Source organism: Geomobilimonas luticola (genome assembly GCF_018476905.1).
GTDB lineage: Bacteria > Desulfobacterota > Desulfuromonadia > Geobacterales > Geobacteraceae > Geomobilimonas > Geomobilimonas luticola.
This window is the reverse complement of record NZ_JAHCVK010000003.1, coordinates 1-55,067: the sequence shown is the minus strand read 5'-3', so window position 1 is coordinate 55,067 and position 55,067 is coordinate 1. Positions and strand designations below refer to the sequence as shown.

General features: G+C 60.3%; 60 protein-coding genes and 1 riboswitch (1 of these 61 running past the window's edge). Of the genes, 24 read left to right on the top strand and 36 right to left on the bottom strand.

What is annotated here, in order from left to right; translation table 11 throughout:
• On the top strand, window positions 1-270 hold the 3' portion of the coding sequence (locus KI810_RS09280; RefSeq protein ID WP_214175256.1) for a DUF190 domain-containing protein. Its footprint begins 75 nt before the window's first position; only the last 270 of its 345 coding nucleotides appear in the window; the start codon falls outside the window, past its left edge; its stop codon occupies window positions 268-270.
• Between the two features lie 115 nt (window positions 271-385).
• Window positions 386-462: riboswitch (cyclic di-GMP riboswitch) on the top strand.
• A gap of 222 nt (window positions 463-684) precedes the next feature.
• Here the strand turns inward: KI810_RS09280 and KI810_RS09275 are convergent.
• Complete coding sequence (locus KI810_RS09275; RefSeq protein ID WP_246525443.1) at window positions 685-1,029, bottom strand: class I SAM-dependent methyltransferase; 345 nt, start codon at window positions 1,027-1,029, stop codon at window positions 685-687.
• Window positions 1,030-1,484: 455 nt separating this feature from the next.
• Between KI810_RS09275 and KI810_RS09270 the strand changes: the two genes are divergently transcribed.
• From KI810_RS09270 to KI810_RS09215, 12 genes are all read left to right on the top strand, one after another.
• Window positions 1,485-4,217 carry a 2-oxoglutarate dehydrogenase E1 component gene (locus tag KI810_RS09270; protein ID WP_214175255.1) on the top strand — a complete coding sequence of 911 codons (2,733 nt, stop codon included), beginning with the start codon at window positions 1,485-1,487 and terminating at the stop codon, window positions 4,215-4,217.
• 164 nt (window positions 4,218-4,381) lie between these two features.
• Window positions 4,382-5,689 carry a 2-oxoglutarate dehydrogenase complex dihydrolipoyllysine-residue succinyltransferase gene (odhB, locus tag KI810_RS09265; protein ID WP_214175254.1) on the top strand — a complete coding sequence of 436 codons (1,308 nt, stop codon included), beginning with the start codon at window positions 4,382-4,384 and terminating at the stop codon, window positions 5,687-5,689.
• An 8-nt stretch (window positions 5,690-5,697) separates the two neighbouring features.
• Window positions 5,698-6,906: a tetratricopeptide repeat protein gene (locus KI810_RS09260; RefSeq protein ID WP_214175253.1), complete on the top strand. Its 1,209-nt coding sequence runs from the start codon at window positions 5,698-5,700 to the stop codon at window positions 6,904-6,906.
• Window positions 6,907-6,971: 65 nt separating this feature from the next.
• The gene (lpdA, locus tag KI810_RS09255) at window positions 6,972-8,408 is read left to right on the top strand and encodes a dihydrolipoyl dehydrogenase (RefSeq protein ID WP_214175252.1); all 1,437 of its coding nucleotides are present in this window, start codon (window positions 6,972-6,974) and stop codon (window positions 8,406-8,408) included.
• A 41-nt stretch (window positions 8,409-8,449) separates the two neighbouring features.
• Window positions 8,450-10,384, top strand: a complete 1,935-nt coding sequence (locus KI810_RS09250; protein WP_214175251.1) for an aconitate hydratase — start codon at window positions 8,450-8,452, stop codon at window positions 10,382-10,384.
• On the top strand, window positions 10,377-11,309 hold the full coding sequence (locus KI810_RS09245; protein WP_214175250.1) for a GGDEF domain-containing protein: 933 nt from the start codon (window positions 10,377-10,379) through the stop codon (window positions 11,307-11,309). The genes KI810_RS09250 and KI810_RS09245 overlap by 8 nt, the downstream gene beginning before the upstream one ends.
• Window positions 11,269-12,249 carry a pyruvate dehydrogenase (acetyl-transferring) E1 component subunit alpha gene (pdhA, locus tag KI810_RS09240; protein WP_214175249.1) on the top strand — a complete coding sequence of 327 codons (981 nt, stop codon included), beginning with the start codon at window positions 11,269-11,271 and terminating at the stop codon, window positions 12,247-12,249. The genes KI810_RS09245 and pdhA overlap by 41 nt, the downstream gene beginning before the upstream one ends.
• Window positions 12,242-13,228 carry an alpha-ketoacid dehydrogenase subunit beta gene (locus KI810_RS09235; RefSeq protein WP_214175248.1) on the top strand — a complete coding sequence of 329 codons (987 nt, stop codon included), beginning with the start codon at window positions 12,242-12,244 and terminating at the stop codon, window positions 13,226-13,228. Before pdhA ends, KI810_RS09235 begins: the two co-directional genes overlap by 8 nt.
• A 100-nt stretch (window positions 13,229-13,328) precedes the next feature.
• Window positions 13,329-14,618, top strand: a complete 1,290-nt coding sequence (locus KI810_RS09230; RefSeq protein ID WP_214175247.1) for a dihydrolipoamide acetyltransferase family protein — start codon at window positions 13,329-13,331, stop codon at window positions 14,616-14,618.
• A 183-nt stretch (window positions 14,619-14,801) separates the two neighbouring features.
• The gene (gene lipB, locus KI810_RS09225; protein WP_214175246.1) at window positions 14,802-15,449 is read left to right on the top strand and encodes a lipoyl(octanoyl) transferase LipB; all 648 of its coding nucleotides are present in this window, start codon (window positions 14,802-14,804) and stop codon (window positions 15,447-15,449) included.
• 96 nt (window positions 15,450-15,545) lie between these two features.
• Window positions 15,546-17,972 (top strand): Lon protease family protein, encoded by a 2,427-nt coding sequence (locus tag KI810_RS09220; RefSeq protein WP_214175245.1) that lies wholly within the window; start codon window positions 15,546-15,548, stop codon window positions 17,970-17,972.
• Between the two features lie 96 nt (window positions 17,973-18,068).
• Entirely contained in the window at window positions 18,069-18,779 is a 711-nt protein-coding gene (locus KI810_RS09215) for a response regulator (protein WP_214175244.1), read from the top strand.
• 26 nt (window positions 18,780-18,805) lie between these two features.
• Here the strand turns inward: KI810_RS09215 and KI810_RS09210 are convergent, their stop codons facing one another.
• A complete protein-coding gene (locus KI810_RS09210; protein ID WP_214175243.1) occupies window positions 18,806-19,897 on the bottom strand; it encodes a phosphotransacetylase family protein in 1,092 nt (363 codons plus the stop codon).
• Between the two features lie 133 nt (window positions 19,898-20,030).
• On the opposite strand from KI810_RS09210, the gene KI810_RS09205 reads away from it, so the two are divergent.
• The gene (locus tag KI810_RS09205; protein ID WP_214175242.1) at window positions 20,031-20,354 is read left to right on the top strand and encodes a c-type cytochrome; all 324 of its coding nucleotides are present in this window, start codon (window positions 20,031-20,033) and stop codon (window positions 20,352-20,354) included.
• Window positions 20,355-20,430: 76 nt separating this feature from the next.
• Here the strand turns inward: KI810_RS09205 and KI810_RS09200 are convergent, their stop codons facing one another.
• A complete protein-coding gene (locus KI810_RS09200; RefSeq protein WP_246525441.1) occupies window positions 20,431-21,528 on the bottom strand; it encodes a TIGR04283 family arsenosugar biosynthesis glycosyltransferase in 1,098 nt (365 codons plus the stop codon).
• Window positions 21,525-23,537: a molybdopterin oxidoreductase family protein gene (locus KI810_RS09195; RefSeq protein ID WP_214175241.1), complete on the bottom strand. Its 2,013-nt coding sequence runs from the start codon at window positions 23,535-23,537 to the stop codon at window positions 21,525-21,527. The genes KI810_RS09200 and KI810_RS09195 overlap by 4 nt, the downstream gene beginning before the upstream one ends.
• A gap of 152 nt (window positions 23,538-23,689) precedes the next feature.
• On the opposite strand from KI810_RS09195, the gene KI810_RS09190 reads away from it, so the two are divergent.
• The gene (locus tag KI810_RS09190) at window positions 23,690-24,274 is read left to right on the top strand and encodes an acyl carrier protein phosphodiesterase (protein ID WP_214175240.1); all 585 of its coding nucleotides are present in this window, start codon (window positions 23,690-23,692) and stop codon (window positions 24,272-24,274) included.
• An 81-nt stretch (window positions 24,275-24,355) separates the two neighbouring features.
• On the opposite strand, the gene KI810_RS09185 is transcribed toward KI810_RS09190, so the two are convergent.
• Window positions 24,356-25,303 carry a cytochrome c3 family protein gene (locus KI810_RS09185; protein WP_214175239.1) on the bottom strand — a complete coding sequence of 316 codons (948 nt, stop codon included), beginning with the start codon at window positions 25,301-25,303 and terminating at the stop codon, window positions 24,356-24,358.
• 287 nt (window positions 25,304-25,590) lie between these two features.
• Between KI810_RS09185 and KI810_RS09180 the strand changes: the two genes are divergently transcribed.
• A complete protein-coding gene (locus KI810_RS09180) occupies window positions 25,591-26,145 on the top strand; it encodes a chromate transporter (RefSeq protein WP_214175238.1) in 555 nt (184 codons plus the stop codon).
• Complete coding sequence (locus KI810_RS09175; protein ID WP_214175237.1) at window positions 26,145-26,669, top strand: chromate transporter; 525 nt, start codon at window positions 26,145-26,147, stop codon at window positions 26,667-26,669. The genes KI810_RS09180 and KI810_RS09175 overlap by 1 nt, the downstream gene beginning before the upstream one ends.
• A gap of 27 nt (window positions 26,670-26,696) precedes the next feature.
• Here KI810_RS09175 and KI810_RS09170 read toward each other — a convergent pair whose 3' ends face one another.
• From KI810_RS09170 to KI810_RS09145, 6 genes are all read right to left on the bottom strand, one after another.
• Window positions 26,697-27,584 (bottom strand): patatin-like phospholipase family protein, encoded by an 888-nt coding sequence (locus KI810_RS09170; protein WP_214175236.1) that lies wholly within the window; start codon window positions 27,582-27,584, stop codon window positions 26,697-26,699.
• A 71-nt stretch (window positions 27,585-27,655) separates the two neighbouring features.
• On the bottom strand, window positions 27,656-28,333 hold the full coding sequence (locus KI810_RS09165; RefSeq protein WP_214175235.1) for a YkgJ family cysteine cluster protein: 678 nt from the start codon (window positions 28,331-28,333) through the stop codon (window positions 27,656-27,658).
• A 6-nt stretch (window positions 28,334-28,339) separates the two neighbouring features.
• The gene (locus KI810_RS09160) at window positions 28,340-29,041 is read right to left on the bottom strand and encodes a cytidylate kinase-like family protein (RefSeq protein ID WP_214175234.1); all 702 of its coding nucleotides are present in this window, start codon (window positions 29,039-29,041) and stop codon (window positions 28,340-28,342) included.
• 151 nt (window positions 29,042-29,192) lie between these two features.
• Window positions 29,193-30,128, bottom strand: coding sequence for a DUF4424 family protein (locus KI810_RS09155; RefSeq protein WP_214175233.1), 936 nt, complete (start codon window positions 30,126-30,128; stop codon window positions 29,193-29,195).
• 50 nt (window positions 30,129-30,178) lie between these two features.
• Entirely contained in the window at window positions 30,179-30,454 is a 276-nt protein-coding gene (locus KI810_RS09150) for a hypothetical protein (RefSeq protein ID WP_214175232.1), read from the bottom strand.
• A gap of 206 nt (window positions 30,455-30,660) precedes the next feature.
• Window positions 30,661-32,127 carry a cytochrome c family protein gene (locus tag KI810_RS09145; RefSeq protein ID WP_214175231.1) on the bottom strand — a complete coding sequence of 489 codons (1,467 nt, stop codon included), beginning with the start codon at window positions 32,125-32,127 and terminating at the stop codon, window positions 30,661-30,663.
• Window positions 32,128-32,402: 275 nt separating this feature from the next.
• Here KI810_RS09145 and KI810_RS09140 point away from each other — a divergent pair, with 275 nt between their 5' ends.
• Window positions 32,403-32,888, top strand: a complete 486-nt coding sequence (locus KI810_RS09140) for a ferritin-like domain-containing protein (protein ID WP_214175230.1) — start codon at window positions 32,403-32,405, stop codon at window positions 32,886-32,888.
• A 98-nt stretch (window positions 32,889-32,986) separates the two neighbouring features.
• Here KI810_RS09140 and KI810_RS09135 read toward each other — a convergent pair whose 3' ends face one another.
• The 15 genes from KI810_RS09135 to KI810_RS09070 form a co-directional block, all read right to left on the bottom strand.
• Window positions 32,987-33,673 (bottom strand): cytochrome c biogenesis CcdA family protein, encoded by a 687-nt coding sequence (locus KI810_RS09135; RefSeq protein WP_214175229.1) that lies wholly within the window; start codon window positions 33,671-33,673, stop codon window positions 32,987-32,989.
• Window positions 33,670-34,053 (bottom strand): thioredoxin family protein, encoded by a 384-nt coding sequence (locus KI810_RS09130; protein ID WP_214175228.1) that lies wholly within the window; start codon window positions 34,051-34,053, stop codon window positions 33,670-33,672. The genes KI810_RS09135 and KI810_RS09130 overlap by 4 nt, the downstream gene beginning before the upstream one ends.
• 48 nt (window positions 34,054-34,101) lie before the next feature.
• Window positions 34,102-34,329, bottom strand: coding sequence for a thioredoxin family protein (locus KI810_RS09125; protein WP_214175227.1), 228 nt, complete (start codon window positions 34,327-34,329; stop codon window positions 34,102-34,104).
• A 23-nt stretch (window positions 34,330-34,352) separates the two neighbouring features.
• Window positions 34,353-35,300: a permease gene (locus KI810_RS09120; RefSeq protein ID WP_214175226.1), complete on the bottom strand. Its 948-nt coding sequence runs from the start codon at window positions 35,298-35,300 to the stop codon at window positions 34,353-34,355.
• A gap of 52 nt (window positions 35,301-35,352) precedes the next feature.
• Window positions 35,353-35,742, bottom strand: coding sequence for a DUF2703 domain-containing protein (locus KI810_RS09115; protein ID WP_214175225.1), 390 nt, complete (start codon window positions 35,740-35,742; stop codon window positions 35,353-35,355).
• Window positions 35,743-35,765: 23 nt separating this feature from the next.
• Window positions 35,766-36,080, bottom strand: a complete 315-nt coding sequence (locus KI810_RS09110) for an ArsR/SmtB family transcription factor (RefSeq protein WP_214175224.1) — start codon at window positions 36,078-36,080, stop codon at window positions 35,766-35,768.
• Between the two features lie 54 nt (window positions 36,081-36,134).
• Window positions 36,135-36,422 carry a 4Fe-4S dicluster domain-containing protein gene (locus KI810_RS09105; protein ID WP_214175223.1) on the bottom strand — a complete coding sequence of 96 codons (288 nt, stop codon included), beginning with the start codon at window positions 36,420-36,422 and terminating at the stop codon, window positions 36,135-36,137.
• An 18-nt stretch (window positions 36,423-36,440) separates the two neighbouring features.
• Window positions 36,441-36,887 carry a nitrophenyl compound nitroreductase subunit ArsF family protein gene (locus KI810_RS09100; protein WP_214175222.1) on the bottom strand — a complete coding sequence of 149 codons (447 nt, stop codon included), beginning with the start codon at window positions 36,885-36,887 and terminating at the stop codon, window positions 36,441-36,443.
• A 14-nt stretch (window positions 36,888-36,901) separates the two neighbouring features.
• Entirely contained in the window at window positions 36,902-37,261 is a 360-nt protein-coding gene (locus KI810_RS09095) for a heterodisulfide reductase subunit A-like protein (protein ID WP_214175221.1), read from the bottom strand.
• A 115-nt stretch (window positions 37,262-37,376) separates the two neighbouring features.
• Window positions 37,377-37,523, bottom strand: coding sequence for a hypothetical protein (locus KI810_RS09090; protein WP_214175220.1), 147 nt, complete (start codon window positions 37,521-37,523; stop codon window positions 37,377-37,379).
• Window positions 37,524-37,535: 12 nt separating this feature from the next.
• On the bottom strand, window positions 37,536-37,646 hold the full coding sequence (locus KI810_RS17330; RefSeq protein WP_246525439.1) for a carboxymuconolactone decarboxylase family protein: 111 nt from the start codon (window positions 37,644-37,646) through the stop codon (window positions 37,536-37,538).
• A 40-nt stretch (window positions 37,647-37,686) separates the two neighbouring features.
• On the bottom strand, window positions 37,687-38,058 hold the full coding sequence (arsD, locus tag KI810_RS09085) for an arsenite efflux transporter metallochaperone ArsD (RefSeq protein WP_214175219.1): 372 nt from the start codon (window positions 38,056-38,058) through the stop codon (window positions 37,687-37,689).
• A gap of 51 nt (window positions 38,059-38,109) precedes the next feature.
• Window positions 38,110-39,834, bottom strand: a complete 1,725-nt coding sequence (gene arsA / locus KI810_RS09080; RefSeq protein ID WP_214175218.1) for an arsenical pump-driving ATPase — start codon at window positions 39,832-39,834, stop codon at window positions 38,110-38,112.
• Window positions 39,835-39,868: 34 nt separating this feature from the next.
• A complete protein-coding gene (gene arsB / locus KI810_RS09075; protein ID WP_214175217.1) occupies window positions 39,869-40,930 on the bottom strand; it encodes an ACR3 family arsenite efflux transporter in 1,062 nt (353 codons plus the stop codon).
• Between the two features lie 298 nt (window positions 40,931-41,228).
• Window positions 41,229-41,570: an ArsR/SmtB family transcription factor gene (locus KI810_RS09070; RefSeq protein ID WP_214175216.1), complete on the bottom strand. Its 342-nt coding sequence runs from the start codon at window positions 41,568-41,570 to the stop codon at window positions 41,229-41,231.
• 179 nt (window positions 41,571-41,749) lie between these two features.
• On the opposite strand from KI810_RS09070, the gene corA reads away from it, so the two are divergent.
• Window positions 41,750-42,814, top strand: coding sequence for a magnesium/cobalt transporter CorA (gene corA / locus KI810_RS09065; RefSeq protein ID WP_214175215.1), 1,065 nt, complete (start codon window positions 41,750-41,752; stop codon window positions 42,812-42,814).
• 116 nt (window positions 42,815-42,930) lie between these two features.
• On the opposite strand, the gene KI810_RS09060 is transcribed toward corA, so the two are convergent.
• Complete coding sequence (locus tag KI810_RS09060; RefSeq protein ID WP_214175214.1) at window positions 42,931-43,533, bottom strand: outer membrane beta-barrel protein; 603 nt, start codon at window positions 43,531-43,533, stop codon at window positions 42,931-42,933.
• A 25-nt stretch (window positions 43,534-43,558) separates the two neighbouring features.
• The gene (locus tag KI810_RS09055; RefSeq protein WP_214175213.1) at window positions 43,559-44,497 is read right to left on the bottom strand and encodes an Ig-like domain-containing protein; all 939 of its coding nucleotides are present in this window, start codon (window positions 44,495-44,497) and stop codon (window positions 43,559-43,561) included.
• A gap of 434 nt (window positions 44,498-44,931) precedes the next feature.
• Here KI810_RS09055 and KI810_RS09050 point away from each other — a divergent pair, with 434 nt between their 5' ends.
• Window positions 44,932-45,321 (top strand): hypothetical protein, encoded by a 390-nt coding sequence (locus KI810_RS09050; RefSeq protein ID WP_214175212.1) that lies wholly within the window; start codon window positions 44,932-44,934, stop codon window positions 45,319-45,321.
• Window positions 45,322-45,525: 204 nt separating this feature from the next.
• Here KI810_RS09050 and KI810_RS09045 read toward each other — a convergent pair whose 3' ends face one another.
• The 5 genes from KI810_RS09045 to KI810_RS09025 form a co-directional block, all read right to left on the bottom strand.
• Window positions 45,526-46,401, bottom strand: coding sequence for a L,D-transpeptidase family protein (locus KI810_RS09045; protein ID WP_214175211.1), 876 nt, complete (start codon window positions 46,399-46,401; stop codon window positions 45,526-45,528).
• Window positions 46,402-46,622: 221 nt separating this feature from the next.
• Window positions 46,623-49,295 carry a DNA polymerase I gene (gene polA / locus KI810_RS09040; RefSeq protein WP_214175210.1) on the bottom strand — a complete coding sequence of 891 codons (2,673 nt, stop codon included), beginning with the start codon at window positions 49,293-49,295 and terminating at the stop codon, window positions 46,623-46,625.
• A gap of 175 nt (window positions 49,296-49,470) precedes the next feature.
• A complete protein-coding gene (locus tag KI810_RS09035) occupies window positions 49,471-49,881 on the bottom strand; it encodes an endonuclease domain-containing protein (RefSeq protein ID WP_214175209.1) in 411 nt (136 codons plus the stop codon).
• A gap of 85 nt (window positions 49,882-49,966) precedes the next feature.
• Window positions 49,967-50,395 carry an endonuclease domain-containing protein gene (locus tag KI810_RS09030; protein ID WP_214175208.1) on the bottom strand — a complete coding sequence of 143 codons (429 nt, stop codon included), beginning with the start codon at window positions 50,393-50,395 and terminating at the stop codon, window positions 49,967-49,969.
• Window positions 50,396-50,565: 170 nt separating this feature from the next.
• On the bottom strand, window positions 50,566-50,754 hold the full coding sequence (locus KI810_RS09025; protein ID WP_214175207.1) for a DUF4177 domain-containing protein: 189 nt from the start codon (window positions 50,752-50,754) through the stop codon (window positions 50,566-50,568).
• Between the two features lie 240 nt (window positions 50,755-50,994).
• On the opposite strand from KI810_RS09025, the gene KI810_RS09020 reads away from it, so the two are divergent.
• Together KI810_RS09020 and KI810_RS09015 are read left to right on the top strand one after the other, a co-directional pair.
• Window positions 50,995-51,168, top strand: coding sequence for a hypothetical protein (locus KI810_RS09020; protein ID WP_214175206.1), 174 nt, complete (start codon window positions 50,995-50,997; stop codon window positions 51,166-51,168).
• A gap of 142 nt (window positions 51,169-51,310) precedes the next feature.
• On the top strand, window positions 51,311-51,754 hold the full coding sequence (locus KI810_RS09015; protein WP_214175205.1) for an Hsp20/alpha crystallin family protein: 444 nt from the start codon (window positions 51,311-51,313) through the stop codon (window positions 51,752-51,754).
• 131 nt (window positions 51,755-51,885) lie between these two features.
• Here the strand turns inward: KI810_RS09015 and larE are convergent, their stop codons facing one another.
• From larE to KI810_RS09000, 3 genes are all read right to left on the bottom strand, one after another.
• Window positions 51,886-52,686, bottom strand: coding sequence for an ATP-dependent sacrificial sulfur transferase LarE (gene larE, locus KI810_RS09010; RefSeq protein WP_214175204.1), 801 nt, complete (start codon window positions 52,684-52,686; stop codon window positions 51,886-51,888).
• A 107-nt stretch (window positions 52,687-52,793) separates the two neighbouring features.
• A complete protein-coding gene (gene cysK, locus KI810_RS09005; protein WP_214175203.1) occupies window positions 52,794-53,717 on the bottom strand; it encodes a cysteine synthase A in 924 nt (307 codons plus the stop codon).
• Window positions 53,718-53,731: 14 nt separating this feature from the next.
• Window positions 53,732-54,199 carry an RrF2 family transcriptional regulator gene (locus KI810_RS09000; RefSeq protein ID WP_214175202.1) on the bottom strand — a complete coding sequence of 156 codons (468 nt, stop codon included), beginning with the start codon at window positions 54,197-54,199 and terminating at the stop codon, window positions 53,732-53,734.
• Between the two features lie 12 nt (window positions 54,200-54,211).
• Here KI810_RS09000 and KI810_RS08995 point away from each other — a divergent pair, with 12 nt between their 5' ends.
• Window positions 54,212-54,502, top strand: a complete 291-nt coding sequence (locus tag KI810_RS08995) for a hypothetical protein (protein ID WP_214175201.1) — start codon at window positions 54,212-54,214, stop codon at window positions 54,500-54,502.
• Window positions 54,503-54,540: 38 nt separating this feature from the next.
• Complete coding sequence (locus KI810_RS08990) at window positions 54,541-54,984, top strand: tetratricopeptide repeat protein (RefSeq protein WP_214175200.1); 444 nt, start codon at window positions 54,541-54,543, stop codon at window positions 54,982-54,984.
• Window positions 54,985-55,067: the final 83 nt, after the last annotated feature.

The following is a 55,067-nucleotide window of genomic DNA, read 5'->3' as shown; positions in this document are numbered from 1 at the left end:
CTCTACGAGGCCCTGGTGGAACTGTTTCGCAAGGAAGGGTTTGCCGGCGCAACGGTGCTGCGGGGGGTGGCCGGATTCGGCGCCCACAGCGTCTACCACACGGACAAACTGCTTCGCCTCTCCACCGACCTGCCGGTGGTCATCGAGGTGGTTGACCGGCAGGAGCGGTTCGACGACATCATGCCCCGGATCGATGCCATGATGCAGGGGGGGATGATTACCCTGGAAAAGGCGACGGTCATCCGCTATACCCACCAGCATGAAAAGTAGGTGCGGTGATGATTGTCACAGGGAAGTGATTGATTTTGCGAGGCTATGAACGCAGGGGTTGACATTTTCCGGTTTTTGGCGATAATGCCGAGTCATTACATACTGTTGCAGCGATAGACGATAATACTAAACCATCCGCGAGGGTGGGGCGGAAAGCCTAACGGATCTCCTTGAGACAGCCGGGTTACCGAAATATCCCCGATATTTCTGGCCCGGCTTTTTTGTTGGCACGATGCGAGATGAATCGGCATCGATAACGATGGGGAATACTCCTCAAAAGGATGCGACCATGAATCTGACCATTAAAACAATCGGCAATAAACTGAATGATCTCTTCAACACCCCCAAACATTGCAGCACGCGCATGATCAGCGAAGGTCTGTTTGAGTGCAGGGTAAAAAAACCACGACCGCACTACTGTGAATATTCCTTGTCATTCGGCAACGGGTTTGTCTGCAAACACGAAGACCGCATGAAGTTTACCGGCAACCAGAAATAATCACCTCGTCCCATCAGCGCCCACGCCGTCAGTTCGGCTACGGTATGCTGGAACTTCCGTCGGGTCTCCCGAATCACGAAGGGGACGTCCCGGGGTTCCCCGACCATCCGGAAGTGGGGGGCCAGCGCTTCCTTCAGCCCGTCCAGGGTCCAGACCGGCTCGCCGGCATCCCGGTAGCCACCCAGCCACTCCTCCTTCTTGGTAAACTCCTCCGACCAGGTGTAGGGAGAAGTGATCACCAGCAGGCCGCCGGGATTCATCCGCTCGTGGATGGTGGAGAGGAATGTGCGCGGTGCGTAGAGCCGGTCGATGGTCCAGGATTTCAGCGCGCTTCTGGTCCGGCTCCCCTGCGTTCAGGATGACGGTGCGGGCTCTTTTCAGCTCCATGGATTCACTCTCCCGATGGTTGGTGAGGGAAGAGTATACCATAGAGTCGGCCGGTGCTGGGGAGCCTTGAGTCAATAACAACGGGGCGACCACCAGGCACCTCGACCCGGATACTCACCAGCACCTTGCTTTTACGCCATGTTGCAATCACCCGCAGGCTCACCGAGGTTGCCCGCCGCTTCTGACAGGCTTTTGCCGGCCTTGCGACATTGAAAAGCCCCTGCCAATCTCGCCTTGTAACATCCACCCGCTCTGGTATAATCTCCTCTGTCCGTTTTCATTCGACCTCCTTCGCGGCTCAGGACAGTGCAAACAGGAGCGTGGCGGCATGAGCTTCATCGACAACATCAGCCCCGAATGGCTTGAGGCCCAGTACCTGCGCTGGCAGGAGAACCCCGACGACGTAAGTGCCGAGTGGCGGGCCTTTTTCGGCGGCTTCGACCTGGGAGCTGCTGCACTCCCCGTGGCTGCCGGCGGGGAATGTCTCGATCCCGCCATGGCGCGCAAGCAGTCCGGTGTCCAGTCCCTCATCTACCGCTACCGGGACATCGGCCACCTCCTCGCCTGCACGGACCCCCTCTCTCCGTGCAGGATCGACCACCCCCTCCTTTCCCTCTCCGCTTTCGATCTGGACGAATCGGACCTGGACACCACCTTCTACGTCAGGAGGTTCAAGCCGGTTCGCGCTGCCGGCTCCGATGAAACGGCTGATCCCTATGCCGCCACCCTGCGTGAGATCCTGTCGGTCATGCGGGAGACCTACTGCCGCTCCATCGGTGCCGAGTTCATGCACATCCAGGACCCGGCCGAACGCCAGTGGTTCATGGACCGGATGGAGCCGGTGCGCAACCGGCCGAACCTCACCTTGGACGAGCGGCTGGCAATCCTCGGCAAGCTCCAGGAGGCGGCCCTGTTCGAGGGATTCCTCAACCGGAAGTTCATGGGGCAGACCCGCTTTTCCCTGGAGGGGGGGGAGACCCTCATTCCTGTGCTCGACGCTGTGGTCGCCCATGCCGCCCGGCTGGGGGTGACCGACCTGATCGTCGGCATGCCCCACCGCGGGCGACTCAGCGTGCTTGCCACCATTTTCCGCAAGCCCCTTGCCGCCATCTTTGCCGAGTTTGCCGACAACCTGGAGCACAACCAGGTGGGTGAGGGGGATGTGAAGTACCACAAGGGGTTCTCTATTGATGTTCAGACCCCGGAGGGGAAGATGATTCATCTTGCCCTGGCGGCCAATCCCAGCCACCTGGAGGCGATCGACCCGGTGGTGGAAGGGAAATGCCGGGCGCGCCAGGACCGTTACGATGATGGCCGGGGGGAGAAGGTCCTTCCGCTCCTCATTCATGGCGATGCCGCCTTCGCCGGCCAGGGAATGGTGACCGAGACCCTCAACCTGTCCCAGTTGCCGGGGTACCGTACCGGCGGTACCCTGCATATCGTCCTCAACAACCAGATCGGCTTCACCACCCCCCCGGAAGCGGCACGGTCCAGCTTTTACTCCACAGACGCCGCCAAGATGATCATGGCCCCCATTCTCCATGTCCATGGCGAGGACCCGGAAGCGGCGGTCCATGCCGTCAGGCTTGCCCTCGACTACCGGCAGGCCTTCGGCCGGGACGTGGTGGTGGAGATCATCTGCTACCGGCGGTATGGTCACAACGAGGGGGACGAGCCCTATTTCACCCAGCCTCTCATGTACGGGAAGATCAAGGACCGTCCTTCGGTGCATTTCCTCTATGCCGATTCCCTGCGGGAGGCGGGGGTGACGGAGGAGCGGATAACGGTGCCGGCCGCCGCCTATACCGCCCGCCTGGAACAGGCGCTTGAAGAGCGTGCCGATGGTGAATCTCCCGGTTTTCAGGGGGAGTGGCGCGGGGTTCAGCGGGCATACTCCCCTGCCAAGGTGGCGACCGGCGTGGCACGGGAGGCCCTGGTGGAAGTGGCCGAGGTTATGTCCGCCATTCCCGCCGGTTTCACCCCCCACGCCAAGGTGGCTGCGCTGCTCAAGCGGCGGCGGGATACGGTGACGAACGGGGAAGGGATCGACTGGGGGACCGGCGAGAGCCTGGCCTTCGCGAGCCTTCTCCGGGAGGGGCATTCAATAAGGCTTTCCGGCCAGGATGTCCGGCGCGGTACCTTCAGCAGCCGTCACAGCGTCCTCATCGACATGGGGAGCGAAGACACTTGGATTCCCCTTTCGGCCGCGGCCACCCAGGGGGCGAAGTTCATGGCCTTCGACAGCATGCTGTCGGAGAACGCGGTGCTCGGCTTCGAGTACGGCTATTCCCTGGAAACCCCCGCCGGCCTTACCATCTGGGAGGCCCAGTACGGGGACTTCGCCAACGGCGCCCAGGTGATCATCGACCAGTTCATCGCCAGCGGCGAGACCAAGTGGGACCGGGTGAGCGGCCTCGTCATGCTTCTTCCCCATGGTTACGAGGGGCAGGGGGCGGAGCATTCCAGTGCCCGCATCGAGCGCTTTCTCCAGCTCTGCGGCGGTGCCAACCTGCAGGTTGCCTATCCTTCAACTCCCGCCCAGTATTTTCACCTGCTGCGCAGGCAGCTCCTGCAGCCGTTCCGCAAACCGCTTGTCGTCTTCACCCCCAAGAGTCTCCTCCGCCATCCCCTCTGCGTCTCCCGTCTGGAGGAGTTCACGGAGGGATGGTTCCGGGAGGTCATTCCCGGACCCGCCCCCCCCGACCGTGTCACAACGGTGCTTTTCTGTGCCGGCAAGATATACTACGAACTGCTGGAGCGGAAAAAAAGCGATGGTCGGGAGGATGTTGCACTGGTTCGCATCGAGCAGCTCTATCCCCTTCGCACCGATCTTCTCCGGGAGAGCCTTGCCTCCTTCCATGGGGCCGCAGGGTTTCGCTGGGTCCAGGAAGAGCCCCGCAACATGGGTGCATGGCAATTCATCCGCTCTTCCCTCGCGGACATTACCGGCACGGAGCCGATGTATATCGGCCGGCCCGAAGCTGCAGCACCGGCGGTCGGCTCCCACCGGCAGCATATGGAGGAGCAGGAGAGGCTCATCTCGGCGGCATTTCAGGTGTGAAAATCTGATCTGACAGGGATTTTCAGGATAATCAGGATAACGGCAAAATCTGTAACCCCCCTGCTTCGCTCCGCTCGCTTCCCCCCTTAGACAAGGGGGGACTGAGGGGGGTTATGAGCAGCTGGATTGATCAGAGATTTTTACAAAAGGCTCAGGAGTTTCCCATGGAAATAAAAGTCCCCGCTGTGGGGGAATCGGTTACCGAGGCGTTGATTGCCAAATGGCACAAGAAGGACGGAGAGCGGGTGGAGAAGGACGAACCGCTCTGCGAGATCGAGACCGACAAGATCACCATGGAGATCAACGCCGAGGCGGCCGGTGCACTGTTCATTACCGTTCCGGAAGGGACGACGGTCGCCGTAGGGACGGTCATCGGCGTCATAAAGGAGGGGACGGTGCCGAAGGAGGCACCCACGCCGCTGCGCCGGGAAACGCCTTCCCCTTCTCCCGCTGGTTCGATTCCTCCCTTCTCTCCTGCCGTACGCAAGATGGTGCAGGAAAAGGGGCTCAGGCCGGATGAACTGCACGGGACCGGCCGAGGGGGGAGGGTAACGGTGGACGACCTGCTGAATACGGGGACCGGGAACCAGGGGCCAGGGCTCAGGGACCAGGAACCAGGGTCCGGTGAAAAACCGGTTTCGCCTGTCACTCAGCCGATCCTGCCGGGGTTTTCACGCCCCGGTCCTTCAGGCCCGCAGTCTGGGCCCCGGTCCCCGGCCTCTACCGAAGCTCCCCCATCCCCGGTCCCCGGTTCCCGGTCTCCGATTTCAGAAGACCGGGTTACCCGCACCCCCATGACCCCCATCAGGCGGCGCATTGCCGAACGGCTCCTGGCGGCCCGGCAGCAGACCGCCATGCTCACCACCTTCAACGAGGCGGACATGGGGGCTATCATCGAACTGCGGAAGAAGCACAACGAGCATTTCCAGAAAAAATTCGGCGTGAAGCTCGGCTACATGTCGTTCTTCGTCAAAGCGTGCCTGGAGGCGCTCAAGGAGTTTCCGATGGTCAACTCCCGCATCGACGGCAGTGACATCGTCACCCCTCATTTTCATGACATCGGTATCGCGGTGAGCGGCGAAAAGGGGCTCGTGGTGCCGGTGCTGCGGGATGCCGACCGGCTCCATTTCGCCGATATCGAAAAGGGGATCGCCGCCTATGCCGAGAAGGTCCGGACCAACCGGCTGGAACTGGCCGACCTGGAGGGGGGGACCTTCACCATCAGCAACGGCGGAATCTATGGCTCCCTCCTTTCCACCCCCATCATCAATCCTCCCCAGAGCGGCGTGCTCGGGATGCATGCGGTCCAGGACCGGCCGGTGGCGCGGAACGGCACGGTGGTGATCCGCCCCATGATGTACCTTGCCCTCTCTTACGATCACCGGATCATCGACGGCCGGGAGGCGGTGGGATTCCTGAAGAAGGTGAAGGAGTACGTGGAAGAGCCGGAAGAGATGCTGCTGGAGGGGTAGGAGAGTTCATGGGGAAATGGTACCGGTTACTGCTGGTCGCAGTTGGTGCGGCGACGATGCTGGCGATGGTGTCGCCGGTTTCGGCGGACGATTTTGCCGGCCGGTCGGCGTACCGGCAGGGGAACTACGAGCTGGCCCGGACGGAATTCGGGAAAGACGCGACGTCGGTTTCCCTGTTTTTCCTGGCGCTCATGGAACTCCGTGGCGAAGGGGGACGACCGGACCTTTCCCGGGGGATGGAACTCCTCCGCGAGTCCGCCGAACAGAACTATTTTGCCGCCCAGTACCTGCTGGGAACCCGTTATCTCTATGGGGCGGGAATGCCTGCCGACCGGGTGCGGGCAAAAAAACTGCTTGCTGCGGCGGCGGCACAGCGTGACTACCGGGCGATTGCCCTGCTGGAAATCCTTGGCCGGGGGAGCCGCGGCGAAAAGCAGGATATGAAAGGGGTCGTGGAGGCCGTGCGCAAGGCGGCCAGTCGGGGAAATGCCGCTGCCAGGAATACCTTCGGGTTCATGTATCTCATCGGTGATGGAGTGCCGAAGGATGCAGGCCAGGAGATTCGCTGGTACCGGGCTGCGGCGGCAGGGGGGGACTCGCGCGCAAGTTTCATGCTTTCCCTCATGTATTTCCACGGTGACGGCGTGCCGCGGAACCTGGGAGAGGCGGCGCGCCTCATGCGGATTGCTGCGGAGCGGGGCGGGGCTCGGTCCGAGTTCTTCCTTGGAACCTTCTATTACCACGGTACCGGAATCCCCCAGGACAAGGCGCAGGCGGCTTTCTGGATCGGAAAGGCGGCGGGGAAGGGGTATGGTGAAGCCCAGTACGCCTATGGCATGATGCTTCTCGCCGGTGACGGGGTTCCGGTCGACAAGACCGGAGCGGTGGACTGGCTCGTGAAGGCTGCCAAGCAGGGGAACACGGGAGCCCAGGCGGTGCTTCGTGAACTTGTGGCCCTGCGGACCGCGCCGGTGGGAGTGCCCGCGTTGGACCTGAGTGTGCCTCGCGGCGGGAACGGGGCGTATGACACGGCCATCGGCGGTCCGTACCTTCAGGGGAAAGGGGTCGTGCTGGACCAGGGGGATTACAGTCTCAAGTTTTCCCTTCCCGATCTTACCGATGCCTATGCCCCCCCTCCCGCCCCCGGCGCTCCCCTCGATCTGAAGTCCCGGCTCCAGGGGGGTAAGTTCGAAATCATCTTCCCGACGGGGAAATGACGAGCCCGATCCCGACCTTGGGTACATGATTCAACGAGCACTACATTCAAGGAGGTTCTGACGCAATGTCCGAACAAGTATACGACCTGATCGTTATCGGTGGTGGGCCGGGGGGGTATGTGGCCGCCATCCGTGCCGCCCAGCTGGGGATGGGAGTGGTGGTGGTGGAGCGGCGGGAGCGGCTGGGAGGGGTCTGCCTCAACGAGGGGTGCATCCCGAGCAAGGCGCTCCTGGATTCGTCGGAGCTGTTTGCCCTGGCGCGGGACAGGTTTGCCGGCCATGGCATCGGTATCTCCCCGCCGACACTCGACCTCCCCAGGATGCTTGCCCGCAAGGACGAGGTGGTGGCCAAGCTGACGGACGGGATCGCCTTCCTGTTCAAGAAGAACAAGATTGCCCTCTTTACCGGCACCGCCAGGCTGGCAGGGACGGGTGGCGATGGGCACCGGGTTGAAGTAGATCCCCGGCGTGACCCGGGACCCGAATCCCGGGACCAGGAAAAGCAGATACTTATCGGCAAAAGGGTCCTGCTTGCCACGGGGAGTGCCCCGGCCGAGCTCCCCGGGCTTCCCTTCGACGGCGGGCTGGTGGTCAGTTCCCGGGAGGCACTTGCCTTCGACCGGGTGCCGGAACACCTTTTGGTCGTGGGGGGAGGATACATCGGCCTGGAGCTTGGTTCGGTCTGGCGCCGCCTGGGGGCCAAGGTAACGGTGGTGGAGGTGCTTCCCAAGGTCCTGCCCACCATGGACCGGCAGGTGGCCGACACCCTGGTCCGTTCCCTGAAGAAGCAGGGAATCTCTTTCCGCCTGGAGACCCGGGTGATTGAGGTGGAGCGCCGCGGCGGCAAAGGGGTTGTGACCCTGAAGAGCGGCGAGGTCGCCGAGCAGCTTGAATGCGACCGGTTGCTGGTGGCGGCGGGACGGCATCCCCTCACTGCCGGTCTGGGCGTGGAGGAGGCGGGGGTGACCCTGGAGTCGGGGAGAATCGGGGTGAACGGTGACTACGAAACCTCCGTGCCGGGTATTTTCGCCATCGGCGACCTCATACACGGGCCGATGCTGGCGCACAAGGCGATGGAAGAAGGGGTTGTGTTCGCCGAGCGCCAGGCGGGGCAGGCCTCCCAGGTTGACTACGAATTCATCCCCGGTATCATTTACACTTGGCCGGAAGTGGCATCGGTGGGGAAGACCGAGGAGGAGCTCAACCGGGACGCCGTCCCCTACGCGACGGGACGCTTCCCCTTCTCGGCCAATGGCCGTGCCCGCTGCATGGACGAAACGGAGGGATTCGTCAAGATACTTGCCCACCAGTCCACCGGGCGGGTGCTCGGGGTGCACGTCATCGGCCCCCGGGCTTCGGACATGATCGCGGAGGCGGTAACGGTCATGACCTACGGCGGGAGCGCCCAGGATGTGGCCATGACCTTCCATGCCCATCCGACCCTGTCGGAGGCGATGAAGGAGGCGGCGCTGGATGTTGACAAGGCTGCGATACATGCGTAGGAACGGCCGCTTTTAAATCAGTCGTTCCGGAGGGAAAAACAATGAGTCCCAAAAACCTCGCAACGAAGATACTGGAAGCCCACCTGGTGAAGGGGAAACTGGTCCCGGGCACGGAAATAGCCATCAGGGTTGACCACACCCTGCTGCAGGATGCCACGGGGACCATGGCGATGCTGGAGTTCATCGCCATGGGGGTGCCGCGGGTGAAGGTGGAACTGGCGGCCCAGTACATCGACCACAACCTGCTGCAGACCGACAGCAAGAATGCGGACGACCACGTCTTCCTCATGACCGCCGCCCAGAAGTTCGGCATCCACCTCTCCAAACCGGGGAACGGCGTCTCCCACCAGGTTCACCTTGAGCGCTTCGGCGTGCCGGGCCGGGTGATGCTCGGTGCCGATTCCCATACCCCCACCGCTGCAGGTCTTTCCATGCTCGCCATCGGTGCCGGCGGTCTGGACGTGGCGCTGGCCATGGCGGGGCATCCGTTCAACCTTCCCTGTCCGCGCATCATGGGGGTGAAGCTGACCGGCCAGCTACCTCCCTGGGTCTCCGGCAAGGACGTGATCCTGGAGATGCTCCGCCGCCATACGGTGAAGGGGGGGGTGGGGAAGATCATCGAATACTACGGTCCCGGTGTGGCGACCCTCTCGGTGACGGACCGGGGGACCATCGGCAACATGGGGGCTGAGCTGGGGGCGACCACGTCGGTTTTCCCGTCGGACCATCGGACCCGGGAGTTCCTGGAATCCCAGGGGCGGGGTGACGCGTGGGTGGAAATGGCTGCCGATCCCGGCTGCAGCTACGACGAGTACGACGAGATCGACCTGTCCCAGGTGGAGCCTCTCATCGCCTGCCCGTCGTCGCCGGACAACGTGGTGCGGGTGAAAGACGTGGAAGGGGTCAGAGTCGACCAGGTAATCGTCGGAAGCTCGGTCAACTCCTCCTTCCGGGACCTCATGACCGTCTGCCGCATCCTGGACGGCCGGCGGGTGGCGCCCCATGTCTCCTTCAACATCAATCCCGGCAGCCGCCAGGTGCTGGAGAACGTGGCGGCCCAGGGTGGCTTCATGTCCCTTCTCCTGTCGGGGGCCCAGGTCCATCAGCCGGGGTGTCTCGGCTGCATCGGCATGGGGCAGGCGCCGGGGACCAATCAGGTGTCTCTGCGTACCTTCCCCCGCAATTTCCCGGGGAGAAGCGGCACCAAGAACGACAAGGTCTACCTCTGCTCACCGGAAACCGCCGCTGCCGCCGGCATCTACGGGGTCATCACCGACCCGCGCAAGCTGGGGGAACTTATGGAATGGCCGGCTGTCCAGAATCCGGATACCTACGTGGTGGATGACTCCAGCATCATCTACCCCCTGGCCGACCCGAGTGGGGTCGAGATCGTCACCGGGCCGAACATCGTCCCGTTCCCCGACTTTGAGGCACTTCCCGCCGAACTGACGGCGGAGGTTATCATCAAGGTGGGGGACAATATCTCCACCGATACCATCATGCCGGCGGGGAACAAGGTTCTCCCCTTCCGGAGCAATATCCCCGCCATCAGCCAGTTCGTCTTCGAGCAGCTCGACCCGGAATTCCCCGGTCGGGCGAAAGAGAAGGGGAACGGCGTGGTGGTCGGCGGCGAGAATTACGGCCAGGGGTCGTCCCGCGAACATGCCGCACTGGCTCCCCGGTATCTCGGCATCCGCGCCAAACTGGCCAAGAGTTTCGCCCGCATCCACAAGGCGAATCTGATCAATTTCGGCATCCTCCCCCTCGCATTCAAGAACCCGGCGGATTACGACACCCTTGCCCAGGGGGACAGGCTCACCTTCAGGAACCTGCGGGGCCTGGTCGCCGACGGGGCAACGGAGATACCGGTACAGGTAAACGGGAGGGAGATTCTGACCATTCTGGATGTATCCGAGCGTGAACGGCAGGAGATTCTTGCCGGGGGAACGCTCAACCTTGTGAGGAATCATGACTGACCAAGACCGCATATGGCCGGCAATGGGCCAGCACCTGATCGGCGCCCTGCTCCTGGCGGTACTCGTGTACCTGGACAGGGAAGTGGCGGATCTCCCCTTCGTGATGTTCTATCTGGTACCGGTGGTCTGGGAAAGCTGGTATTACGGGAGGCGGGCCGGCATTGCGGTGGCATGTCTCTGTGTCCTGCTCTGGGTGGGCGCCAACCATCCCGAAATCTCCGGCAGGGGGAATCTGTTCCTTGTCTGGAGCGTCATGGAGAAGCTGGTTCTTTTCGTTCTGACGAGCGTGCTTATTTCCATGTTCAGGAGCAACAGGGACCGGATTCGAGATCTGGCGCGGCTCGACTTCCTGACCAAGGCGTACAACAAGCGCTATTTCTGCGAGCTGGCCGAACGGGAGATCTACCGGTTCCAGCGGTACAACCGTCCCTTCAGTCTCGCCTATATCGACACCGACAACCTGAAGACGATCAATGACACCTATGGCCACCACGAAGGAGACCAGCTGCTGGTACTCATTGCCCGTACCATGCAGGCTGCCGTCAGGAAGACGGACATTGTTACCCGGGTCGGGGGTGACGAATTTGTCATTCTTCTGGCTGAGAACAATTACACCCAGGCGAGCGTAGCAATCGCCAAGGTCAAGTCGCAACTGGACGCCGTCATGGGGGCCCATCGTTACGGGGTTACGTTCAGCATCGGTTTGGTGAGTTTTCTCGACCCCCCCGCCTCCGTCGACCAGATGCTTCGATTGAGCGACAGCCTCATGTACCGGGTCAAGGCGAGCGGCAAGAACGCCATCTGTCATGAAAAGTTCGGCCTGGAACTGACCGGCGACTACGAAGACGTCACCGCGAAGGGAATCGAGCGCAGGGGTGCAACCAATGAAAGAGATGAGTCTCCGGGCGATTTTGCCCGACCATGAGCTGGTCAGGATGTACGAGCAGATGGTGCTTTGCCGGGAGTTCGAGGAATCGTGCGCCGAGCAGTACACCAAAGGGCACATCACCGGTTTCCTCCATCTCTACAGCGGCCAGGAGGCGGTGGCGGTAGGCTCAACCCATGCCCTCCGCAAGGACGACTACATCCTCTCCGCCTACCGGGAGCACGCCCAGGCCATCGTCCGGGGGGCCGAACCGCGGCGGGTCATGGCCGAGCTGTTCGGCAAAGCCACCGGCATCTGCAAGGGGAAAGGGGGCTCCATGCACCTCTTCGACCCCGACCTCGCCTTCATGGGGGGGTACGCCATCGTCGGCGGCCAGTTCCCCATAGCCGTCGGGCTTGCCTTCGCCTCCAAGTTCCGAAAGGAAGGGCGGGTCGCCGCCTGTTTCTTCGGCGACGGGGCGGTGAACCAGGGGACCTTCCACGAGTCCCTCAACTGGGCCAGGCTCTGGGAGTTGCCGGTGCTCTTTGTCTGCGAGAACAACGCCTACGGCATCGGTACCTCCGTGGAGCGGGCGTCGGCCCTGGCGGACATCCACAAGCGGACCTGCGGCTACGACATCCCGTCGGTCCGGGTGGATGGCATGGACGTCATGGCGATCCATGATGCGGTGAAATGGGGTGCCGAGTGGGTCCGGCAGCAGAACCGCCCCTACCTCATCGAGGCGCTCACCTACCGGTTCCGCGGCCACTCCATGGCCGATCCCGGGAAGTACCGCTCAGCCGCCGAGGTGGAGCTCTGGAAGGCCCGGGACCCTCTCCCCGCCTTTGCCATTCGCCTCATCGAAGAAGGGATCGTCACCCAGGCCGAACTGGGTGCCATCAAACAGGAAGCAATCGCCATCGTGCAGGAGGCGGTTACCTTTGCCGAGGAGTCGCCGTGGCCGGAGGATGGGGCGGTCTGGGAGGATATCTATGTCTGAAATGACCTACCGTGATGCTCTTAACCTTGCCCTGAAGGAGGAGATGCGCCGTGATCCGTCCATTGTCGTCTGGGGGGAGGACGTGGCGCTGTACGAGGGATCGTTCAAGGTGACCCGGGGGCTGCTGGCAGAGTTCGGCGAGGAGCGGGTTCTGGATACCCCCATCTCGGAGAACACCATCGTCGGCGTGGCGGTCGGCGCCGCCATGGGGGGGCTGCGCCCCATAGCGGAACTGATGACGGTGAACTTCGCCCTGCTCGCCATGGACCAGATCATCGATCACATGACCAAGATCCGTTACATGTTCGGCGGCCAGGTGAACCTCCCCATGGTGATCCGTGCCCCCGGTGGCGGCGGGAGCCAGCTGGCGGCCCAGCACTCCCAGTCCCTGGAGACCTTCTTCATGCATGCACCGGGGATGCACGTGGCCTATCCCGCCACCCCCGCCGATGCCAAGGGGCTCTTGAAGAGCGCCATCCGCGACAACAACCCGGTCATGTTCCTTGAGCACGAACTCCTCTACAATAGCAAGGGGGATGTTCCCGACGATCCGGAGTTCCTGGTCCCCTTCGGAAAATGCGACGTGAAGCGGGAAGGGACGGACATCACCGTCGTCGCCTACGCGCGGATGACGGTGCTTGCTCTCCAGGCGGCGGAGGAGCTGGCGAAGGAGGGGATTGCCTGCGAGGTGGTGGACCTCCGAACCCTGTCGCCGCTGGATGCGGATACCTTCGTGGCGTCGGTGAAAAAGACCGGCCGGGCGGTGGTGGTGGAGGAGTGCTGGAAAACCTGCGGCCTGGGGGCTGAGATCGCTACCCGCATCTACGACGGCTGTTTCGATTCCCTCCGGGCGCCGGTCCGGCGGGTGTCGGGACTGGATGTCCCCATGCCCTACTCGCGGCAGCTGGAAAAACTCTGCATCCCCCGGGTAGAGGACATCGTCGCGGCGGTGAAGGAAACGGTGGCGGCGAAATACTGAGTGACCACCCCCTATCCCCCTCCTGACTCAGGAGGGGGTGCCCGTGAGGGGGGAGGTAGGAGTGTGTTGTCAAAATCGAATCGGTATATCTGAGGTAAACATGGCAACCGAAATCACCATGCCGAAGCTTTCCGATACCATGACCGAAGGGCGGCTCGTGGCCTGGAAGAAGTCGATAGGGGACCGGGTGGAGCGTGGCGACATCATCGCCGAGGTGGAGACCGACAAGGCGACCATGGAACTGGAGGCGTTCGCCGCCGGTGTGCTGACGGAGATACGGGTGAAGCCGGGGGAAATGGTGCCGGTTGGGACGGTGATCGGTTTGGTGGGGGAAGGGGGAGAACCGCCTGTCGCAGCGGCCGCGTCGCCGTCCGAGGCTGCACCCGTTCCGGATAACTGGCAGCCACCACCCGAATCGCCGCCGTCCGAACCTATGGCAGCAGGAGATGTGCCGGAACGGCTGCTGGAGGTCCCTCCCGATGCCGGTTCTGCCCCGGAGCATCTTCCTCCCCCCGTCGGCGATGGGGAGAAGGCATCCCCCCTGGTGCGCCGTCTGGCAAGGGAAAAGGGGGTCGATCTGCGGGAGGTGAAGGGGAGCGGGCCGGAGGGACGCATCCTCCAGGAAGATCTGGAGGGGTTCCTCGGGAAACAGGTTGAGGAAAAGGTAGAGGTTGAGAGAAAGACTCTGACACCTGAAATGTCGTCGTCGCCTGCGGGAGGAGGAAAACAGCCCCTCTCCCGGATGCGGGCTGCCATCGCCCGGACGGTGGCCGAGGCGTGGCGGACCATTCCCCACTTCACGGTGACCGTCGCCGTGGACATGGGGGAGGCGGAGGAGGTGCGCCGGGAGCTGAAGGAGGCGGGGAGCGCCGTCTCGATCAATGACCTGATCGTCAAGGCCAGTGCCCTCGCCCTGGCAAAGTTCCCCCTGGCAAACGCCTCCTGGACGGCCGACGGCATCATCTTCCACGACGGGATCAACATCGGCATCGCCGTCAGCCTTGCCGACGGGTTGCTGGTGCCGGTAATCGGCGGCTGCCAGTCGCTCACGGTCAAGGAAATCGCGTTGCGGAGCCGAGAACTGGCGGAGCGGGCACGGAGTGGCAGGATCAGCGAGCGTGAGCTGTCCGGCGGGACCTTCACCATATCCAACCTGGGTATGTACGGAGTGGAGGAGTTCATGGCGGTGATCCACCCTCCCCAGGGGGCGATCCTGGCAGTCGGGGCGATCCTGGACGAGGCGGTGGTGCGCGACGGCCAGGTGACGGCCGGGCGGAGGATGCGGGTGACCCTCTCCGCCGACCACCGGCTTCTGGATGGGGCGTACGCGGCAAAGTTTCTGGCGGAGTTGAAGCATACACTGGAAAATCCGGTGACAATGCTGATGTGAAGCAATTCTTACCACAGAGGCACAGAGACACTGAGGAAACAAAACTGAATTAACGGGGATATCCAGGATATTCGGGGAAAAAACCAAAATATTCAGGTTATAACCAAAAAGACTTTAATCCTGTCCATGCTTAAGGTTTTCTCCGTGACTCAGTGTCTCTGTGGTGAGATTTGTGAAGGTGTTATGGTTATAACTGACCTGGGTCTGATAGAGTTCGATACCGCCTATGCCCTTCAGGAACGGCTGGTCGCAGGGATAGCCACCGGCACCGAGCCGGAGTCCCTTCTTCTTCTTGAGCACCCGGCAGTCTATACCATGGGCAGCGGTGGGAGTGAGTCAAACATCCTCGACACTTCCCTGGAGGTACTGCGCATCAACCGGGGGGGGGATGTCACCTGGCACGGGCCCGGGCAACTGGTGGGGTACCCCCTCATCGATCTTGACCGGCGCGGGCGGGACCTGCACCGCTACCTCCGCTTCCTGGAGGAACTCCTTGTCCGGATCACGGCGGACTTCGGCGTTGCCGCCCGGCGGGTGCCGGGACGGACCGGTGTCTGGACAACTGGCGGAAAGATCGCCTCCATCGGTGTCGGCGTCCGCCGCTGGGTAACCATGCACGGTTTTGCCCTCAACGTGGCTCCCGATCTGACAGCGTTCGATCTGATCAACCCCTGCGGCATCGCCGCCTGTCCCGTGACGTCCCTGTCGCGGGAATGCGGCACTGAGGTCCACCTGGCAGCGGTACGGAAGGTGATTTCGGACAGGTTCGCACCGCTTCTGACAGAATGGATGCCGGAAGGAAGAACCGCCAGGAGTTCGGCGCGGGTCTGATCTTTCGGGCAGGGAGAGGCCTGTTGCGGCGGCCCGAAGCAAGGGAGTCTGCGCGATTCGATGTATTCCATTTCCCAACCGATGAAGGAGGTTACTGTGGCACGAGACGATTGCAAGGTACCGGTTGCACAACTGAGGTGGGAATGCGATCCGGCCCAGTTTGCATTTGAAACTACCGCCGACCTGAACGAACTGGAAGGGTCAATCGGCCAGGAGCGGGCCCTCAAGTCCATCGACTTCGGCCTCGACATGCGGGATGGCGGGTTCAACCTGTTCCTGGCGGGTGAGGCGGGGACCGGCCGCAGTTCCACCATCAAGAACCTCCTGAAGAAACGGGCAAGGACCGAGCAGCCCCCCCAGGACTGGTGCTACGTCTATAACTTCAGGAACCCCGACCTTCCCCAGTCTTTGGCGCTCCCTGCAGGTATGGGGAGCGAACTGGCCGCGGACATGAAGGAACTCCTGGAGAGCATCCGGAACGTCATTCCCAAAGCCCTCGACAGCAAGGAGTACGAGAGCAACAAGTCGACCATTGTCGAGGAGTACCAGGAAAAGAACGGCGAACTGTTCGGCCGGCTGGAACAGGAGGCGGAGTCCAGGGGATTTGCCCTGCAACGGACCGTCTCCGGGCTGGTGATGGTCCCCCAGAAAGAGGGGCGCAACTATACCCAGGAGGAGTACGAAGCACTGGAAAAGGGGGAACGGGACAAGATCGACGAGGCGGGAAAGGAACTGACCGAGAAACTCAACGACGTGCTCCGGCAGGTACGGGAGAACGAGAAGGCGACCAAGGAAACCCTGGCCCAGCTCGACCGTGACCTGGGGCTGGCCGCCGTCGGCCACCATATCGATCCGCTCAAGGAGAAGTATGCACCCTACGGGAAGGTTGTCTCCTACCTTGAGTCGGTGCAGGAGGACGTGCTCCTCAACCTTGAGGACTTCAAGGAGCAGCAGCCGCAGCAGTCTCCCATCCCCGGCCTCAAGCTGCCCCGCCAGGAGCCGTCCTTCGAGCGCTACCAGGTGAATGTCTTCGTCGACAACAAGGGGATGGAGGGGGCGCCGGTGGTCTTCGAGGCGAACCCCACCTACAATAACCTGTTCGGCCGGATCGAGCACGTCATGCAGATGGGGGGGATGGCTACCACCAACTTCACCCTGGTGAAACCGGGGGCGCTCCACCGGGCCAATGGGGGATACCTCATCGTCGATGCCCGTGAGGTGCTGATCAACCCCTTTGCCTGGGATGCCCTGAAACGCTGTATCCGCAGCGGCGAGATCAGGATCGAGGATGTCCTGGAGCAATACCGCTTCATGTCCATCGCCTCCCTGAAGCCGGAGCCGATCCCGCTCCAGACCAAGATCATCATGATCGGCTCCCCCTGGATCTACTATCTCCTGTTCTACATGGAGCCGGATTACCGGAAGTTTTTCAAGGTGAAGGCGGACTTCGACAGTCGCATCGCCCGGACACCGGAGATCATGCGGGATTATGCCCTGTTCGTTGCCACCCACTGCAAGAACGAAAGTCTTCTCCATTTTGACCGGAGCGGGGTCGCGGGCCTTCTGGAATACTCGGCACGGCTGGTGGAGGACCAGGAACGGCTCTCTTCCCAGTTCATGGAGATCGCCGACCTGATCCGGGAGGCGAGCTATTGGGCCGGGCAGTACCAGAGCACCGTCGTGACCCGTGAGCACGTGCGGAAGGCGATCGATGAGAAGGTCTACCGGAGCAACCGGATAGAAGAGCGGATGCAGGAGCTGTTCGATGACGGAACCATCCTGTGCGACACCGACGGAAGCGAAGTGGGGCAGATCAACGGCCTGTCGGTTCTCACCATCGGGGATTACATGTTCGGTCGGCCGTCCCGGGTCACTGCCCGCACCTATATCGGCCGGGGAGGGATGGTCAACATCGAGCGGGAGGTGAAGCTCTCCGGGCCGATTCACGACAAGGGGGTGCTCATCCTCACCGGTTATCTGGGGGGGAAGTTTGCCCACGACAAGCCCCTCTCCTTTTCCGCGTCCATCTGCTTCGAGCAGTCCTACGAAGGGGTAGAGGGGGACAGCGCCTCGTCCACCGAGCTCTATGCCCTCCTGTCGGCCCTTTCCGGTGTGCCGATCCGCCAGGGGATCGCCGTGACCGGCAGCGTCAACCAACTGGGAAAGGTGCAACCCATCGGCGGGGTGAACTACAAGATCGAGGGGTTCTACGCGGTCTGCAAGGCCAAAGGGCTTACCGGCGAGCAGGGGGTGATGATTCCGGCCAGCAACCTGCGCCATCTCATGCTCAAGGACGAGGTGCTGGAGGCGGTAAGGGAGGGGAGGTTCCACATCTGGAGCGTGGCCACCATCGACCAGGGGATTGAGATCCTGACCGGTGTTCCGGCCGGGGAATGGCAGCCAGATGGCGGTTATCCGGAGGGGAGCATCAATTTCCTGGTGGATAGACGACTGCGGGAAATGCTAGAGAGTATGAAGAAATTCACGGCATCGCCGGAAAAGGATGAGAAAAAAGAACGGTGAGTATGGTTTTTGCATTCATTAAAAATGGGCGTTTCGATTTCGATGCGGCCAGATGGTTGCCGTGATTTCTCAGGATGGAAGATGGGGAGGGGCCGCATGGCCGCGCCGAAGATTCTGCTGGTAGACGACGTCAAGCTGTTCATCGAACTGGAAAAAAGTTTTCTTACCCACTCGGACGTTTCCGTTCTTACCGCCGAGGACGGGGAGGAGGCACTGGAGATCGTCCGGCGGGAGCGGCCGGATCTCGTGTTCCTCGATATCCACATGCCGAAGCTGAACGGCGTGGCGTGCTGCACGGCCATAAAGTCGGATCCCGACCTTCTCTTCATTCCCGTCATCATGGTGACCACCGCGGGGCACGAGGAAGAGATCGAGCTGTGCAACAAGGCGGGGTGCGACGATTATCTTACCAAGCCGGTGGAACGCAAGGCCTTTCTGGAAAAGGCCCGTGCCTATCTGCCAAATATCGAGCGGCGTGAACCGCGAGTCCAGCTCCAGACACCCGCCCTCTTCAGGGATGGGAAAGGGGTCTGCGCGGCCGCCGTTGCTGACATCAGCAGCGGCGGTATCTACCTGACGACGGATTATCCGGTTACACAGAACGATGCAATGGAACTGGCGTTTTTCCTCCCCAACAGCGAGGTCGGTCTGATCGACATCAAGGGGCGGGTTGCCTGGCTCAACAGCGGCAAATCCCGCAAGAAGTGGGACATGCCGGTCGGTTTCGGGGTGGAGTATACCAGTATCAGCGACGATGCGCGCCAGGCGATCCAGGAGATGATAGACAGCAGCGAGCAGGAGGAGTAAGGACAGCCTGCCGGTCGCCCTATCGGCTACAGCAGGGCGTCTATTGCGGCGAAGTCCAGGTAGGTTTCGGCGGTCGACTGGAGAAGTTCCAACTTTTCGTGGTCGTCCGCCGTTATTTTTGAGACGTGGTCCAGGAGTTTGGTAAAGACCTGGGCGGTGGTTTCCTCGATGCGGATGTAGGGGACGCCGCTTTCGTCCAGTATCTTCTGGGTGACGGGTGAGATGGCGGTATGTCCCGGAATCACCAGCCCGGCGATTTTCTCGCGGTAGGCGGGGATGTGGTAGAGGGATGCGGTGGTGACGAGCAGTTCGTCCCGGGAACTGGTGGTGATGAGAAGGGTCGAATGCTGCAGGCCGTCAATCACCACCTGGGAGGAGGCCGCCCCCAGCTGGATGTTATGGGCGATCCGGTGCTGTTGTGTCGGGTCCCCTTTGAGCGGTTTGCCGAGGCGCCGTGCCAGGTTCTGGAGGGTCGGGTTGGCCAGGACCGGCGAATAGTCGAAAGCTCCGGCGACCTGGATGCCGCTCCCGGCGAAGGCCTTCTGCAGGTATCCCAGTGACGAGGCCCGTTTCTCCGTGATGAGCTTGTTGACGAGCAGCATCCGCAGTGCCGCACCTTCCCTTTCATAGAGCCCCATGTTCAGCCGGACCGAATCGATCACGTTGCCGATCCCTCCCCCTGCAACCATCACCACGGGCGCATCCAGCAGTTTCGCTACCTGGGCGTTGTTCAGCCCGATCACCGAACCGACCCCGCCGTGCCCCGCCCCCTCGATAATGAGAAAGTCGTTCTTCGCCTCCAGTTCGCTGCATGTCCTCTGAAGCTTTTCGATGGCCGTTGCCGAGGCCAGTTCGCCGTCTATGAAACGCTTGGTGGACCCTTTCGTCAGGACCACCGGCGACATGAGGCGGCGGTCCTCCTCCAGCCCGTAGATCTGCGCCATGAGTACCGCATCCTTGTCCATCGGCACACCATTGAAGGTAACGCACTTGGGGCCGATGGCTTTCATGAAGCCGACCCGTCCGTACTTCCGGCGGGCGAGATGTATGAGGGAAACGCTGATGGTGGTTTTGCCGCAGTTCTGTCCGGTTGCGGCCACGAAGAGTTTTCTGCACATGATGCAATGCTCCCGATAAAATGATCTGTTTGTGCAACTATAGGACAGTGGCGGCCTGCCGGGCAACTGTGTATACTCTATGATGCGTATACGGTGAAGCTTCAGCGGCCTGAAAGGTCGAAAAGGAGGGGAAATGGTGCGGGGAGTGGTCATCGTGACGCTTGCGTGGGGAGTGGCGGCATGCAGCGGCGGGGCGGACCGTGGCGGAAGCGGCCTGTCGGGGGGAGAGCTCTTCCTTCGCCACTGCAGCGGCTGCCACCCGGAGGGGGGGAACAGCAAATACCCCCAGAAGAGCCTCGACCGCTTCACCCTGGCGGCCAACGGCATACATACGGCCGAGGACATCGTGGCCACGATGCGCAACCCCGGCCAGGGGATGACCCGTTTTGACCGGCAGACCATCGGCGATGCCGATGCCCGAAAGATAGCCGATTATATCCTGGCCACGTTCCGGTAGGCACCGTGATGCCAAGGCGCAGCGCCCCGTTTTTAGGGAAGAAGGGGGCTGTCTCCGGGGTCGTTGAACTTTTCTGTCAGTCAGTTCCCCTCCGGAGCCATATCCGTGCCAGCAGGGCTGCCAGCCAGCGACCGGCGGCGTTGTCGGTGATCCGGTCCAGGTGGCGGTCGTAGACGTCGAGGCAGGTGGTCGTCCCCGCGCCGGGAGGGAGGTTGCCGTGGAAACTGCGGAGCGCGTCCAGGGCGAAGGCGAGCTGCCAGGCGTTGTCCCGGATGTAGCGGCCGGTCCCCTGCCACAGTGCCTGCCGCTCTCGGGGAGTGAGATCGCGTATCGATTCCCCGAGTCTCTTCAGGATGGGGCGGAGCTGCAGTTTCCCTGCCTCGTCCTGGTGCCGGTACAGGGAGGGCAGTTCGCGAAAGAACGGCTCCCACCCCTGGGCGGCGAAGTTCATGATGATGGCGTTCAGCGCCTGGCGCGCCGCCAGACCCTCCGTCTCGAAACGACGGGCTGAGGTAGCGATTTCGGCGGGGAGGAGGAGCAGCTTTCCCCGTTGCCGGATGGTGTCGGCGAGGCGGGTCTCGGCCAGCATGGGTAAGGTGGTGAGGAAAGGTCCGATGGCGGCGAAGGTTTTCCGCTCCATGAGGAGTCCCTGGTCGCCGTGGCTGCATTCCGGCCGGTCGAGGCGGGCCTTGCATTCATAATAATGATAGGCGAATGACGGTGCCGTCTCTTGCCGCCGGAAACGAAGCGCGAAGCGGCCGGCGAGGAGCGCGTTGGGAGCGGCGTCCCGGGCGGCGGCCAGATAGTCAAGGCTCCGACGGAAGGAGAGGGGATCGGGGAAATGTGAGTCGGCGTGGAGAAAGAGGAGCCAGGTAGCGGTCGCCGTCGCGGCGCCTGTGTTGAGCTGGTTTCCCCGTCCCGGCTCGGTTTCAACTATGGTGACGGGAAAGGGGGCAGACTGGGCAAGCTGACGTGCCTGCTCCGCCGTCCCGTCGGTGGAGCCGCCGTCGCAGAGGACCAGTTCGAGCTCCACCTCCTGCTGGTCGGCCAGGTTGCGAAACAGTCCGGCCAGGCCGGCCGCTTCGTTGCGCACCGGGACGATGACAGAGAGTTCTGTGTGGTGCAGGAGCCGGGTCATGGGTGACATTGACAGGGCACGGGAGAATGCCGTCAAAGGCTCTCCCGCACCTCCACCCGGTTGTCGTAGAAGGTGCTTCCCTCTCCCCGGTCGGTGAGGCGCTGGGAAACGAGCGCATTGACCGACCGGGAGCCGGGGGTGTGGGCGAGCCACCAGACTCCTTCAGCAACCACTACCCCAGCCGGGACTTTCGGTGTCACCGCCAGGATGAAAACGACCTCGCCGAGCCGGTTGAAGGCGGTGACCTCTTCGCCGTTTGTTAGACCACGCGCCGCTGCATCGACCGGGTTCATCTGAAGCTCCATTCTTCCCTGTTTGTCACGCAGTTCCTCCTGCTCGTAGAAGGAGGCGTTGAGGGCGAAGAGGGTAGGGGCGGTCATGAGGCGCAGGGGGAATTCCCCCTCCTCTTCGTGGGTCGGGATATAGCGGGGAAAGGGCTCCGGCTCACGGTGATTGAGGATCTCCACCTTCCCCGAGGGGGTGGCGAAGGGGGGGGCGACTGCCGGCAGCCTCAGTTCCACCCCTTTCCCCTCCGCCAGGCCAACAGCGTCGATTCCTTCCCGGAACGGACGGGGGATGGCGAGGAGACGGTCGATGAGGCCGTCGGCGCTCTGCCGGAAGAACGGCTCATGGAACCCCATTGCATTGGCAAGGAGGGAAAACACTTCCCAGTTGGACCTGCTCTCTCCCACCGCCGGGATGGCCGGCCGGGCGCGCTGGATGCAGTAGGTGCCGTAGGAGCGGTAGATGTCGCTCTGCTCCAGAGACGAGGTGGCGGGGAGGACGATGTCCGCGTAGCGGGCGGTATCGGTCATGAACCGCTCGTGGACCACGGTGAAGAGGTCGTCCCGGGCAAGCCCCCTGAGAACCGCGTTCTGGTCCGGGGTGACGGCGGCCGGGTTGGAGTGATAGACGTAGAGACCCATGACCGGTGGGTCGGACAGCTCGGTGAGGGCATGGCCGAGACGGTTCATGTTGACGATCCGGGTCGGTCTCTCCATGAAGTCCTCCCGGGTGACCTCGGCCAGGGCGAAGGCGCCGCCGGTGCTAACGCCGCAAAAGCAGCCGGCACCCTCCTTTCCGTAGGCGCCGACCAGTGCGGGAAGGGTGGCGATGGTTCGGACGGTCATGGCACCGTTGCCATAGCGGGAGAGCCCGCTCCCCAGACGGATGAAGGGAGCCTTTGCCCTGCCGTAGGCAGCTGCCAGATCTTCGATGACGGGTACGGTAAGGCCGGTAAGCAAGCTTACCCGTTCCGGGGGGTAGAGGGGGAGAATGTGGGAGGCAAACTCCTCGAACCCCTGGACGTGGGCGGCGATGAACTCCCGGTCGAGCTGGCCGTCGCGGGCGAGCAGATGCATCATGCCGAGGGCCAGGGCCCCGTCGCTGCCTGGCCGGACCAGGATGGTCCGATCGGCTGCAGCGGTGGTGGGAGTTTCGTAGGTGTCGATGAGCCAGACCCTGGCGCCCACTTTTTTCGCCTCCCGGACACCGTGGAGAAAGTGGATGCTCGTGGCGGTGGCATTGATCCCCCAGAGGATGACCAGGTCGCTTTTTGCAACCGTGTCAGGATGGGGTGCCGGGGTTTCCCCCATGACCGCCTGCCAGCCGGCGTCCTTGGCCGGCGAGCAGATAGTGCGGGCCAGCCGGGAGGCGCCGAGGCGGTGGAAGAAGGGGTGTCCGCTGTTTCTCTGGACGAGCCCCATGGTGCCGGCGTAGGAATAGGGGAGGATCGCCTCCGGGCCGTGGCCGGCTATGACCTCGTCCCAACGGGCCGTGATTCGCTCGATAGCTTCGTCCCAGCCGATGGTGCGGAACTGGCCGCTCCCCTTGGGGCCGCTGCGCAGCAGCGGCATGGTGAGGCGAAGCGGTGAGTGGACCGTCCGTTCGTAGTGAAGCATCTTGGGGCAGAGGGTGCCGCGGGTGAAGGGGTGCTCCGGGTCGCCGGTCACTTTTACGGCCCTGCCATCCTTCACCTCCACCAGCAGGCCACAGGTGTCGGGGCAGTCGTAGGGACAGACCGAACGGACGATGGTGCCGGACATGGGCGTCTCCTTGTGTTGAATTGGGTATAGGATAGCACAGCGGAACAAAAATGCAGGGAATCTTTCCTGCCGGTCGCATATGGAAAACGTGTCGCCGGAGGGAATCATTTTCGGGTACTATTTCCCCGGGACGCCGCAGACAAGGAGCCGGCATGAACTACCTCTTCCATCTCTATCTCTCCCCCGATATCCCGGAGGAACTGGTCGGGAGCATCCTCGGTGATTTCGTCAAGGGGCGGCTCGATACCACCTATGCGCCGGACGTCACCCGGGGGATTGTTCTCCATCGCCGGGTGGACAGCTTCGCCCACGACCATCCTGCGGTGCGCCGGAGCAGGCTGCGGATGGAGGATTCCTACGGTCATTACCGGGGGGTGCTGGTGGATGTCTTTTACGATCATTTCCTTGCCCGGACCTGGGAGTGCCACCACCCCGTTCCCCTTCCGCTGTTTGCCCGGCGCGTTTATGCCGCCCTCGAATCCTGCCTCCCGATTCTCCCCGCCGCAATGCAGCAGATGGCAACCCGGATGATTGCCCACGACTGGCTCACCTCCTACCGGGACGAAGCGGTGGTGAGCCGGGTCCTGGAGCGGCTTTCTCTCCGCCTGCGGCGACCGAACCCGCTGGCATCGGGTGCCGGGGAATTGCGTCGCAATTATGCCGGATTGGAAGAAGATTTCGAAGAATTCCGGGGTGCGGCTGTGGCGTACGTGGACGGTCTGGCGGGTGAACTATGAGCAGGTAGTTTATCTGATCGCACGGTAACAAAAAAAGGGCCTGCAGAAATCTGCAGGCCCTTCATGCTCATGATGAGCGTATTACTTCTTCTTCGCCGGCTTGGCCGGAGCGGCCGGTTTTGCAGCCGGTGCCTGGGTCGACCAGTGGTTCAGGTCGTGGGCGATGCTGTGGCAGTCGCCGCATTTCGGGAACTTGGCCAGCATGCCGGCCGGGTGCGGTACGCCGTGGCAATCCTGACACTTGGGCACCATCTTGTGTTTTTCCTGGTGGCAGTATACGCAGGCCAGGGACTTGTGCTTGGAGGTGCTGGCGGTCAGCAGGTCGAATGCCTTCTTGTGGCAAGCGGCGCAGTCCTTGGACGGCACCGTTGAAGCGTACTTGACGTTCTTCGGCTGGTGGGCCTTGTGGCACTTGGCGCAGTCGGCCTGGACCATCGTCGGGGCGTGGGGCTTGTGACACTGGACGCACTGGGGAATCCTGCCGTGGACATTGTGGCAGGTGGAGCAGTAGAGCGCCGAGTGCTTGCTCTTGAATTCCTTCAACTGGGTGATCTGCTGGGTATGGCAGGTCACGCAGGGGTCGGTCACGTTGCTGGCGAAGGAGATGTCCTTCGGCCGGTGGGGGTTCTTGTGGCAGTTCCCGCACTGATTCTTGAGGGTATAGTGGGGCTTGCCTTCGTGGCACTGGTTGCAGTTCGGGATGTTGTTCTTCGAACTGGGACGGTGGCCTTCATGGCAGTTGTTACAGCCGACCTTCTTGTGCCAGCCGCCAGCCGCCTCGATGTCGGCGGGAGGGGTTGCGTGGCATTTGACGCAGTCGTCGTTGGTCAGTGCTACTTTCGCTTTTGCCGGCGCGGCAGCCTTGGCCGGTGCGGCAGCCGGTGCAGCTGCCTTGGCGGGCGCGGCAGCTTTGGCTGGTGCGGCAGCCTTGGCCGGTTCAGCGGCCATTGCCTGGAACGCGGTGCCGACCATGAGCGCGGTTGCCATGGTCAGACCGATAGCGAGCCTGACGAGTTTCGGTGTTTTCATCGTTTCCTCCTTGTGGTTAATGCTGCACATCGAATTTCACTGCAACACGAAAAAATGCTTTTCCTGAAGCGATATATCCCGGATGGTCCATTTAGAGCCGGTACGCACTGCGGGAGATTCTGTCATGTTTTTTGGGGTCAGTCAATGAGAAATGCATAATCGTATACAGTATGCAAAATCGGCGAGGATGTTATCATACCTCGCTGCAGGCTGCAACAGTTCAGGACTGATCCGCCGCGAGCAGGTTTTTTCTTGCCGGCCGGTGACGATGCTGCTATACATCTGCCATGGAACGGGCGCAGCGGGTATCTCTCCTCGAAATTTTCAAGGTATTTTTCTTCATCGGGGCCACCGGCTTCGGGGGCGGCATGGCCATCGTCTCCCTCACCGAGCGGGTCTGTGTCCATGAAAAGAAGTGGGTCGGCACGGACGAATTCATGCACGGGCTCGCCTTCGGCCAGATACTCGGTCCCTTTTCCCTCAACACCTGCACCTTCGTCGGCTACTACCTTCGCGGACCCGTCGGCGGTGTCCTTGCGGCATCCGCCTTCATCGCTCCCTCGTTCATTCTGGTATGCCTGCTTTCCTGGCTCTATTTCACGTTCCACGAACTTCCCCAGCTCCAGTCGGCCCTGAACGGCACCAATCCCGTCATCATCGCCCTCATCATCGTGGCGGCGGTGGGGATGGGGCGGTCCAAGGTGAAGGGAAAGGAAGACTGGCTCATGGCCCTGGCCGCCTTTGCCGCAGCGGCCCTCTTCAGTGCCAGCGCGCTCACCATCCTGGTCGCGGCGACCTTCTGGTCGCTGGGACGGAGCTGGTACCGGCGGGAGCACCGCTGATGGGGGGGCTTGCCAAGCTGGCGTGGCTGTTTCTGAAGATCGGCGTGATCTTCTTCGGTGGCGGCTATGTATTGATACCACTCCTCCACCGGATCATGGTGGATCAGCTGCAGTGGCTCACCCTCAAGGAGTTTCTCGACGGCGTCGCTCTCTCCCAGCTCACCCCCGGTCCCCTCGCCATGCTCGCAACCTTTACCGGCTTCAAGGCGGCGGGATTCCCCGGCGCCCTCGTCGGGACGGTCTTCATCTTCCTCCCCTGCACGGTGCTCATGCTCGCCATCTCAAGCCGTTACGAGAAGATGCGCAACATGGAGCTGATCCGCAATACCCTGGACGGTCTGTTGCCTGCGGTGGTCGGGCTGGTGGCCGCTGCGGCCTGGAACCTGGGAAAGACCTCACTCTCCTCTGGCCGGGATTTCACTCTCCTCATTGCCGGTCTCCTCATCCTCCAGTTCACCAGGATCAGCCCCATGTTCGTCATCCTCGGGGCGGCGGTCGTGGGGCTCGTCTTTCACTTCAGCTGAAAATATTCCGCCTCACAGCTTCTGATGTCACGGCAACCTTCCTTCCTGTCTCAGTTTTGCCAGTATGCCGTTGATGGCCGGCATTGCCGCCATTGCCGCCCTTTCCCCCTCCATGATCGCCTCGTTGCGACGGCTGAAATCCGCTGAACCGACGAACCCCACGCTGGGTTTGACGACCACGTCGGCCTGGGTGATGGGGATGCGGGAGATTTTGTTGTACATGATTTCGACGGATTTCATGATGGTCTCCATGATGCCGGTCGGGATGGTGGAGTCGATGTCGGAGGTAATATCCACGGCGATCACCACGTCGGCGCCGTACTGCCTCGCCACGTCCACGGCCAGGGGGTTGACGACGCCGCCATCGACGTAGCTTGTCCCGGAGAACCTGGCCGGCTGGAAGATGCCGGGAACGGAACAGCTGGCCTGTACAGCCATTCCCGTATTGCCGCTGTTGAACACGATCTGCCCACCGGTCTTGATGTTGGTGGCGACGGCGTGAAAGGGTATCTTCAGTTTTTCCAGCGGTGCGCCGTTCACCTTGGCGTTGATGAAGTTTCGCAACCGGTCCCCCTTGAGGAAGCCGTTGTCCGGTATGATCAGTTCGGCCACATCGCTCTTCTCCAGCGACAGGGCGATCCTCTGTAACGCGTAGGCGTCGTAGCCGTAGGCGTACAGGCTTCCCACAAAGCTCCCCGCGCTGGTGCCGACGACCATGTGGATCGGGACCTTCTGTGCTTCGAGAACCTTCAGGACTCCTACGTGGGCAAAACCCTTTGCCGCACCGGCTCCCAGCACCACCGCAACTTTTGCCGGTCTGGCCGGCGGGACAGGGGTCGGCGCCGTTGCACAGGCGGAGATGGCCATGCTGAGGCCAATGAAGACCAGCAGTTTAAGCGTGCTTGTATTTCCCATGATTGCCTCTCTTTGGGGAATCAGCCTCAGGGGGCATTTCTCCAGAATACTTGGGATGGGGCAGGGTGACGTCAGAGTCGTATGCGCGCCCCGTTGAAGAACTCATCAACCCGTTCCGGGCATTCCATGAACGCCTGGACAGCAGTGTGGAGTTCCATGCTGCGGGAGTCGAGGCCGTGTCGGTCGAGTGCCGTCGCTACGTGCATGAATGCCTCGTCGTAGAGGAACTTCTGTTCCAGGTTGAGCATGACCGGTTCTTCGTCGTCAAGCCAGGTGATGTCCAGGGATTTCCGGCACTGTTCCGGGTCGGTGGCGGCGATGCTGCGGCACATGAGGGGACGGAGCGGATGGATGAGGCACCAGCCCCGGTGGTCGAGGAAAGCGCAGGGCAACCGGAGGCGGATGCGCTCCTCGTCGTCCACCCAGCGGAGATAGCGGGCGAACTTCTCTACCTTTGCCGCCAGGGGGGTGAAGTCGGGGTGGTTCTCCCTCTCCCGGAGCCAGGCGGCAATGGAGATCGCTTCGGGGAGGAGAGCCGCAACGTTGAGGTTGCAGCAGGCGGAGCAGCCCGCGTGGCAGGCGATGAGGGCCGCCTGCTCACGGTTACGTCCTTCGTCGAGAGCCTGTTCGGTGGCATGGGCAGCCGTTTCGAGCATGACGCGCAGGCCTGCAGCATCGACCGCTTTCGCAAGCTTTTCGCCGATGGCCTGCTGAGCCGCCGCGGAAAATGCCGTCTGATCGACCCCCATGGCGTCTTAGCGCTTGAGCCGCGTCGACACGTAGTGGGCGATGGTCTCCGCTATGACATCTGCCGGGTTCTTGGCGTTGTTGAAGACGAGGTGGTAGAGGGTCTGGTCTGCCACGTCCCGGTTGAGGAAATCCTTGATGAACTCCTCCCGCTGCCGTTGTTTCTTCCGTATGAGTTTTTCCGCTTCATCCTCGTCGATGCCGAGCCGCTTGGTGATGGACTTCAGCTTGAATTCCTGGGGCGCGATCATGCGGAAGTGGTAGCAGTGGGGTTTGTCCTGGGTGAGGATCGAGGCGCCGCGGCCGATGATGATGACGTTCCCCTTCTCGCTGAGGGCGACGATCTGCTTGCAGAGAAGCCGGTAGTAATCCTTGTCGCTCTTCCAGCGGGACGAGATGGTGGAGAGCATGTCGTCGATAAAGCGGTTTTTCTCTCCCAGGTTGTGGAGGAGATCTTCCGAAAGGTTGTGGTGTTTCGCCACCTCTTCCAGCAGCGCCTTGTCCATGACGGTCCAGCTGTCGCCGGTCTGCTTTTCCAGAAGCTCCTGCAGTTTCTCCGTGACGGGGAACCCTTCACAGCCGAATTCACGGGAGATGGTGATAGTCGGCCGTATTTTGTCCTTCCATGGCCCCTTCAGATTTCTGCGGCTGACTTCCAGCAGACTTGCCAGGCGCTTTTCGATGGATGGAACCAGTAGTTTTTCAGACATTGTCAGCCTCCTTTGTCGTCGATGCGGAATTGCCGCCAGTTGCCGGCAGTGACGAACTCTTACTACTAAGTAGGCCGTGGTTTGGGCGGTTAGTCAAGGGTGGGGCGAAAAAATTGTGCACTTCCCGATTCAGCCGTAGACGGGTCGCGGGTCACATCTTGCCGAGGAAAAAGACCTGCAGATCCTGGGTCGGCTGGTAGTTGCGGAGATGGATCTCGGCCCGGCCGGGGCTGGTGATTTTCAGTGGTCTGTCGAAGCAGGCGCTCACCAGTTCATCCGGTGCCTTGTCGATGGTCAGGTTGAATTCCCCGATGGGGCGTTGCCAGTTATTGGCGGTAGTGAGGATGTAGCCGAGCCAGACGGCGCTGCCGAAAACGTCTTGCCCCGGCGGAAAGGTCCTGTCCAGCCACGCCTCGGCTTCCCGGTCGAGGCAGGCCAGCACGGGGATGTCATCCTCCTCTTCGTTACGGAAGGCCCGGAATCCCACGTAGGGGGTGTAGCGGTGGTGAATGGTGACAGATGCGCCGGCGGGGAAGGTCTGGGTCCAGTGGCAGGTGATGGCCACCTGCCAGTCGGGCCAGCCGTCACCCCCCACGATTCCCGTCTCCCTGAATTTTTCCATGTCGGCGCCGATTTTGGCGGTGAACAGCTCCTCCGTGTCGGGGAGACCGTCGAAATCCTTGATGGAGATTTTACGCGCAGTCAGGAGGCCGGTGACATCCTGACCGCGGACCAGGGCGCGGATATCCTTCCGGTAGAGGACTGGCGTGCCGTTCACCTCCACCGAGAAATCGTCGAAGGAGGGGAAGCCACCGGGGGGATCGACCCTGAATTCGTAGGGAGGGATGGGGAAAGCGACCTCGGTGGTAAGCTCCTTCGTGCCGGTGTTTCTGAAGACATAGGTGACATCGACCCGTTGCTTGCCGATCCGGAGGTCCTCCCGTTCCATGACGATGTCCCTCACCTCCTTGAACTGCAGACCGGTGGGGGTCACTTCCACGGCGGAGTCGTTGGCGTCGGCCGAAGGTGCGAAAAGAACCGCGATGAACAGCAGCGTACCGGTCAGGATGGTCGGGAAGCAGGACATAATGTCGTCTCTCCTTTTACCCTGCAGCAATGCCGCACCGTTGCGGCTGGTCACTCCGTCGATACGACCACGACCAGCCCGAGCAGGCCGACGGAGACCAGGCGGGGACGACCGACTTTGGCAACGGTTGCGGAACAGAGGAGATAGTTCCGGTAACGGAGATAGCCGAGCTCGTTTCTCAGGGCGCCAACGGCGGCGGAGAGTATACCGCTTTCTTCCCGGGTCCGTTCGGCGATTTTTCCCTTGTGCCGGTCGAAGGACGGATTGGTGATGGCGAGAAGAACCAGTGCGGCAGCAATTATAAGGGGTGTACGGTAACGTTTCATGGAAGCTCCGATTATGCCGGCATGTCGCTGACCGCGGCTGTCGGGAGTCGGTATGGACTTTCCGCCGTTATAGAAGAAAACAGGGGATAATGTCAAACGGAAAGGGGCAGACGCCTTGTCCGGTGATGACGACGGGATCATCGCATGCGAAAAAAAACCCCGGCAGAGAACCGGGGCTTTCGTGTACCGCCTTTATCGCACGTGCATCACTTGGTGGTGGCGAAATTCGCCTGCCTTACCACCATGTCCACCACAGGCAGCGCCGGCACCTTCTCCAGCCCGTAGGTGGCCTTCAGGTCGATGTCCTTCGGCACGGCACCCAGGAGTGCCTCGGCCACCTTCTGGTCGGCCTGACGGAACCGGAGTTTCGCCTCTATCGTGACCGCCTTTGCCTCGGCCGGAGCGGTCATGCCGTAGTACACGTCCTTGTACCCCTTGGGAGGGATAGTCTCGTGCCGGGAGAAGGCGGTGACTTTCCACGGGTCGATGGCGAAGTGGAAATCGTTCCCCATGCCGTCGGAGTGGAAATTGCGGGCATCCCCGGGGAGCGTGCCGTCGGGATTGAGGGAGCCGCTCGTCAAGATGACCTTGCCGCTTTCATCCTTGGCGATGACTTCGAGCCACATCTCCCGGACATTGGTGAGAGAGGTGGGGAGGTTGTGCCCGGCACGGACGTTCTTCACGCGGACCTTCAGCTCCGCAAGTCTGCCATCGCGATAGACGGGAGACAGTTCCAGGTCGGCGGCCGACTTCAGCCGCTCCACCGCCATGTCGTACTGCTGCATGAGGCTCTTGGCCAGCTTCTCGTCCCCCCCCTTCTTAGCCGCTCCGGCAGCCAGGTAGGAGAGGAGGAAGTTGGCACCGTTGAAGTAGTGGCGGTATTCCCCCCGCTCCGGCTTTCTGAATTCGTCCGCGGATTTCTTGAAGGTTTCCGTCTCCACCATGTGGCAGTCCTGGCAGAGGACCTCCTTCTGGGCGTAGGGACCGTGTTTCCACTCCAGATACGTGGCCTCGATGGGGAAGTGGGAGTCGTAGTGATAGACCTGGTGGCAGCCGGCGCAGAGGTCGGCCTGGAGGTGGAGGGACGACTCCTCGCACTTGTGGAAGCCGGCACCGCAGTTGTCGGAGGGCTTGAAGGGGCCCCGCTTGATCAGGGTCTGTCCGCTTGTCGTTTCCACCCCGGGGGTCAGGATGAAGGAGCCGTTTTCCGGTTCGTGGGAAGGGGTCTGCCAGTGGGTAGTGCCGCTGACGGAGTGGCAGATGTCGCAGGACACTCCTGCCAGGGCCATGTCGGAGAGCCCCGCGTTACCCGGACCCTTGATTTCCCCGGTGACCACACCGGCCGGGGAGTGGCACCCCTCGCACTGGCGGGCGATATCGTGCCCCACCGCCTTCACCCCCTTGTTGAGCTCTCCCTGGTAGACCGGGTCCTTGAAAGCGAGGCTATGGACTGAACCGTTCCATTCCTTGTACTGTTTGGAGTGACAGCCGCCGCATTTTCTTGGCTCGCTGAAGGGGACGGACGACTTGTTCCATTTGATGAGGGAAGGGTAGTAGGGGTAGAACTCCAGGTCCACGTCGAAGACCTTGGATGCGGCCAGAGACGACCCGGTCAGCAGGGCCAGGAACAGGGCCGCACAGGCCAGGGTGCACAGGGGGTGAAAGCGGTTCATCGGTACCTCCTCAGAATGAATTAGCGTGGTTAGTGTGTGTTAATGTATCCGATGGAGCGGAGAACGTCAACCGTAAGACGGTAATTCTTTGCATTCGGCTGGAGGGGGGTGCAAAGGAGTTACGACGGTCGACTGAATTGGAGGTAAAGCGCCATGTCGGCAAAAACCGGGCTCCAGGAAGGGGGGATTGGTGATATACTATAACCAGGAAACGGACAGGACAGAGAGGCACCGGTGAAGCTGTATGCGGCCGGTGGTGAAAGGTGGTGGCAAGGATGAACGTGTTCGATTTCGCCATGGAAAAGGAAGAGGAAAGCCGGAAATTTTACGAAAAGCTGGCGACCGCGGCAAGGACGAACGAGTTGAAAACAGTTTTCACCCTGCTGGCAGAGTCCGAGGGGGAGCACTATAAGCACCTGGCGGCCCTGAAGGCGGGGACCGATCCCAGGATGGCCGATTCAGTGGTTCTTGGCCGGGCCAAAGACCAGTTGGGGAAAATCGTCGGTGAGGCTGCTCCGGACACAGTGCTGGCTGAGGACCGTGACGGTTACATCCACGCCATAAAGGCGGAAGAGGAGAGCATCCGGCTCTACGAAGAACTGGCGGACAAGGAGCTGAACAGGGCTGCCGCCGGAATACTGAAACGGATCGCGGAGGAAGAGAAGCACCATCTGGAGGTTATGGAGAATATCTACGAATTCGTGGAAGCACCCCAGACTTATCTGGCATGGGGTGAGTTCAGCAACCTCCGTGAATACTGACCGGCTGAAGTCCGGCCCTGGCGGGCGCTTCAGTCCGCACGACTACCAAAGGCCTGCAACAGCAGGCCTTTTCTTTGTTCGGCAGGGGGCACTGTCGGCTAGAAGGCCTGCACGAGAAAATAGATCCCAGCCAGAGAGATTATGCCACCCCCAATCTTCCTGCTCCAGTTCGAGAGATTTGCCGTACCGAGAGTTTTGGCAAATGCTTCCACAAAGCCGGTAAAGGTGCCGGCTGCCAGCATCAGCAGGCAGTGGCCGATGGCGTAAGTGAAGAGCAGCGCCGTGCCGTAGAGCACCTCCCCCTTGGTGGCCACGCAGGTAAGGATCACTACCAGCACCGGCGTTGCGCAGGGTGAGGAGACGATGCCGAAAAACAGCCCGAGGATGAACGAACCGACCACGCCTCCCTGCTTCGGCTTGAAGTCTCGCCTGATGGGGAGGCGGATCTCGTAGAACCCCATCATCTGCCCTCCCATCACCAGGGCTATGATGCCAGCGGCAACGTACCACCACCCGCCGAGAGTGCCGAACATCGTCCCCAGCAGGCCGGCGGCGGCGCCGAAAGCGGTGAAGGTGAGGGAGAGCCCCAGGATAAAGGCCAGTGAATAGCGGAATGCCTTCCAGCGGTCACCCTCGGCATAGCCGCCGACAAAGCCGACCACCAGCGGAATGGTGGCCAGTACGCAGGGGGATGCCGAAGAGAGAACCCCGGCCAGGAATACGGCGCCGAAGGCAAGCAGCGGATACGCAGCGACAATCTGCTCGATGTTGTCGAGGAAGGTCACTTGAGCCCCGCAGCTTTCAGTTCCTTGACGATAGCCGCCTTGTCCATGAAGCCGACATGACGCTTGACCTCTTTCCCTCTGGTATCGAAGAAAATCTGGGTCGGGATCATCTGGACGCGGAACCTCCGGACAGCGGCCTTGTCCTCGTGAACGTCGATGAACAGCACGCCGGCCTTGCCGCGATACTCGCCGGACAGGGATTCCAGGATGGGCGCCATCTTCTTGCAGGGGATGCAGGTCCGGGCGCCAAGGTCGATGACCGTCGGCTGACCGGAAGAAAGTGCCTGGTCGATGGTTGTGGCCGTGGCCGAGGGGAGTTCGGCATGGGCAGCACCGGCCAGTAACAGGGGGATGGCAAGAGCAATTATGAACTGTTTCATGGAAGTTCCTTTCGCGGAGGTTGATGGTGAACTGCCAGGGGCAAGGCTCTACAGCATGCCGATGATCTCTGCCACCGAGGCCAGCTTGCCGGAAAACTTGACCTGACCGTCGATCACCAGCGCCGGCGTGCTCATGACCCCATATTTCATGATGGAAGGGATGTCCTCCACCTTCACCACCTCGGCGCTCTTGCCGCTTTCCTCAAGGGCCTTCTTCACGTTTTCGTAGAGGGTCTTGCACTTGGCGCAACCCGTTCCCAGCACCTCGATCTTCATGTGAGCCTCCTTTTCATGTCGGATTAAAGAATCGCGTTGAACAGATAGCCGACGACCACGATGGCGCCAGCGACTATGCCGAAGAAGGTTGCTAGGAGCGGCTTCTTCAGTACGTTGCTGAGGATGACCGCTTCCGGCAGGGAGAGGGCCGTCACCGCCATCATGAACGCCAGCACGGTGCCGATGGCCATCCCTTTGGCGGTGAGGGCCTGGACGATGGGAATGACGCCGGCAGCGTTGGAGTAGAGCGGGACGCCAAGTGCCACCGCCACCGGTACGGCAAACGGGTTGTCGCGGCCAGCCCAGCGGGCAAGGAAATCCTGCGGCACATAGCCGTGGATAAAGGCACCGATACCGACCCCGACCACAACGTAGGGCCAGATCTTCTTCAGGAGCTCCCGTGTGTAGTCGCGGGCATAGTCAATCTTTTCCCGGAATGTCATTACCGTGATCTCGCTGCTCCCCACCTGCATCTCCCACACATAGTCCTGGACGTACTTCTCCATCTTCAGCCTGCCGATGACTATGCCGGCGACAATGGCCACCAGTAGTCCTGTCCCGATGTAGATCAGGGCTATCTTCCAGCCGAACAGCCCCCAGAGCATGATCAGCGCCACCTCGTTGACCATGGGGGAGGAGATCAGGAACGAAAAGGTTACCCCCAGCGGCACTCCCGACTCCACGAACCCGATAAAAAGCGGCACCGCCGAGCAGGAGCAGAACGGGGTAACGATACCGAGAAGCGCCGCCATGACATTACCCACGTACTCACGCTCGTGGGAGAGAATCCGCTTGGTCCGCTCCGGCGGGAATGAGGTGCGGATGATGGCGACCACAAAAATGATGGTGGAAAGGAGCAGAAAGATCTTCAGAGTGTCATAGATGAAGAAGTTGAGGGCCTCGCCCAGATGTGTCCCGGGTGCCATCCCGATGAGGGTGAAGACGATGTAGTCGGCAAAGCTTTTTAGCATGGAATACTCCATGAGCGTTTGATTGAACACTCACTTAATGGGACAAAAAAATTTATTCTTCGTTAAGCCCGATTGCTTTATAGGCAGCTTTGCGGATGAGTTCGGCGGGAATCTCCTCGTAGCTTTTCCCTTCGTATTCGACCGTCCGGCAGCTTGTTTCAGTACCGGTCAGGCAGGAGCACGACGAGCAGTGGTTTTCATCTGCAGCAGCATTTTCCAGCACCTCTTCCAGCGGTACCCCGTTAAACAGGATCATGTTCGAGTGGGCCATGAGCTCTTCGGGGAGTTTTGTTTCAGTGAGGGTGACGGTAATTCCTTTGCCAGCAAGCTCTTCCCCCAGTCCGGCAACGACTTCGCTGACAGTCGTACCGGTGGCGGCACAGCGGTCACAGGTTGCCCCTTCTTTATCATAATGACGCCATTCGATTGCTAGTTCTTTCATGGGGGCTCCTGCCAAGGCTGGAGTTACACTGCCTTCAGCAATTCGTGCCGCCCGGCGGCTTCCAGTTTCACGATAAGAGTAACGGTGTCAACAACTTCCAGGATCTCCAGATGCTTGATAGCGTAGAAGATTTTCAGCCCCTCCTTGCGGCGGGTAAGAACGCCGGCAGTCAGCATCATGTTCAAATGGCGGGAGGTATTGGACTGCTCTTCACCGATGGCGGGAAATATCTCGCAGACGCAGCGCTCGCCGTCGCGGAGAAAATCGATGATCTTCAGACGGGTCGGTTGGGCCAGGGCCTTCAGAATGTCTGCCCTAAAGTTAGAAATGTTGCTCATGGTGTAAACCTTATATATGATTGTTTAATCATATAGTGTTGTTTGCGGTTACTGTCAAGCAGAAGTTTTGTTTATCTTTGTCAGCTTCTCCCTGATGTAGGCGATAAAAGCCTCCTCGTCGGGGAAGGTGATGGCCCCCGTCGGGCAGAGTCGGGCGCAGGTACGGCATTCAACCACGCAGTTGTAAGGGTTCTTTACCCGGGTTTTCGCTGTATCTTCATCGAACTCTAACACGTCGTTCTTGCAGAACTCCACGCAGGCTTTGCAGCCGATGCACTTTTCAGCGTCGATGGAAGGATACCACTGTATTTCCTCTCTCAGAATGCCACGCCACTCTTTCATAGTTGCCTCTCCCGCCGCTCAGATTCTCATTTCAAGAAACCTGACGACCTCTTCCCTGAGTCGTTGGCTGAAACGGCCGGGGTTAGCCGCAAGATTCCAGATATCGGGAACTTTTCCCCATGTTGCGCCCCCGTCCTTATGCTGCCTGATCACCACGAGCTCGTTGGCGCCAAGGCCAAAATCCTTAACGAAGTGGGCGTTCTCGGGAAGATCCACACTGAGGGGGCGCCACACGAGCCGGCCATTGGCAAGCTCTTCGGGAAAATCCGCTTGAAGAGTCCCCTCCGCCAGCGTTTCGATGAGGAGGCACGTTTCGCAGCGCAGGGTTCCGTGAAAATAGTAGACCACTACTCCCCCCTCCGCGGCGGGGGCCGCTCGTGCCGAACTGGCAGTGATCGGGAGACAGAGTAGAAATGCCGCAAAAGCTGCCAGGTGGAAGAAGACTCGTGCACGGATCGTTTGCATGATTCCTTTCGAGCTCACGGGTTCTTCGCCGCCATTTCCTTGATGGCCGCCACTGCCTCGTCTGTTGTCCTGTTGCGGATGTCCAGGGCAATATGGTTCGCCTTGTCAAACCCCACCGCCTCGAAGGCGTCCCGGAACATCTTGCACTGCATCTGCGGGTCGCAGGCGGCGATGTAGAGCTTTTCCGTTTCACCGCCTGAGAGCAGCACCTTCAGGAACTCCTCGCCGTCACCGACGCAGAGCTGCGGATGGAGACAGACGTAATCGAATATTTTCTCCCGCCGCACGTCAGAAAGAACCCCGAAGATGTCCATCTTGGTAAAGCTGGGACAAGTTCCCTGGCAGACACAAAGGATGAAACCTTTCTTTCCCATGGCGAACTCCTTTGATAAACAATTCTTATGCGTCAAAATGAGTATATCGCTATTCACTCATGTTTCTAGCAATAATATTCTCTCCCGAATCAGGGAGGGAGAATATATAGAAAGGTCATTCTTTAAGTTCAGCAAGCAGTTCACAGATTTTACCGGAAAATTTCTCCGTTTTTTGCACCTGCACCTGCCGGACCTTTTCGGCCATTCTGATTGCGGTGCAGATTTCACCGGGGTTAGCGCCTGCCTCACGGGCGGTTTTCAAGTGGTACTCCAGTCAATCGTCGCAGCCGGAGCCTACCGAGGCGCCGATGGCAATCAGTTCCAGTGTCTTTTTGTCCAGTGGCATGGTATTCCCCTTTTCCGATTTGATTCGGCATTGTTCCATTGCTCTTCCTCCCTTGTTCCTGCTGCTAAGTAAAATTAGCTTAGCAGCAGCCGGGGCCACAGCAACAGGCAGATTTCCTTTTCTCGCCAAGGGTCACGTCAGCCCCGTCGCGCTTCAGAATAGCCTGGAGCTGGTCATTGCCCGGATAGCGTCCTTTGCTGACCAGATCGCCATCGACAAATGCTAGTGGCAGACACTCCGGACCATCGCTTTTCAGCAACTCCGCCACGGCGCTATTGGCAACAAAAGCCTGTGGGTCGGAAGAGAGGCCGTAGCGCGATACCTGGACATCTGGCGCCTGCTTCTGGATCTGGCGCAGTGCTTCCGGGATGCGTATCAACTCGGGATCGACGCTCGGTCCGCAGACTCCGGTCGAGCAGCACATGGCTGGGTCAAAAATCTCAATCTTCATCGGGTTTCTCCTTTTTGTGGGTCGAAGTTTGTTTGCATAAATGGCGTTTAATCAGCCTTTTGTCGGCTCTGCCTGCCAGGGGGTGAGGAAGGTTGGCAACCCCTGACGAACTACCTCATCGATATACCGGAATTCGCGTATGCGTCGTTGATGAAGTATGGGGTCGGTGACAGGCAAAGGTGCTAAACTCTGATTGACGATCCAGCCTGCCGGTTCTATGCCGGCTCGTCGCAAATCCTGCTGGAGAGCCATCGCCTCGTGGACCGGCGTCGCCTCCGGCAAGGTCACCAGAAATACCTTGGTGAAGGCGGGATCACGCAGGCGGGGGAGCAGTTGTCGCACCGTCTCCGGTATATCGCTCATGTTGCGGGAGACCTCCCGATGATACGACTCCGATGCGTCCAGTAGCAGCAGCGTATGTCCGGTCGGGGCGGTGTCGATGACCACGAAGCTGTCCGCACCTTCGGCTACGATCCGCGCAAAGGCCCGGAACACGGCAATCTCTTCCGTGCACGGTGAGCGAAGATCCTCTTCCATGAGCGCCCGTGCCTCTTCATCCAGATTCGCGCCTGCGGTAGCCAGCACTTCCTGGCGATACGCTTCGGTTTCGACTTCCGGATCGATTCGGCTCACTGTCAAACCGTTGGGAATCTCGCCAAGAGTTTGGGATACGTGGGCCGCCGGATCGGTGGTTGTCAGGTGGACCTTTTTGCCCTGCGCAGCCAGGGCAGTTGCAAGATTCACCGCCAAGGTGGTTTTTCCCACACCACCTTTACCCATCGTCATGATCACTCCACCGGGGGTGGTAGCCAGCATATCAAGAAGGTTCGCAAGTGGTGCGGGTAGCGAAACTGCGTTTTCGGAGCGTGGCAGTGAAGTCATGTTGCTTTCAGGGGCAAAGAATACTTGCAGTGCCGGTATGCCCACCAACTCAGTGCCCCGCAGGGGCAGCTCAGTTTTTGGTAACTCTTTAAGTCCCTGAGGCAGGTTTGAGAGTGCTTTCATGCTGCGCTCACGCAGGGCAACGGCTATGGGGTCATCGGGGTGCGTCAGCTCTATCACGCCGTTTATGATCAGATGCTGGTTGGTTACCCCAAGCTCCCGCAGTTCGGCAGAGGCTCGGGCTGCTTCATTGAGTGGGGCTTCATCGGGCCGGCTGACAACGACGACCATAGTCTGTGCAGGGTCGGCCAATGCCTTGCGGGTGGTTTCGTAGAGTAGATGCTGCGCTTTCAAACCAGCCAGAGGGCCAAGGCAGGAGGTGCCACCGGAGTTGGTGTCGATGAAGTCGCTCCAGGCGGCCGGGAGCGAAAGCAGCCGCAATGTGTGGCCGGTGGGGGCGGTGTCGAAGATGATATGGTCAAAGCCGGCAGCCGCGTCCGGATTCCCCATCAACCTGGCAAACTCGTTAAATGCTGCAATCTCCACCGTACAGGCGCCCGAGAGTTGCTCCTCCATGCTTCTCACGGCGGCTTCGGGAAGAATTCCCCGATAGGGGCCGACCATTTTTTCCCTGTAGGCCGCAGTAGCTTCCACCGGATCGACATTGGCAGCAAAAAGACCTGCAATGCCAGGCACCGGTGCCGGTTCGGCTGATAAGGAAAGCCCCAAAACTTCATCCAGATTGGATGCCGGGTCGGTACTGACCAGCAATACATTTTTGCCAGTATCGGCCAACGTGAGGGCAGTTGCTGCCGAAGTGGTTGTTTTGCCTACGCCACCTTTGCCAGTGAAGAAGAGATTTTTGGGCGGATTGTTAAGAAAGTTTTGAGGCATATCATCCTCCTGGTTGTCTGCATCCGGGAATGATTCAGTTAGAAGCCAGGCGCGGGAACCAGTGCCGGGTACGGTTGCAGATGGAGCAGACCGACAGCATGACCGGCACCTCCACCAGGACGCCTACCACGCAGGCCAGGGCGGCACCCGACTCGGGGCCGAAGATGGTGATGGCGACGGCGACGGCCAGCTCGAAGAAGTTGCTGGCACCGATCAGGGCTCCCGGAGCGGCGACGTTATGGGGGAGTTTGAGCCACTTCATCAGTCCATAGGCGAGGGAAGAGTTGAAATAGACCTGGATGGTGATCGGCACGGCGATCAGCAGCACGTGGAAGAGCCGGCTGGTGATGTTGTCGGCCTGGAAGGCGAAGATCAGGACCAGCGTGGCCAGAAGCGCTCCGATTGCCACCGGATGGAGTTTGGGGAGGAAGGTGTTGTCGAACCAGTCCGGGCCGTGGGATTTCATCAGCACGTTGCGGGTGATGACCCCGGCAGCCAGGGGGACGACGATGAATACTGCTACCGACGTGAACAGCACGCCAAAGGGGACAATCAGGTTCGATGCACCGGATACGAGGAATTTGACGATGGGGGCGAAAAATACCAGCATCAGCAGGTCGTTCACCGAGACCTGCACCAAGGTGTAGCCGGGATCGCCGTCGGTCAGGTAGCTCCAGACAAAGACCATGGCGGTGCAGGGGGCGGCGGCGAGGATGATGCTGCCGGCGATGTACTGGTCGGCTTCGGAAGGGGCTATCCAGGGGCTGAAGAGCAGCCGGAAGAAGAGCCAGGCGAAAAAAGCCATGCTGAAGGGCTTGACGATCCAGTTGACGAACAGGGTGACGAAGAGCCCCTTCGGATTCTTCCCCACGTTGACCACCGAGCCGAAATCCACCTTGAGCATCATGGGGTAGACCATGAGCCAGATCAGGACGGCGATGGGGATGTTGATCTGGGAGCCCTGCCCGAATTCGAGCCCGCGCAGCGATGCCACCGCCTGGGGGGCCGCCTTGCCCAGCGCCACGCCAACCACCATGCAGATGGCGACCCAGACGGTCAGGTATTTGTCGAAGAAACTCATCTGCTTTTCTGTCATGCGGCACTTCCTTCTTGAATGGTGATGATTACCCTGTTTCCAAAAATCGTTGGATTGTTTTCTTAATCCGGATTTGCGGATTAATAGGGGTGTAGGCGATGGCGGAGCCTCGTCCGTCGCGGTCGGTCCCTCCGCTGCGGACCCTGACCGTTCCCCCCAATAGCCGGCTGAGACGGAGCTTTGCGCATGTAATCCCGGAACATGCTTCGGCGGGTGTCCGCTGCCGCTCGGGCTCTTCCCTTCACTCCCGAGACCCCGCCCCCACTCCCAGGTTTGGGCGCTCCGTGAATTTCACTCGTCAGGCGCAGACATTCCCGTGGCTCAAGCCGCGGAGCCGCTCGATATCGGACTTCGCCACCGCTTCATCCCGAAGGAAATGGCGCAGGATAGGGAGGAGCGACTGCTGGAGCGGGCCAAGCTGCTTGAGAATGGAGTAGTAGATCCAGACTCCTTCCCGGCGGTCGCGCAGCCACCCTGCGTTTTTCAGGTGTGAGAGATGGCGTGACACGGTGGACTGGGGGAGTTGCAGCACTGCCATCAGGTCGCAGACGCAGAGCTCTTCTTCCTCCAGAAGCAGGGCCAGGACGCGGAGACGGGTTTCGTCTTCGAGGGATTGAAAAATTGTGGCGATTGTTTCCATGGGGTGGAATATATCCGGTTTGGCGGATGAAGTAAAGATGCATTTTTGCATGTGAGGTTTTTGCAAACTTTTCATACCCGAAAAGCAAGCCTGCAGTAATCGGCTTATTGGTGTGGACGGCGGCGCGAGGCTGGTGTAGAATCTGTGTCGCTATCATCTGACGGTTTCAAGGGAAGAACATGACCCAATTCGTCAAGGGGCGAGGGGCCAAGAGCGGCCTGCCGCCGGGAACCCTGGTCCACATCGGTGAGACGACCGGCCGGCCGGTAACCATCCATGTAATGGACTACGACGGGGAAGGGTGTAGGGAGACCGAGCTGCAGTCCGTTTCCCAGTGCATCCCCTACCGGGACAAGGAGTCTGTGACCTGGATCAACGTGGACAGCGTCCAGCAGGCCGACATCATCCAGCAGATGGGAGAGTGTTTCGGACTCCACCCCCTGGTGATGGAGGACATTCTCAATACTTCCCAGCGGCCGAAGCTCGAAGTGTACGGCGACTACCTCTTCATTGTCATGAAGATGCTCCACCATAACGACCGTTCCGAAGTCCGCGTGGAACAGATCAGTTTCATCCTTGGTCCCAGCCATGTGCTGTCGTTCCAGGAGGGGATTGCTGGTGACGTTTTCGACCCCCTCCGGCAGCGTCTCCGTGCGGGAAAGGGGCGGATAAGGTCGGCCGGCGCCGATTACCTGCTCTATTCCCTCATCGATGCCGTCGTCGACAACTATTTCGTGGTGCTGGAGCACCTGGGGGAGGAGATCGAGGCCCTGGAAGACGAAGTGGTCTCCCGGCCGACTCCTCATACCGTCCGTCGCATCCATGGCATGAAGCGGCGGATGATCTTCCTGCGCCGGGTGGTCTGGCCTCTGCGGGAGGTGCTTGCCGCCCTGCAGCGGGGGGAATCGGAGCTGGTCCAGGATGCGACGCAGGTCTACCTGCGCGACGTCTACGATCATACCATCCAGGCGATGGATTCCATCGACACGTATCGGGACATGATTTCCGGCATACTGGACGTCTACCTGTCGAGTCTCTCCAACCGGATGAACGAGATCATGAAGTTCCTCACCATCATCGGCACCATCTTCATCCCCCTCACCTTCATCGTCGGCCTGTACGGGATGAACTTTAAGTACATTCCGGGGCTGCAATCCCCTTGGGCCTTCTACGGTGTCGTTGTCTTCATGGCGGCCATCGCGGGGGGGATGCTCGTCTATTTCAAGCGGAAACGGTGGCTGTGAGTATTCTTCGACCTGAGAACCGGTCCCGGTTGTTGCGGCAAAGCTTATAGAATGGATAACGTAAAAAAGGGGGCCGTTTCCGGTCCCCTTTTGTCTGCGACCCTATTTCTCCGTGCTCACCACTTTTCCGGCAGGAACAGACGCACCCCGAAGGTTGCGTTAAAATTCATCGGATCGTATCTCCCTATGGTCGAGCCGTTCAACTGGATGTCGCTCTTGGCGCCGGCGACAAACTTGAAATCGGCAGTCGCGACGATGCTTTTGTTTATAAAATAGTCTAGCCCGATATTTGCGTGTCCCCCGTATGTCCAATCTATATCGGAATCCGTTATATCTCCCTTGATAAAATCGGCGCCTGCCCCCACATAGGGGACCAGCCGATTTTGGGGCATAATGCGATACTGGAGCCCGAGCGAGATGTCGGTGGTCTGCTGTTCCCCGACCTTGCTCTTGTTGATCTTTATGTCCGTGGCAGGGGCATGGGTAACGTCCAGTTCGAGGGCGAAATTGTCACCCAGACCGTAGATCAGCCCGCCTCCTCCCGCAAAGCCCGTGTTGTGTTCTCCTATTTCGACCCCCCCGATTTCCAGGTCTTTGAGAGGTACGGTAAACCCGGCTTTGCCGGTCAACCCCAGTCTGCCGTTGATGCTTTCAGCCATGGCGGTAGAGGTGAGCAGGACCAGCAGACTCAGGATGCAAGAGAAAATAATGATGCGCATTAAAGTCCTCCTTGATGAAATAAGATTACTTTTTTGTATTAACTAGGGCAGCGATAAAACCGCCATATGAGTAAATGGTGCCCGTAACGTTGTTCGGGTCGGCGGACTCGGCCTTGTAAATAATGGAGCATGCATTTTCACTTCCAGGTTCCGGCACTTCCACGGTTACTCCCGCATTGAATATGCCCAAACCTGTGTCATCAGTGGTGACGGTACGGACAGCCGTTTCCGGAGAATCGATAAAGACGGGGCAGTTGCCGATCTCACTGTAAATACTTACCGTAACTGGGACACGGCTGCGGGGAATGCCGTTGTTATCAAGTACCTGGAACGGGACCAACTGCAGAATTGTTCTCGGTGGAGAAGGTAATGGAACGTTTTCGAGTGTTATCTTTAACGTATTCAGCGTACCGTCGGGGTCGGTAGTGCCTTTGGTGGTCATGAATTTGATGATATTGCTTTCGCTGCGCATGATCTTGAATATGCCGATTGCGGTGACGAGCTGGTTGTTCACCGAGGTGGATGCCTTGATGATCACATCGGCTGCCGAAGTGGTCGTCGCCCCTGCCCTCAGGAAGTTAATGGCCATGCCGTTGGAGTCGGTGGAAACGATTATGGGATTGATGGTCACCGGTCCTTCGACTGCCTCGAACTTGATCGGCTGATTTGCTACGGGATTGCCGCCGGAGTCGATCAGGTTGGCGGTGGCAATGACGGTACTATTGGGGCCCACGGTGGTTCCTGTCCCCGATGCTGCGGTTATGCTCAGAGCCAGATTGTAGGAAAGTACCGTTCCGCTTCCTGTGGGTGTGGGTGTGGGCGAGGTGGAATTGCCGTTACTGCCCGACCCCGAGGAGAACGGGCTGCCGGTTGAGGTCGTACCACTCGAATCACTTCCACAACCACCGATCGATAGCAACATGAGGGAAACCAGGACCGGCATGAACAATTTCAGGCAGCGCATAACTCCTCCTTATGGTGACGTTCAGTTGATGTTTCGATCTCGGGATTGTGTTCTTTGTAAAGGCAGATGTTTCGCGTTACAAGCCAGCGTGAGCTATGGGAAACCCTGTAATTATTAGAATTGGATTATAAATTTACTCTAAGCGGCGCGAAAGTCAAGGCTTGAATAAGAAAATCATCGCTGTGCTAAGGGATGTCGCTGGATAACATGACAGAGGGCAGCATGGAAATGAAGTTTGCGGGTATGTTGGAGGGGCGAGTTTTGATTCTGGCGGATTGTCGTCGTCATTATCATGCATCAAGCCGGGAAGTGGTTGCCGCAGTATAGATGCCCACACAGACAGTCGCCCTGTTTGTCGTCCCATCTCCTTGATAACTGCCAGGAAAATTGTATGATTTGTGTTAGTTATGGCTAATACCACAGGGAGGTGGACCATGAAGGGATTGGGTGTGATGGTGTGCGTGGCGATGCTCTTTACGGCGGGGTGTGCCACGGAAAGTTTCGTCAAGGAGCAGACGGATCCCATCAGCAGCAGGATCGACAAGCTCGATTCGCGGCTGATGGGGATTGAAACGAAGCTCAATGACCTGGAGAAGAAGGTGGGACAACCCATGGCCGACCTGGATGCGGCGAAGGGCGAGATCGCCGCTGCCCGGGCCGATGCCCAGAAGGCGGCACAGGCGGCACAAACGGCGGAGGGGAATTCCGTCGCGGCGGCCAACCGTGCCGAAGCAGCGGCAGCAAAGGCTGAAGATGCCGCCGCCCGGGCCGATGCCTCAGCACAGAAGGCGGCAAAGGCGTTCGAGATGCAGCAGAAAAAGTAGCGACGGATAGATATGAGCAGAAGGGCCGCGGGGACAGAATGCCGCGGCCTTTTTTCAATTCAGTTTCCAGATTACAGGAGAACATAACTCCCCCTGCCCCCCCTCTTAAGTTAAGAGGGGGTTCTCCGTCAGTTGCCATGTCCCTCCCCTTAGATTAAGGGGAGGACAGGTGGGGTTACAAAAATAGGAACCAAACATGGTAATTCAGCGGGTTATGTCAACGGGGATACCGGTCCGCATGCGAAGCGCCTCGCCGAGAAGGTTTATGTTCACCCTGCCCACAAGATTCAGCCTTCCCAGGATTCCGGTCGCTTTCTCCAGATAGTCGATCACTTCCCCCCCCTCGTCGTGCACTTCCAGGTAGACCCTCCCCTCCCGCTCGCCTATCTTGACCGGTTCCCGGACGATGGTGACCGGCGTGCCAACCCGGACGAGCCGGAAGAGGCGGGGGATGTCTTCGGGGTAGAGGCGGATGCAGCCGTGACTCACCTCACGCCCCGTCCCCCACGGGCGGTTGGTGCCGTGGATCAGTATGCCGTCGGCGGAGAGCCTCAGGGCATGGCTGCCGAGGGGGTTGTCGGGGCCGGAAGGGATGACAGGAGGGAGTTCGGGGCGCTCCTTGCGGATGGAGGGGGGAACGTGCCAGGGGGGATTGACGATCTTCTCCCTGATGTTGAAGGTGCCGGTGGGGGTTTCGTGCCCCTCGCTGCCGATGCCGATGGGAAAGGTAGCCACGAGGCCCGTGCCGGCGGTGGTGAACAGGAGGTAAAGCCGCAGTTCGGAGAGGTTGATCACTATCCCCTCCCCGTTGGCCGCGGCAGGGAGGAGCCAGGAGGTGGGGAGCGTCACGCTCGTGCCGGTCGGGGGGATAAAGGGATCGAGGCCGGGGTTGGCGGCGATGATCTCGTTGTACCCCACGTCGTACCGGCGGGCGATCTCCATGAGTGATTCGTTCGGCTCCACTGCATGACGGGAAGGGAGGCCGATGAGCGCCTGGCGGGGGTAGGCCGCTCCCGAGGCGGGGGAGTGGAAAGCCAGAAGTAGAAGTGTCAGCAGCATCAGGCTGATGAAGGCGCGCATGGGGATCTCTTGTTGATGGTTGCTGGACTGCCGGCTTGCGGTTGTCAACGAGGGGGGAGCGTCTCGTTCCGCTCAGAGTACCCTCGTGCCGCCGCTGTACGGCTCATTCGCGCCGGCCGACTGGCCGGCTTTGCTCCATTTCGCCTACAGCCTGCTGGCACTCGGGCACATTCGCTCTACGGGACACTCCCCCCTCGTGGATGGCAGCGTGTCCCGTAAAATCAGTGGGCCTCGCTCCAGTTCCTGCCGTAGTTGATGTCCACCTTGAGGGGGACCCGGAGGGGAACGGCGTGCTCCATCTCGTGGCGTACCAACTGCTCCATCACCACCTTTTCCGCTTCCGGCACCTCGAACACCAGTTCGTCGTGGACCTGCATGATGAGCCGGCTGGCAAGTCCCTCTTTCCTCATCCTGTTGAATGACTTCACCATCGCCTGCTTGATGATGTCGGCCGCCGATCCCTGGATCGGGTAGTTGATGGCGTTTCGCTGGGCGAAGGCGCGGATGTTGCCGTTGGAGCTGGCGATGTCGGGAATGGGGAGGCGCCGGCCGAGAATGGTGGTGACGTATCCCTTCTCCTCGGCCTGTCGCACGCAGCTGTCCAGGTAGGCCATGGCCCCCGCGTGCCGCTCCTTGTAATGGGCGATGAACTCGTCGGCCACCTTGCGCGCCACGCCGAGCTGCTTGGCGAGGCTGAACGCTCCCTGGCCGTAGATGACGCCGAAGTTGATGGTCTTGGCCTGGCGCCGCATCTCCGGGGTCACCATCTCGGGAAAGAGGCCGAACACCTCGCTGGCGGTGCGGGTGTGGATGTCCTCGTCCCGGGCGAAGGCGTCGCAGAAGACCCGGTCCTCCGACAGGTGGGCCAGGACCCGGAGCTCGATCTGGGAATAGTCGGCGGAGAGAAGGATGTGTCCTTCCTCGGCGATGAAGGCGTGCCGGATCTGGCGCCCCTCCTCGCTCCGGACCGGGATGTTCTGCAGGTTCGGGTCGGAGGAGGAGAGCCGGCCGGTGTTGGTGACCGCCTGGTTGTAGGAGGTGTGGACCCGGCCGGTGGCGGGGTCCACCAGTTTGGGGAGGGCGTCGGTGTAGGTGGATTTCAGCTTGGAGAGGCTGCGCCAGGTGAGGATCAGTCGGGCGATCTCGTGCTCCTCCGCCAACCGCTCCAGTTCCTCGACGTTGGTGGACCAGCCGGTCTTGGTCTTGGTTTTCTTCCCGGTGGGGAGCTTCAGCTGCTCGAACAGCACCTCCCCCAGCTGCTTCGGGGAGTTGATGTTGAAGGGGCCGGGTGCCAGGGTATGGATGCGTTTCTCCAGATCCGCCATCTGCGCCCCGAAACCGGTGGAAAGCCGGTCGAGGAGCGGCAGGTCCAGTTTCACCCCCGCCAGCTCCATCTCGGCGAGAATTTTCACCAGCGGCATCTCCAACTCGAAGAAGAGTTGCTCCAATCCCGCCTCCTTCAGCCGTGGCAGAAAGAGCCGATGCAGGAGGAAGGCGGCGTCCGAGTCCTCGCAGGAGTAGGTAGTTGCCTTCTCCACCGGCACCTGGGCGAAGTTGATCTGCTCCTTTCCCTTCCCGGTCACTTCCGCATAGGCGATCATCTTGTGGTCCAGATGCTCCACCGACAGGGAATCCAGACCGTGGCTGGAGCGGGCAGGGTTGAGGAGGTAAGAGGCGAGCATGGTATCGAACCAGATCCCCTCCATCTCCAGGCCGTTCACCCGGAACACCTGATAATCGTACTTGAGGTTCTGGCCGATCTTGGGGAGGGCCGGGTCGGTGAGGAGGGGTGCCAGTGCTGTCAAAACCTCCTGCTTGTCAAGCTGGTCCGGTGCACCGGGGTATCTGTGCCCAACCGGGATGTAGGCCGCCTCGTGCTCCCGGCAGCTGACGGAGATGCCGACGATCTCCGCTTCGAGGGGGTTGAGGCTCGTGGTTTCCAGATCGACGGCGAAGGTGGGGGCTGTCTGCAACTCCGCCATAAGCCGTTCGAATGCAGGCTTGTCGAGAACGGCCCGGTACTGCTCGGTGGAGAGGGTGGCGGTGCTGGTCAGCTCCTTCATGAGGGTGGTGAAGCCGTACTCCTTGAACAGTTCCGCCAGCCGCCTGTTGTCCGGCGGAGAAAGGGCGAAGTCGTCCAGGCGGTACTGGATGGGAACCTGGCAGTCGATGGTGGCGAGCCGCCGCGACAGGCGGGCCTGCTCGGCGAACTCCCGCAGCTTCTCCCCCATCTTCCCCTTCACCTCCCCCGCCCGTGCCAGCAGCTCGTCCAGGGTGCCGAACTCCTGGATCAGCTTGATGGCGGTCTTCTCCCCGATGCCGGGGACACCGGGGATGTTGTCCGAGGTGTCCCCCGCCAGTCCCAGGATGTCGATCACCCGGTCCGGACCGACGCCGAAGCGTTCCTCCACATCCCTGATCCCCGATGCCTTCTCCTTCATGGTGTCCAGAAGGGTGACCCGGTCGCTGACGATCTGCATCAGGTCCTTGTCCCCCGTCACCACCACGGTGGCGAGCCCTTCCCGCTCGCAGTGCCGGGCGATGGTGCCGATGATGTCGTCCGCCTCGAAGCCGGGGAGTTCCAGCACCGGGATGTTGAAGGCGCGCACCATCTCCTTGATGGGGGCGATCTGGGGAACCAGGTCGTCTGGCATGGCGGACCGGTTCGCCTTGTACTCCGGGTAGATCTCGGTCCGGAAGGTGACCCGCCCCACGTCGAACACCACCGCCACATGCTCCGGCTTCCGGTCCTTGAGCACCTTCAGCAGCATCTGGGTGAAGCCGTAGAGGGCGTTGGTGGGAAAGCCCGAGGGGGAGGAGAGGTGACGGATGGCGTAGTAGGCCCGGTAGATGTAGGAAGAACCGTCGATGAGGTAGAGGGTTGAGTCAGTCATGGTAATTGTCCGATCGTGTTGGGTGTCAAGCAGGACCAATCCCCTCATCTAAAACCCTACCACCCCCAACCCCCTCCTTATCAAGGAGGGGGGCTTTTAAGTTCCCTCTTGGTTCAGGAGGGGTGCCCGGAGGGCGGGGTGGTAATTCCTTTTAGGGGTGGTCGTTTCTCCCCTCCTATTTTAGGAGGGGCTGGGGGTGGTAAGTATTTAACTCAGTAAGAATCTGATTGCAAACTTCTTCAAGATTGTCAAATACGTCGGAATTCAGGAACCTGATCACCCGTATGTTCAGTGCGTTAAGAAAGGCAGTACGTTCCTTGTCATAAGCAATTGCTTCCTCGGTAAAATGGGAGTCGCCATCAAGTTCGATGGCCAGGCGTGCCGACGGGCAATAAAAATCGAGGATATAATAGCCGGCGCTGTGCTGACGGCGGAATTTGTATCCGAGTTGGTTCTGTTGCAAAGCGCTCCAGAGTTTCTTTTCTGCAGGGGTAGCGCCGTTCCTGAGATCTTTTCGCCGAGATTTCAGGTCTGGTTTGTTGTGGATGTGGCTGGCTTCGAAGAGACCATCTTTGTCTCTGCTCACGTGAGAACTACCCCCAGCCACCTTACCACCCCCAACCCCCTCCTTATCAAGGAGGGGGCTTTTGCTTTTGAGTTCCCCTCTTGGTTCAGGAGGGGTGCCCGGAGGGCGGGGTGGTCCTTTTAGGGTGATACGTATTTAACTCCGTAAGAATCTGATTGCAAACTTCTTCTAGATTGTCGAATACGTCGGAGTTCAGGAACCTGATAACCCGGATGTTCAGTGCGTTAAGAAAGGCAGTACGCTCTTTATCGTAGGTAATGGCATCATCGGTGAAATGGGAGTCACCGTCAAGCTCGATAGCCAGACGTTCCGACGGACAGTAAAAATCAAGGATGTAATAACCGACACTGTGCTGACGACGGAACTTGTATCCCTTGAGATTGCTGTGCTGCAAAATGCTCCACAGCTTCTTTTCTGCCGGGGTCGCATTATTTCTGAGAGCCTTGCGGCGGTCTTTTATGGCGGATTTGTTATGGATGTGGCTGCCTTCGAAACCACCCTTGTCTCCGCTCATGGTGGGACCACCCCCAACCCCCTCCTTATCAAGGAGGGGGCTTTTGGCAGCGGTGACTTGCTCCCCCTCCTGGTTCAGGAGGGGGCCGGGGGGTGGTAGGTCTTTCATGCTTTCCCCTCCACCAGTGCAATCTCCTCATTAGTCTGGCCGCAGAGAGCTACACCAGAGTTTCATGGCCGGCTGGTTTCCCCCTCTTCCCGGGTGAAGATGACGAAGGCCATGGAGGGGCGTTTACTCGACTCGCGCATGGCGAAATGGAGACCGTCGAAGCGCCATCCATCGCGGGTCAGTTCGTTGAGAGCGGTCTCGATTGTATCCTCGGTGACGGAATTGATTTCCACGACCTTGTATTTCAGCACGGCACACCCCTTGGCTGGATTTACCCGGCATATTAGCCCATCTCCTGCCGCTCTTCAAGGGGAATAACGGGTGGCGCGCCGTCTGGAGCCCTTGTGTAAAAATTGAACCATTTTAATAGGTTAACGGTTGCGTGGGGGGGAGAATCTGCTAGACTTGGTGCAAAAGAAAGGAGGTCCAAAAACGAACCTTGCAACCGGCCGGAAGTGCCATGTCTCAACCTTAACCAAAGGGGTGTCCGTATGACGAAGAAAGAAACGGAAGTGATCGAACGCCTGGCCAACGAGATGGAACTGGTGCTGGAAACCGACTACGAGAAGAAGGATATGAAGGAGAAACGGGCGGTAACGAAATCGGCCCTGTACGACGGCTCGAAAAAACTGAAACACAGCATCCCCAAGGGGAAGCGGGTCTAGGCGCATCGTCGCCGAATCTCCAGGGACGGAGAAGGATATACGAAAGGGGGGAGAAATTGCGGTTTCTCCCCCCTTGATTTTTTGTCGGAGGTACTTATCTTGTTACCGAAGTTGAACATCATGCATGCAGGAGGTACGTATCATGGCAATCGTCAAGTATAACCCGTTTCGCGATCTGAGGACCATGCAGGAGCAGATGAACCGTCTGCTCGACCAGGCCTGGAGCCGGGAGAGCGGCGAGGAACTGCGGGAAGGTCTCTGGCAACCGGCAGTGGATATCTATGAAGATGAGACGTCGGTGGTCATCAAGGCCGAAGTGCCGGGGATCGATCAGAACGACATCGAGGTGCGGATCGAGGACAATACCCTCACCCTGCGGGGCGAGCGGAAGCACGACACGACCATCCAGAAGGAGAACTATCACCGGGTGGAACGCTACTACGGCTCGTTCCAGCGCAGTTTCTCCCTCCCCCACACCATCGACCAGGGGAACGTCCAGGCCACCTGTGAGAAGGGGATACTGACCGTGACGCTGCCGAAGCGGGAGGAGACGAAGCCGAAGCAGATCAAGGTCGAGGTGAAATAGAGCGGGAAGCTGAAGCGCGGAAGAAGGGGAATTGACCACCCCGCCCTTCGGGCACCCCTCCTGAACCAGGAGGGGAACTCAAAAGCCCCCTCCTTGATAAGGAGGGGGTTGGGGGCGGTTCTGGCAGAACCCTACTCGTTCATGCTGCCGGTGCGGTATCCTTGTAGATCCACCGCCACATAGGTGAAGCCGGCTCCCTTGACGGCCGCCACCACCTCCCGGCGCAGGGCCGGGTCGAGCAGTCGGTCGATCTCTTCCTCCCCCAGTTCGATCCGGGCAGTTTCCCCGTGGAACCTGACCCGGTAGGTCCGGAAACCTTTCCCCTTGAGGAATTCCTCGCAGGCTTCCACCATCCGGAGCCGTTCCGGCGTGATCTCCACCCCGTAGGGGAAGCGGCTGGCGAGGCAGGCGTAGGGCTGCTTGTCCCAGGTGGGGAGCCCCAGTTCCCGGGAGAGTTGGCGGATATCGGCCTTGGAGAGCCCCGCCTCCAGCAGCGGACTCCGGACGTTGAGTTCCCCCAGCGCCCGCCGCCCCGGCCGGTAGTCTCCCAGGTCGTCGGTGTTGCTCCCATCCACGATGACGGCGAAGCCAAGCTCCTCCGCCCGGGCCACGCATATCTGGAACAGTTCCTTCTTGCAGTGGTAGCAGCGGTCCTTGGGATTGCCGGCGAAGCCGGGAATCTCCAGTTCGTTGGATTCCACCACGATCTGCCGGGCGCCGATCCGCCGGGCAAGGTCCGTGGCTGCCCGGAATTCCGATTCCGGGTAGGTGGGAGAGGTGGCGGTGATGGCCCCGGCCCGCTCCCCCAAGAGGTCATGGGCCACCCGCAGGAGAAAGGTGGAATCCACCCCCCCGGAAAAGGCGACCAGCACCGATCCCATCTCCATAATGATTTCCTTCAGCCGCTCATACCTTACGTGCAAATCATTCATCTAATAAAACCTCGACGCGAAGACGCCAAGGCGCAAAGAAAGACGAAAAAACAAAACTGCAAAAGTCTTTTCGCGTCTTTGCGCCTTTGCGTCGTTAAGATTCCTGATTAATCGAATACTCCCGTTGAGAGGTATCTTTCCCCCGTATCACAGAGGATCGTCACCACGTTCTTCCCCGGCCCGAGCCGTTTTGCCAGCTGAAGTGCGGCGAAGACGTTGGCGCCGGAGGAAATGCCCACCAGGAGCCCTTCCTCGCGGGCGAGCCGGCTGGTGGTGGCATAGGCGTCCTCGTTGCCTACCCTGATGACTTCTCGGTAGACCTTGCGGTCCAGCACGTCGGGCACGAAGCCGGCGCCGATACCCTGGATCTTGTGGGGGCCGGGCTCGCCACCGGAAAGGACCGGCGAGGCGGCAGGTTCGACGGCGGCGATGACGACTGCCGGGTTATGCTCCTTCAACGCGGTTCCCACGCCGGTGATGGTGCCGCCGGTGCCGACCCCGGCGACGAACCCGTCAATGGTCTGGCCGTCAAGGGCGCAAACGATCTCCGGGCCGGTGGTCCGGCGATGTACGTCGGGATTTGCGGGATTCCTGAACTGCTGCATCATCACGTAACCGTGGGCGGTCACCAGTTCCTCCGCCTTCTGCACGGCGCCGCGCATCCCCTGGGCGCCGGGGGTGAGGACCAGTTCTGCACCGTAGGCCGCCAGCAGCCTGCGCCGTTCGATGGTCATGGTGTCGGGCATGGTGAGGACCAGCTTATACCCCTTGATGGCGCAGACCATGGAGAGGCCGATGCCGGTGTTGCCGCTGGTCGGCTCGACCACCGTGGCGCCGGGCTTGAGATGGCCTGCCTTTTCCGCCGCCTCGATCATGGCGAGGCTGATGCGATCCTTGACGCTGCCGCCGGGGTTGAAAAATTCCGCTTTGGCGTAAATAGCCGCTGAACCGGGCTCTTCAAGCTGCGCCAGGCGAAGCAGCGGGGTGTTGCCAATCTGATCCAGGGTGGTGGCGCCGGTAAAAAGGGGCATGCAATCTCCTGTCGTCATATGTAATAGACGAACCGGTGGTCCTGTTCCTTCTTCACGCCCAGGGACTGCCCCCGTTCGCACAGGTCTTTCAGGGTCAGTTTCCCCAGGTAGTCGTTGAGCAGAGCACCCGCTTCGCTCCATACCGTCTGGGTGACACAGTGGCCGCTGAAGGTGCAGTTCTCTTTCCTTTTCCGCTTGTTTGCGGCGCATTCCACCAGCACCACGTCCCCTTCCGTCGCCTCGATGATCTCTCTGACAGTGATCAGTTCCGGAGTGCGGGACAGGTAGTAGCCACCCCGTGGGCCCCGCTTGCTTTTCAGGATGCCGTTTTTCTTGAGGCTCTGGAATATCTGTTCCAGGTAGCGGGGGGATATCTCCTGGCGACGGGAGATGTCCTGGATCTGGGTCGGCAGATTGCCGGAATTGTAGGCGATGTCGAAGAGGGCACGCAGCCCGTACCTGCTTTTGGTCGAAAGTCGCATAGACGGTACCTCGTGGACGATTTGCCGTTCAATCTACTATACTTTATAATCATTATCAAGAAAATGGCTCGTTCTGCCCGGTCATTTACCATGGCGGCACTGACCTATCCTGTTGTTGCGGCAGAATCCTTTGCGTGCTCCCACCAAAACTCGAAATCTTTTTCGGGTTTTTTCGGTTATTTGGCGGTACAGATACCCGGCTTTCCTCCCGTAAAATCCGTGGACTTGACGCTAAACGTCCATTCTGCCTGCGGCGGCGGTTTTCCCCTGCAGGATGGCGCGGTTATTGAATATTTCAGATAGATAAATTTGCTGTAATACAACCGGTATCGAGGAGCGTCATGCCTGAGGTTGAAGCAACCGAACTATATGCAAAAGGACTGGAAGCGCTGGAGAACGGTCATTACTACCTGGCCCGCACCTGCTTCGGACGGGCATACGAACTGGAACAGTCGCCTCGAACCAGCTCGTACTTCGGACTTGCCCTGGCAAAGTCCACCGGCGGCTTTCCCGAGGCCATAGCCCTCGCCCGCGATGCCACTGCCAAAGACCCGGACAACCCGGTCTACTATCTCAATCTCGGGCAGATCTACCTGCTGGCCGATCAGCGCCGTGAAGCCCTGTTAATGTTCCGGCTGGGGCTGCAGCATGGGGCAGACTCATCGATCGTCCGGGAGCTTGAGGAACTGGGGGAGCGGAAGCCCCCTATTTTCAGGAACCTGCCGCGGAGCCATCCGCTCAACAGGTATCTTGGCCTGCTGCTGAGCAGGCTGGGGGTCAGGTAGATGGTTTGAATGGTGAATGGTGAATGGTGAATGGTGAATGGTGAATGGTGAATGGTGAATGGTGAATGGTGAATGGTGAATGG

Bases quoted from the DNA above. Each gene is read 5' to 3' on its own strand.
- KI810_RS09275 (WP_246525443.1), bottom strand. From the start codon at position 1,029: ATGAATCCCGGCGGCCTGCTGGTGATCACTTCTCCCTACACCTGGTCG.
- KI810_RS09270 (WP_214175255.1), top strand. From the start codon at position 1,485: ATGAGCTTCATCGACAACATCAGCCCCGAATGGCTTGAGGCCCAGTAC.
- odhB (WP_214175254.1), top strand. From the start codon at position 4,382: ATGGAAATAAAAGTCCCCGCTGTGGGGGAATCGGTTACCGAGGCGTTG.
- KI810_RS09260 (WP_214175253.1), top strand. From the start codon at position 5,698: ATGGGGAAATGGTACCGGTTACTGCTGGTCGCAGTTGGTGCGGCGACG.
- lpdA (WP_214175252.1), top strand. From the start codon at position 6,972: ATGTCCGAACAAGTATACGACCTGATCGTTATCGGTGGTGGGCCGGGG.
- KI810_RS09250 (WP_214175251.1), top strand. From the start codon at position 8,450: ATGAGTCCCAAAAACCTCGCAACGAAGATACTGGAAGCCCACCTGGTG.
- KI810_RS09245 (WP_214175250.1), top strand. From the start codon at position 10,377: ATGACTGACCAAGACCGCATATGGCCGGCAATGGGCCAGCACCTGATC.
- pdhA (WP_214175249.1), top strand. From the start codon at position 11,269: ATGAAAGAGATGAGTCTCCGGGCGATTTTGCCCGACCATGAGCTGGTC.
- KI810_RS09235 (WP_214175248.1), top strand. From the start codon at position 12,242: ATGTCTGAAATGACCTACCGTGATGCTCTTAACCTTGCCCTGAAGGAG.
- KI810_RS09230 (WP_214175247.1), top strand. From the start codon at position 13,329: ATGGCAACCGAAATCACCATGCCGAAGCTTTCCGATACCATGACCGAA.
- lipB (WP_214175246.1), top strand. From the start codon at position 14,802: ATGGTTATAACTGACCTGGGTCTGATAGAGTTCGATACCGCCTATGCC.
- KI810_RS09215 (WP_214175244.1), top strand. From the start codon at position 18,069: ATGGCCGCGCCGAAGATTCTGCTGGTAGACGACGTCAAGCTGTTCATC.
- KI810_RS09210 (WP_214175243.1), bottom strand. From the start codon at position 19,897: ATGTGCAGAAAACTCTTCGTGGCCGCAACCGGACAGAACTGCGGCAAA.
- KI810_RS09205 (WP_214175242.1), top strand. From the start codon at position 20,031: ATGGTGCGGGGAGTGGTCATCGTGACGCTTGCGTGGGGAGTGGCGGCA.
- KI810_RS09195 (WP_214175241.1), bottom strand. From the start codon at position 23,537: ATGTCCGGCACCATCGTCCGTTCGGTCTGTCCCTACGACTGCCCCGAC.
- KI810_RS09190 (WP_214175240.1), top strand. From the start codon at position 23,690: ATGAACTACCTCTTCCATCTCTATCTCTCCCCCGATATCCCGGAGGAA.
- KI810_RS09185 (WP_214175239.1), bottom strand. From the start codon at position 25,303: ATGAAAACACCGAAACTCGTCAGGCTCGCTATCGGTCTGACCATGGCA.
- KI810_RS09180 (WP_214175238.1), top strand. From the start codon at position 25,591: ATGGAACGGGCGCAGCGGGTATCTCTCCTCGAAATTTTCAAGGTATTT.
- KI810_RS09175 (WP_214175237.1), top strand. From the start codon at position 26,145: ATGGGGGGGCTTGCCAAGCTGGCGTGGCTGTTTCTGAAGATCGGCGTG.
- KI810_RS09170 (WP_214175236.1), bottom strand. From the start codon at position 27,584: ATGGGAAATACAAGCACGCTTAAACTGCTGGTCTTCATTGGCCTCAGC.
- KI810_RS09165 (WP_214175235.1), bottom strand. From the start codon at position 28,333: ATGGGGGTCGATCAGACGGCATTTTCCGCGGCGGCTCAGCAGGCCATC.
- KI810_RS09160 (WP_214175234.1), bottom strand. From the start codon at position 29,041: ATGTCTGAAAAACTACTGGTTCCATCCATCGAAAAGCGCCTGGCAAGT.
- KI810_RS09155 (WP_214175233.1), bottom strand. From the start codon at position 30,128: ATGTCCTGCTTCCCGACCATCCTGACCGGTACGCTGCTGTTCATCGCG.
- KI810_RS09150 (WP_214175232.1), bottom strand. From the start codon at position 30,454: ATGAAACGTTACCGTACACCCCTTATAATTGCTGCCGCACTGGTTCTT.
- KI810_RS09145 (WP_214175231.1), bottom strand. From the start codon at position 32,127: ATGAACCGCTTTCACCCCCTGTGCACCCTGGCCTGTGCGGCCCTGTTC.
- KI810_RS09140 (WP_214175230.1), top strand. From the start codon at position 32,403: ATGAACGTGTTCGATTTCGCCATGGAAAAGGAAGAGGAAAGCCGGAAA.
- KI810_RS09130 (WP_214175228.1), bottom strand. From the start codon at position 34,053: ATGAAACAGTTCATAATTGCTCTTGCCATCCCCCTGTTACTGGCCGGT.
- KI810_RS09125 (WP_214175227.1), bottom strand. From the start codon at position 34,329: ATGAAGATCGAGGTGCTGGGAACGGGTTGCGCCAAGTGCAAGACCCTC.
- KI810_RS09120 (WP_214175226.1), bottom strand. From the start codon at position 35,300: ATGCTAAAAAGCTTTGCCGACTACATCGTCTTCACCCTCATCGGGATG.
- KI810_RS09115 (WP_214175225.1), bottom strand. From the start codon at position 35,742: ATGAAAGAACTAGCAATCGAATGGCGTCATTATGATAAAGAAGGGGCA.
- KI810_RS09110 (WP_214175224.1), bottom strand. From the start codon at position 36,080: ATGAGCAACATTTCTAACTTTAGGGCAGACATTCTGAAGGCCCTGGCC.
- KI810_RS09105 (WP_214175223.1), bottom strand. From the start codon at position 36,422: ATGAAAGAGTGGCGTGGCATTCTGAGAGAGGAAATACAGTGGTATCCT.
- KI810_RS09100 (WP_214175222.1), bottom strand. From the start codon at position 36,887: ATGCAAACGATCCGTGCACGAGTCTTCTTCCACCTGGCAGCTTTTGCG.
- KI810_RS09095 (WP_214175221.1), bottom strand. From the start codon at position 37,261: ATGGGAAAGAAAGGTTTCATCCTTTGTGTCTGCCAGGGAACTTGTCCC.
- KI810_RS17330 (WP_246525439.1), bottom strand. From the start codon at position 37,646: ATGGAACAATGCCGAATCAAATCGGAAAAGGGGAATACCATGCCACTG.
- arsD (WP_214175219.1), bottom strand. From the start codon at position 38,058: ATGAAGATTGAGATTTTTGACCCAGCCATGTGCTGCTCGACCGGAGTC.
- arsA (WP_214175218.1), bottom strand. From the start codon at position 39,834: ATGCCTCAAAACTTTCTTAACAATCCGCCCAAAAATCTCTTCTTCACT.
- arsB (WP_214175217.1), bottom strand. From the start codon at position 40,930: ATGACAGAAAAGCAGATGAGTTTCTTCGACAAATACCTGACCGTCTGG.
- KI810_RS09070 (WP_214175216.1), bottom strand. From the start codon at position 41,570: ATGGAAACAATCGCCACAATTTTTCAATCCCTCGAAGACGAAACCCGT.
- corA (WP_214175215.1), top strand. From the start codon at position 41,750: ATGACCCAATTCGTCAAGGGGCGAGGGGCCAAGAGCGGCCTGCCGCCG.
- KI810_RS09060 (WP_214175214.1), bottom strand. From the start codon at position 43,533: ATGCGCATCATTATTTTCTCTTGCATCCTGAGTCTGCTGGTCCTGCTC.
- KI810_RS09055 (WP_214175213.1), bottom strand. From the start codon at position 44,497: ATGCGCTGCCTGAAATTGTTCATGCCGGTCCTGGTTTCCCTCATGTTG.
- KI810_RS09050 (WP_214175212.1), top strand. From the start codon at position 44,932: ATGAAGGGATTGGGTGTGATGGTGTGCGTGGCGATGCTCTTTACGGCG.
- KI810_RS09045 (WP_214175211.1), bottom strand. From the start codon at position 46,401: ATGCGCGCCTTCATCAGCCTGATGCTGCTGACACTTCTACTTCTGGCT.
- polA (WP_214175210.1), bottom strand. From the start codon at position 49,295: ATGACTGACTCAACCCTCTACCTCATCGACGGTTCTTCCTACATCTAC.
- KI810_RS09030 (WP_214175208.1), bottom strand. From the start codon at position 50,395: ATGAGCGGAGACAAGGGTGGTTTCGAAGGCAGCCACATCCATAACAAA.
- KI810_RS09020 (WP_214175206.1), top strand. From the start codon at position 50,995: ATGACGAAGAAAGAAACGGAAGTGATCGAACGCCTGGCCAACGAGATG.
- KI810_RS09015 (WP_214175205.1), top strand. From the start codon at position 51,311: ATGGCAATCGTCAAGTATAACCCGTTTCGCGATCTGAGGACCATGCAG.
- larE (WP_214175204.1), bottom strand. From the start codon at position 52,686: ATGAATGATTTGCACGTAAGGTATGAGCGGCTGAAGGAAATCATTATG.
- cysK (WP_214175203.1), bottom strand. From the start codon at position 53,717: ATGCCCCTTTTTACCGGCGCCACCACCCTGGATCAGATTGGCAACACC.
- KI810_RS09000 (WP_214175202.1), bottom strand. From the start codon at position 54,199: ATGCGACTTTCGACCAAAAGCAGGTACGGGCTGCGTGCCCTCTTCGAC.
- KI810_RS08990 (WP_214175200.1), top strand. From the start codon at position 54,541: ATGCCTGAGGTTGAAGCAACCGAACTATATGCAAAAGGACTGGAAGCG.